Origin of the sequence: Fibrobacter sp. (assembly GCF_045112255.1) — a bacterium.
GTDB lineage: Bacteria > Fibrobacterota > Fibrobacteria > Fibrobacterales > Fibrobacteraceae > Fibrobacter.
The window spans coordinates 57,672-100,381 of sequence record NZ_JBGUHR010000042.1; the positions used below are offsets into that span (position 1 = coordinate 57,672).

At 49.9% G+C, this 42,710-nt stretch carries 36 protein-coding genes and 4 tRNA genes; 30 read left to right on the forward strand and 10 right to left on the reverse strand.

All coding sequences use genetic code 11. From position 1 onward, the window contains the following. The first annotated feature begins 35 nt into the window (after window positions 1-35). The 8 genes from ACJMM9_RS05425 (at window position 36) to ACJMM9_RS05460 (ending at window position 8,304) form a co-directional block, all read left to right on the forward strand. The gene (locus ACJMM9_RS05425) at window positions 36-1,355 is read left to right on the forward strand and encodes a hypothetical protein (RefSeq protein ID WP_405324534.1); all 1,320 of its coding nucleotides are present in this window, start codon (window positions 36-38) and stop codon (window positions 1,353-1,355) included. A gap of 175 nt (window positions 1,356-1,530) precedes the next feature. After that, window positions 1,531-1,893, forward strand: coding sequence for a hypothetical protein (locus tag ACJMM9_RS05430; protein WP_254917535.1), 363 nt, complete (start codon window positions 1,531-1,533; stop codon window positions 1,891-1,893). Between the two features lie 63 nt (window positions 1,894-1,956). After that, complete coding sequence (locus tag ACJMM9_RS05435; RefSeq protein ID WP_088631316.1) at window positions 1,957-2,979, forward strand: rod shape-determining protein; 1,023 nt, start codon at window positions 1,957-1,959, stop codon at window positions 2,977-2,979. 19 nt (window positions 2,980-2,998) lie between these two features. Continuing rightward, window positions 2,999-3,826: a rod shape-determining protein MreC gene (mreC, locus tag ACJMM9_RS05440; RefSeq protein ID WP_405324536.1), complete on the forward strand. Its 828-nt coding sequence runs from the start codon at window positions 2,999-3,001 to the stop codon at window positions 3,824-3,826. Beyond that, entirely contained in the window at window positions 3,819-4,304 is a 486-nt protein-coding gene (gene mreD, locus ACJMM9_RS05445; RefSeq protein WP_405324538.1) for a rod shape-determining protein MreD, read from the forward strand. Before mreC ends, mreD begins: the two co-directional genes overlap by 8 nt. Then, window positions 4,297-6,150 (forward strand): penicillin-binding protein 2, encoded by a 1,854-nt coding sequence (gene mrdA, locus ACJMM9_RS05450; protein ID WP_405324540.1) that lies wholly within the window; start codon window positions 4,297-4,299, stop codon window positions 6,148-6,150. Before mreD ends, mrdA begins: the two co-directional genes overlap by 8 nt. After that, on the forward strand, window positions 6,147-7,394 hold the full coding sequence (rodA, locus tag ACJMM9_RS05455; protein ID WP_405324541.1) for a rod shape-determining protein RodA: 1,248 nt from the start codon (window positions 6,147-6,149) through the stop codon (window positions 7,392-7,394). The genes mrdA and rodA overlap by 4 nt, the downstream gene beginning before the upstream one ends. Before the next feature lie 169 nt (window positions 7,395-7,563). Continuing rightward, window positions 7,564-8,304 carry a ComF family protein gene (locus ACJMM9_RS05460; protein WP_405324543.1) on the forward strand — a complete coding sequence of 247 codons (741 nt, stop codon included), beginning with the start codon at window positions 7,564-7,566 and terminating at the stop codon, window positions 8,302-8,304. Between the two features lie 74 nt (window positions 8,305-8,378). On the opposite strand, the gene ACJMM9_RS05465 is transcribed toward ACJMM9_RS05460, so the two are convergent. After that, a tRNA-Ser gene (locus ACJMM9_RS05465) sits at window positions 8,379-8,459 on the reverse strand. An 88-nt stretch (window positions 8,460-8,547) separates the two neighbouring features. On the opposite strand from ACJMM9_RS05465, the gene ACJMM9_RS05470 reads away from it, so the two are divergent. After that, window positions 8,548-9,741, forward strand: a complete 1,194-nt coding sequence (locus ACJMM9_RS05470; RefSeq protein WP_405324545.1) for an HD-GYP domain-containing protein — start codon at window positions 8,548-8,550, stop codon at window positions 9,739-9,741. 159 nt (window positions 9,742-9,900) lie between these two features. On the opposite strand, the gene ACJMM9_RS05475 is transcribed toward ACJMM9_RS05470, so the two are convergent. Then, window positions 9,901-9,973: transfer RNA gene (locus ACJMM9_RS05475), tRNA-Phe, on the reverse strand. 168 nt (window positions 9,974-10,141) lie between these two features. On the opposite strand from ACJMM9_RS05475, the gene ACJMM9_RS05480 reads away from it, so the two are divergent. The 5 genes from ACJMM9_RS05480 to ACJMM9_RS05500 all read left to right on the forward strand — a co-directional run bounded on the left by ACJMM9_RS05480 (window position 10,142) and on the right by ACJMM9_RS05500 (window position 15,331). Continuing rightward, window positions 10,142-12,655, forward strand: coding sequence for a CotH kinase family protein (locus tag ACJMM9_RS05480; RefSeq protein WP_405324547.1), 2,514 nt, complete (start codon window positions 10,142-10,144; stop codon window positions 12,653-12,655). A 119-nt stretch (window positions 12,656-12,774) separates the two neighbouring features. Continuing rightward, window positions 12,775-13,611, forward strand: coding sequence for a class I SAM-dependent methyltransferase (locus tag ACJMM9_RS05485; protein WP_405324549.1), 837 nt, complete (start codon window positions 12,775-12,777; stop codon window positions 13,609-13,611). Beyond that, a complete protein-coding gene (locus ACJMM9_RS05490; protein ID WP_405324551.1) occupies window positions 13,608-14,201 on the forward strand; it encodes a UbiX family flavin prenyltransferase in 594 nt (197 codons plus the stop codon). Before ACJMM9_RS05485 ends, ACJMM9_RS05490 begins: the two co-directional genes overlap by 4 nt. Before the next feature lie 31 nt (window positions 14,202-14,232). Beyond that, window positions 14,233-15,123 (forward strand): 4-hydroxybenzoate octaprenyltransferase, encoded by an 891-nt coding sequence (locus tag ACJMM9_RS05495; protein WP_173353351.1) that lies wholly within the window; start codon window positions 14,233-14,235, stop codon window positions 15,121-15,123. After that, a complete protein-coding gene (locus ACJMM9_RS05500; RefSeq protein WP_405324552.1) occupies window positions 15,110-15,331 on the forward strand; it encodes a hypothetical protein in 222 nt (73 codons plus the stop codon). Before ACJMM9_RS05495 ends, ACJMM9_RS05500 begins: the two co-directional genes overlap by 14 nt. 3 nt (window positions 15,332-15,334) lie before the next feature. On the opposite strand, the gene ACJMM9_RS05505 is transcribed toward ACJMM9_RS05500, so the two are convergent. The 5 genes from ACJMM9_RS05505 to ACJMM9_RS05525 all read right to left on the reverse strand — a co-directional run bounded on the left by ACJMM9_RS05505 (window position 15,335) and on the right by ACJMM9_RS05525 (window position 19,793). Next, a complete protein-coding gene (locus ACJMM9_RS05505) occupies window positions 15,335-16,186 on the reverse strand; it encodes a hypothetical protein (RefSeq protein ID WP_405324554.1) in 852 nt (283 codons plus the stop codon). Next, on the reverse strand, window positions 16,187-17,086 hold the full coding sequence (locus ACJMM9_RS05510) for a biotin--[acetyl-CoA-carboxylase] ligase (RefSeq protein WP_405324555.1): 900 nt from the start codon (window positions 17,084-17,086) through the stop codon (window positions 16,187-16,189). Between the two features lie 109 nt (window positions 17,087-17,195). After that, window positions 17,196-17,594, reverse strand: coding sequence for a hypothetical protein (locus tag ACJMM9_RS05515; RefSeq protein ID WP_254917536.1), 399 nt, complete (start codon window positions 17,592-17,594; stop codon window positions 17,196-17,198). A 214-nt stretch (window positions 17,595-17,808) separates the two neighbouring features. Further along, entirely contained in the window at window positions 17,809-18,816 is a 1,008-nt protein-coding gene (gene tsaD, locus ACJMM9_RS05520) for a tRNA (adenosine(37)-N6)-threonylcarbamoyltransferase complex transferase subunit TsaD (protein ID WP_405324557.1), read from the reverse strand. Continuing rightward, a complete protein-coding gene (locus ACJMM9_RS05525) occupies window positions 18,813-19,793 on the reverse strand; it encodes a YbbR-like domain-containing protein (RefSeq protein ID WP_405324559.1) in 981 nt (326 codons plus the stop codon). Before ACJMM9_RS05525 ends, tsaD begins: the two co-directional genes overlap by 4 nt. Before the next feature lie 45 nt (window positions 19,794-19,838). Between ACJMM9_RS05525 and ACJMM9_RS05530 the strand changes: the two genes are divergently transcribed. From ACJMM9_RS05530 to ACJMM9_RS05555, 6 genes are all read left to right on the forward strand, one after another. Further along, window positions 19,839-20,726, forward strand: a complete 888-nt coding sequence (locus tag ACJMM9_RS05530) for a cell division protein FtsX (RefSeq protein ID WP_405324561.1) — start codon at window positions 19,839-19,841, stop codon at window positions 20,724-20,726. After that, window positions 20,726-22,039 carry a murein hydrolase activator EnvC family protein gene (locus tag ACJMM9_RS05535; protein WP_405324562.1) on the forward strand — a complete coding sequence of 438 codons (1,314 nt, stop codon included), beginning with the start codon at window positions 20,726-20,728 and terminating at the stop codon, window positions 22,037-22,039. Before ACJMM9_RS05530 ends, ACJMM9_RS05535 begins: the two co-directional genes overlap by 1 nt. Continuing rightward, window positions 22,021-23,160 carry an ATP-binding protein gene (locus tag ACJMM9_RS05540; protein ID WP_405324563.1) on the forward strand — a complete coding sequence of 380 codons (1,140 nt, stop codon included), beginning with the start codon at window positions 22,021-22,023 and terminating at the stop codon, window positions 23,158-23,160. The genes ACJMM9_RS05535 and ACJMM9_RS05540 overlap by 19 nt, the downstream gene beginning before the upstream one ends. Then, the gene (recJ, locus tag ACJMM9_RS05545) at window positions 23,160-24,872 is read left to right on the forward strand and encodes a single-stranded-DNA-specific exonuclease RecJ (RefSeq protein WP_405324564.1); all 1,713 of its coding nucleotides are present in this window, start codon (window positions 23,160-23,162) and stop codon (window positions 24,870-24,872) included. The genes ACJMM9_RS05540 and recJ overlap by 1 nt, the downstream gene beginning before the upstream one ends. Before the next feature lie 4 nt (window positions 24,873-24,876). Next, window positions 24,877-25,392, forward strand: coding sequence for a hypothetical protein (locus ACJMM9_RS05550; RefSeq protein WP_405324566.1), 516 nt, complete (start codon window positions 24,877-24,879; stop codon window positions 25,390-25,392). Window positions 25,393-25,511: 119 nt separating this feature from the next. Then, complete coding sequence (locus tag ACJMM9_RS05555) at window positions 25,512-31,388, forward strand: MBG domain-containing protein (protein ID WP_405324567.1); 5,877 nt, start codon at window positions 25,512-25,514, stop codon at window positions 31,386-31,388. A 169-nt stretch (window positions 31,389-31,557) separates the two neighbouring features. Here the strand turns inward: ACJMM9_RS05555 and ACJMM9_RS05560 are convergent, their stop codons facing one another. After that, window positions 31,558-31,983 (reverse strand): hypothetical protein, encoded by a 426-nt coding sequence (locus tag ACJMM9_RS05560; protein WP_088641410.1) that lies wholly within the window; start codon window positions 31,981-31,983, stop codon window positions 31,558-31,560. A 38-nt stretch (window positions 31,984-32,021) separates the two neighbouring features. Continuing rightward, window positions 32,022-32,104 (reverse strand) — tRNA-Leu (locus tag ACJMM9_RS05565). A gap of 218 nt (window positions 32,105-32,322) precedes the next feature. Between ACJMM9_RS05565 and ACJMM9_RS05570 the strand changes: the two genes are divergently transcribed. After that, window positions 32,323-32,862 (forward strand): Tfp pilus assembly protein FimT/FimU, encoded by a 540-nt coding sequence (locus tag ACJMM9_RS05570; protein ID WP_405324569.1) that lies wholly within the window; start codon window positions 32,323-32,325, stop codon window positions 32,860-32,862. Window positions 32,863-32,869: 7 nt separating this feature from the next. Further along, window positions 32,870-33,331 (forward strand): type II secretion system protein, encoded by a 462-nt coding sequence (locus tag ACJMM9_RS05575; RefSeq protein ID WP_405324571.1) that lies wholly within the window; start codon window positions 32,870-32,872, stop codon window positions 33,329-33,331. A 74-nt stretch (window positions 33,332-33,405) separates the two neighbouring features. Here the strand turns inward: ACJMM9_RS05575 and ACJMM9_RS05580 are convergent, their stop codons facing one another. After that, window positions 33,406-34,797: a toxin-antitoxin system YwqK family antitoxin gene (locus ACJMM9_RS05580; RefSeq protein WP_405324573.1), complete on the reverse strand. Its 1,392-nt coding sequence runs from the start codon at window positions 34,795-34,797 to the stop codon at window positions 33,406-33,408. A 76-nt stretch (window positions 34,798-34,873) separates the two neighbouring features. On the opposite strand from ACJMM9_RS05580, the gene ACJMM9_RS05585 reads away from it, so the two are divergent. From ACJMM9_RS05585 to ACJMM9_RS05620, 8 genes are all read left to right on the forward strand, one after another. Then, on the forward strand, window positions 34,874-35,620 hold the full coding sequence (locus ACJMM9_RS05585; RefSeq protein WP_405324575.1) for a hypothetical protein: 747 nt from the start codon (window positions 34,874-34,876) through the stop codon (window positions 35,618-35,620). A gap of 1 nt (window position 35,621) precedes the next feature. Beyond that, window positions 35,622-36,212 (forward strand): hypothetical protein, encoded by a 591-nt coding sequence (locus tag ACJMM9_RS05590; protein ID WP_405324577.1) that lies wholly within the window; start codon window positions 35,622-35,624, stop codon window positions 36,210-36,212. Next, window positions 36,209-36,994 (forward strand): hypothetical protein, encoded by a 786-nt coding sequence (locus ACJMM9_RS05595; RefSeq protein WP_405324579.1) that lies wholly within the window; start codon window positions 36,209-36,211, stop codon window positions 36,992-36,994. The genes ACJMM9_RS05590 and ACJMM9_RS05595 overlap by 4 nt, the downstream gene beginning before the upstream one ends. An 83-nt stretch (window positions 36,995-37,077) precedes the next feature. Continuing rightward, window positions 37,078-37,161 (forward strand) — tRNA-Leu (locus ACJMM9_RS05600). Window positions 37,162-37,325: 164 nt separating this feature from the next. Further along, the gene (locus tag ACJMM9_RS05605; RefSeq protein ID WP_405324581.1) at window positions 37,326-37,940 is read left to right on the forward strand and encodes a GNAT family N-acetyltransferase; all 615 of its coding nucleotides are present in this window, start codon (window positions 37,326-37,328) and stop codon (window positions 37,938-37,940) included. A 496-nt stretch (window positions 37,941-38,436) separates the two neighbouring features. Next, the gene (locus tag ACJMM9_RS05610) at window positions 38,437-39,282 is read left to right on the forward strand and encodes a TIGR02147 family protein (RefSeq protein ID WP_405324583.1); all 846 of its coding nucleotides are present in this window, start codon (window positions 38,437-38,439) and stop codon (window positions 39,280-39,282) included. Further along, a complete protein-coding gene (locus tag ACJMM9_RS05615) occupies window positions 39,279-40,547 on the forward strand; it encodes a carbohydrate binding domain-containing protein (protein WP_405324585.1) in 1,269 nt (422 codons plus the stop codon). Before ACJMM9_RS05610 ends, ACJMM9_RS05615 begins: the two co-directional genes overlap by 4 nt. Before the next feature lie 20 nt (window positions 40,548-40,567). Continuing rightward, complete coding sequence (locus ACJMM9_RS05620) at window positions 40,568-42,298, forward strand: maltotransferase domain-containing protein (protein ID WP_405324587.1); 1,731 nt, start codon at window positions 40,568-40,570, stop codon at window positions 42,296-42,298. Window positions 42,299-42,710 lie beyond the last annotated feature (412 nt).

The following is a 42,710-nucleotide window of genomic DNA, read 5'->3' on the forward strand; positions in this document are numbered from 1 at the left end:
AACTTTATAAAAGAATTTTCAATAGGAGTTAATCCATGAACTTAAAAACCGTAGCTGCGGTTGGCACCGCATTTGGAATTCTTGGTGTTGGGTCTGCTTTTGCAACATTTGCCCGTATTGAATCTATGGGTAAGAATACGACCTACATCATGGATGATGTGAGCATCTTTGATAACCCGGCAAACATCAACCTCTACTCCAATTACTTGATTGGTGAATTTGGTCCTTACACGCAGGATGTGGCTGCCGGTACGAACAAGGATCCGCAGCACCCGAATTTCGGCGGTATCTTCTCCATCTCTGTCGGAGAAGACAACAATCCGGATCCCCGTATTTCTATCGGTGGTCTCTTTGGCCGCATTAATTCCGAACTTATCCAGTACTTGCCGGATGTCGTGATTGGCGAAAATGGCTCTAGCACTAAAGTTCCTGAAACGGTGACGAACTTCGATGGTTTCTTGGGCGGTACGCTCTCGAACGGTAATGCCTGGGGCTTGCATGTGTATATTGCACAGCAGGACGGTGGCGACATGGGCGAAGATGGCAATTATCAGGTGAAGAAAGACGCCTTCGCTTCTATCGTACAGGCTGACGGTGGTATGAACTTCCAGTTCACGAACTACTTTGACTTGGAATTCTCTCTTGCTTTGGCCCGTATCCAGTACGGTCCGGAACACCACAGCTTCTTTGACGACGGCAACTTCTCCTGGTTGATCAAGTCCCGTGCGTTCTTTACTTTGGACGCTATTAACGGCGAACTCGTTCCGGCTATGAACCTCAAGTTCATCGATGCTCCGGGTCTGGATGAAAAGCATGCTCAGGTGGGCGTCGGTATCAACGTCGCTCTCGACCGTGGCTTCTTCTGGATGGGCTTGGACTTTATCTATAACAAGAGAAAGGCTCATGACTGGCTCTTTGACAAGTCCTTGAATGGCGGCTCTTGGGTTTATGACTCCCGCAATGAAGACAACAAGCACTGGGATGAACGTACCGATGTCGGTGGCATGATCAGCTTCGGTATCGAACGTAATATCTGGTGGGATTGGTTCATTATCCGTGTTGGCGGTCAGAAGTCCATCCTTTATACAGATTGCAATGTCAATGACAAGAACGAAGCCAAGTACAAAGCAGATAAGGGCGGAAAGTACGGCATCTGCAAGGAAGACGGCAACTTCTTCAGCACAAACCCGCTTGCTGATGGAACCTCCAAGGACCACATTGGCTTCGGTTTCGGTATCAATATCGAAGAAAAGCTGAAGATCGACGTGACTGTTGCTGAAGACCTCCTCTTCCGTAACCCGTTCCAGGGCGAAGGCAGACTCTTCTCCAGAATCTCTGCAACGTACTCGTTCTAATGATTTAATTCGGAATTCGGAGTTTGGAATTCGGAGTTGAAATAATCGCGGCGAAGCCGCCAAATTAAAAATTCCTAATTCCTACATCCTAATTCCTAATTGCTCTAACAGTCTTGTTGCTAAAATTTATGAAGCGCATTCCACTTGGGTGCGTTTCTTTTTTTATTTTATGGGCATGAAGAAAATCTTATCCCTCATATTTCTTGTGTTGCTTTCGTCTTGTTCTGAACCGACGGAACGCATTGAAAAGAAACTCCTCTCGTACTTGCAGGAAGACTTGAAGTTCATGGTCGCAGAAACGTTGAACGCCAATGCGACTAAGGCTGACTTGCTTGATGAACCGTATTACAAGATTCGTGATTTTAGGTTGTTCGAAGGCGCCGAGGCTGAGATTTACGCGGCGTATGCAGAAGTCGATTTTTACATCTATCGGGACCTTGCCATGTACGAAAAGCGCAAGTACCGTTACGAGGTTCACGGTAGGCATTGGGACCGTTATTCCAAGGTCCTAAAATTTGGTAAGGATAAAAATCCTTAGGTAATGGTTTCGACTATTTTAGTTATATTTTTAGCTGGGATTTCTACTACAGAGGGTTAAATTTTGTTCGGACTTTTTTCTTGTGATATCGGTATAGACCTGGGTACCGCAAATACGCTTGTCCATGTGGCTGGACAGGGCATTGTCATTAACGAACCGACTGTGATTGCTGTTGACCGTAAGAGCAATCGCGTGACTGCCATTGGCGGCGAAGCTAAGAAGATGCTTGGCCGTACGTCTGGCGAAAGCCGTGCTATACGCCCGATGCGTGATGGCGTGATTGCTGATTTTGAACTTGTCGAGACGCTCTTGCGCACCTTTATCACGCGCGTACAGCGCTATCCGTTGTGGATGGTAAAACCGCGTGTGGTGGTTGGCGTTCCGAACGGAATTACCGAAGTGGAAACGCGTGCTGTGATCGATGCTATCAAGATGACGGGCGCTAAGGAAGTGCACCTGGTACATGAACCGATGGCTGCCGCTATCGGCATGGGCATCCCGGTCGAAGAACCGGTCGGTAACATGATTGTGGATATTGGCGGCGGTACGTCCGACATCGCTGTGATTGCCTTGAACAAGTCCGACTGCAACGGCTCTGTGCGCGTGGGCGGTGACGAAATGGACGAGGCCATTGTACGCTACCTTCGCACTATGTACAACCTCTGCGTTGGTGAAAGCACTGCCGAACAGATCAAGATCCAGATCGGTTCTGCAAGCCCGCTCGAAGAAGAATTGACGATGGAAGTCAAGGGCCTTGACTTTATTGCCGGTATGCCGCGCACGATTCCTATCGGTAGTGCCGAAATCCGCGAAGCCATCAACGAGCCGGTGACGGCCATTATCGAAGCTGTGAAGCAGGCCTTGAGCATCACGCTTCCGGAACTTTCTGCCGATATTTACGACAAGGGCATCATCCTCACGGGTGGCGGTTCCCAGTTGCGCGGTCTCGACGAACGTATCCGCAAGGAAACGGGCCTCTCGGTGAACGTGATTGACGATCCGATGACTTGCGTTTGCAAGGGCGCTGCCCGCATTCTCGAAGACCTGGACAAGTACCGTCCTGTTTTGGTGGCATCTTCTACCTAAATTCTGAAATTGCACTTCGATGCTTAGAGCTTTTCGCTTTATTGTCGATCTGTTTACCCAAAGGCATGGCGTTGTCGCTTTTGCCTTTTTTCTCGTTTTAGGGATTCTGATACATGCGTCTTCGACGGCGGTGCGCGAGAGCATTGTCGATAAGGCGCTTTCGACGGTGTTTTACCCGGTGCAGCTCTTGCTTGCCTCGGTGAACGACTTCAAGTCCTTGCAGGCCGAGAATGACCATCTGAAGGCGGAAAACGCAAGGCTCCGTCAGGAGACTTACCACGCGAGCGAGGGCTTGCAGGAACTGGCTCGTTTGCACACGCTTGTGCGCTTTGACGACAAGTGGGATTTCCCTATCGTGACGTCTCGCGTGGTGGGGCATAACCCCGGGCGTTTTCTGACGACTCTCGTGATCAACCGCGGAACGCATCACGGCGTGAAGGAGAACATGCCGGTGATGTCGATGAACGGCCTTGTCGGGAAGATTTCGAAGGCTTCGCTGACGCATTCCCGTGTACAGCTCCTCGTGGATCCGAACTTGAAACTCTCCGTGCTTGAGCGCCGTACGCGAGTGGTGGGCTTCTTGGAGTCCGTAGACGGTCATTTGCTTTCGGCGATGATTCCCTCGCATGCAGGCGTTGCCGAGGGCGATACGCTCATTACATCGGGGCTTGGCGGCATTTTCCCGAAGGGAATCCCGGTGGGCACGGTGCACAAGGTGCGCAAGGCGGATCTGGACGTGATGAGCCTTATGGATGTGAAGCCGTTCCAGGAATTTTCGACTTTGGAAGAAGTGTTTGTGATGCAGAAGGAACCGGATTGGATTATCCAGGAGTTGCTCGATGAGTAATTACGGATGGTTGAAGACGCTTCTGATGTTTGTGCTTGCCTTTGCGGTGCAGTCGACGATTGGCGACTGGCTTAAGATTTTGGGCGTCGGGCCTGACTTTGTCTTGATTTTCATTGTATCTGTGGCGCTTCGCTTTGGGGCTGCTACGGGGTGTCTCTGGGGCTTTTTGGCGGGCTTTACGCAGGATATCTATGCGCCTGTGGAATGGCTTGGCGCCAATGCAATTGCGATGACGATTGTGGGTTTTGCCGTGGGACAGCTGGAAGAACACTTCCTCACGTTGAATTTGCCCCCGAAAATTGGGGTCCTTGGGCTTGCATTCTATGTGAACGATATGTTCTATTTCCTAATTACAGGTCTCGAAAAGGATGTCGTGACGACTTTATTCCTGACGAAAACGGTACCGGAAAGCATTTACACTGTAGTTATTGGCGGTATTTTGTTCTACCTCATTTCGGGGAAGAAGTCGGATGTATAACGATACTTCGGAGAATGAGGCCAGAGTCCGCAGAAACTGGAATATTCTGATATTCCTTGCCGGGACTGTTATTCTTTTTGCGGTAATCCTGTTCAGGCTGTTTTCGTTGCAGTACTTGCATTACGAGGAAAACTTCCAGCGTTCCGAAAATAACCGCTTGCGCCGTATCGAGCTGATTGCCGACCGAGGCTACATTTACGACCGCAACGGGAATGTGCTGGTGCGCAACCGCCCGTCGTACCAGATTGCGTTACAGGCGCTTGAAATGCCGCGCAAGAAGGCGGACAGGGATTCCATTTTCAGAAAGCTCTTGAACATCCGTGATGCGGCTGGAGTGCGGCTTTTTGATTCCTTGTCGCTTGATACGGCTTTCCAGAGGATTCGCTGGGTGCGTACGCGCCCGGTCCGTATTCTGGAAGATGCGACGATGGAGCAGGTCGCGGTAATTGAAGAGCATTCGACGGAATTGCCGGGCGTTTCGGTGATCATCGAATCGCGCCGAGAATACCCGTACGGGACGCTTGCTTCGCATGTGCTCGGCTACACGAGTGAAATTTCGGAAGAGCAGCTAAAGCTTCAGGAATATGCGTCATATTCGCAGGGCGACCGCGTAGGGCAAAAGGGGCTTGAGCAGGAATACGACAAGGAGTTCCGCGGCAAGAACGGTCTCAAGCTAGTGGAGGTGAATGCCTCGGGGCGCGAAGTGCGAACGCTCTCGGATGTGGGGGGCTTTATTGCGCCTGAACCGGGGCTGCACATGATTTCGACGATAGACCTGAAGCTACAAAAGGCGGCCGAGGCGGCGATTCCCGATTCGGTAAAAGGCGCCTTGGTGGCGCTGGACCCGCGCAATGGTGAAATCCTCGCGATGGTTTCTTCGCCGCGACTTGACCCGAATATCTTTTCCTTAAAGCGCCGTGAGCGCAACAAGGGCTGGGCGCACGTGGCGCTTGATTCGATGCGCCCGCTGACGAACCGTGCGATTTCGGGCATTTACCCGCCGGCGTCGATTTTTAAGCTCGTGACGTCTGGGGCAGGGCTTGAAAGCGGGATTATCTCGGAGACAAAGTATTATCCGAAGGCTTGTACGGGCGGCTACCAGTACGGGGCACGTTACCAGAGGTGCTGGGGTGTGCATGGAAACTTGAACGTGGTGCATGCGCTACGCCTTTCGTGCGATGTGTATTTCTATCAGGCGGGCCTTGAAATCGACATGGCGCGTATCAACGAATTTGGGCGACGCTTTGGCTATGGCGAAAAGCTGCTGGGCGTGGATATTCCGGGCGAACGCGCGGGATGGCTCCCGGATTCGGCTTCGTTTAATCAGCGCAACAAGCGCCTTGGCTGGCGCTGGGCGCGTGGACTTATCTTGAACCTTTCGATTGGGCAAGGGCAGATGGTGACGCCTTTGCAGCAGGCTGTATTTGTGGGTTCTCTGGCAACGAACAAGGGCGTGTACAGGCCGCATTTTATGAAGGAACTGCAGGATGCCGAGGGCAATGTGGTGCGCCGTTTTGAACCGGAGATTATCCGTCCGGGAACCATGAAGCCTGAGACGCATCGTGTGCTCTTGAATGCAATGGACTCTGTGGTAAACCATCCGGGGGGAACAGGTAAGAAAGCCGCTGTACCTGGAATTCGCGTGGGCGGAAAGACGGGTTCTGGCGAATGGAAAAAAGGGCAGAAGACGCATGCCTGGTTTGCTGCGGTAGCCCCTTTGGATGATCCGCAAATAGCCCTTGCCGTAATTATCGAAGCTGGCGGCGGTGGCGGTTCAGTGGCGGCCCCGATTGCTCATAAAGTGCTGATGGCGTTTTTTGGTAAAGAAGAAGAGGAACATGAATGAGTACCGATCGCATTCAGGACAAATCGTTAAAGTTCGATTGGCTCTTTATTGCCGTGACGCTTGTACTTATGACATTTGGCGTGTTCCTCGTGTATTCGGCGACTGTGGGCGAGGAACTGGCCCTCTACAATACGCACTGGTTTAAGCAGATTATCTACTTTCTGGCGGGGATTGCGATTGCCGTGGGCCTTGTGTTTGTGAAAATTGACTGGCTCAAGCGTATTGCAGTTCCGTCTTATGCCATTGCGCTGGTCTTGCTTTTGTTCGTGCTTATCTTTGCGGGGGACGTGAAGGGGGCGGGGCGCTGGATTGACTTGAAAGTGATCAAGTTGCAGCCTTCGGAATTTGCAAAGATTGCATACCTCATTACGATTTCGTACTGGCTTTCGAAACACCCGGTGAGCTTGCATAAGCTCAAGACTTTTTTGGTGCCGCTCGGGCTTTTTGTTGTGCCGTTCCTGCTTGTGCTGAAGCAGCCGGATTTGAGTACGGCGCTTGTGTTTACCGCAGTGACGCTTGTCGGGTTCTTTTTTGCGGGGCTGACCTTTACGGACTTGTTCCTGATCGTAAGTCCCGTGCTGTCAGTGCTGTTTTCGCATTCACAGTCGATGGTGATGCAGGTCTTGTGGGGCGTGTTGATTTGCTTTGTCGTTTTCTCCGTGTTGCGCAGGCATTTGTCGAAGAAGTTCTCGGGCGTGATCATTGCGACGAACATCTTGGCGGGGTATGCCAGTACGATGGTGTGGAACATGCTGGAGCCGCACCAGCAGAAGCGCGTGAACACGTTCCTGGATCCGATGAGTGACCCGCTGGGCGATGGCTATCAGGTGTTGCAGTCGCTTACGGCAATTGGTAGTGGCGGCATTGGCGGCAAGGGCTTTGGAAACGGTTCCCAGACGAACCTCTCTTTTTTGCCCGAAGAACATACGGACTTTATCTTCAGCGTTCTCGGGGAGCAGTTTGGGTTTGTCGGATGCGCGGCAATTCTTGCCCTGTTTACGTTGTTCTTATGGCGAGCCTCCTCGATTTGCAAGACGAATGACGATCCGTTTGTAACGCTCATGACGATGGGGGCTTGCACGATTTTCCTGTTCCATATCACGGTGAATATCGCGATGACGATCGGGCTTATGCCTGTGACTGGGCTTCCGTTGCCGTTTCTCTCCTATGGTGGTTCGTTTGCGCTTGTATGCATGTTCCTCGTTGGGCTGTTGATGTGCCTACGCTATCAGGGGAATAAATAGAGGGTTAGACGAGAGACGTGTCATCCTGAGCGGAACGTAGTGGAGTCGAAGGATCCAGTGAAGTTTTAGGTGGTAGAATTTTAAATAAAATTTTACCGAACTATTTGCCTGAAAAAAGCGTGTTATAGAGATGGACGCGATTTTGCGCTGCTTTATGACAGGAGGCTTTATGGGAGTTTTGAGGACTGTATCAAATTTTGTTTTCGGGATGGAGTGCCTGGGATGCGGGAATTCTTCGGAGAAGCTTGATCCGTGGCTTTGCCCGTCTTGTGCGGCGGAACTGGCTCGTGAATCGTGTTCGCCTAAATTCCCGAACGAGGATGTTTTTTGCCTTTTCCCGATGCGTCCTTTGACAAGGCGCCTTGTGCATGCGCTCAAGTACAGGAATATTCCAGGACTCGCGTCTTACCTGGTGCGCCATTCGTCGGCGGTAAAGCAGGGAATGGTGGCGCAGGAGCTATCGATGCTTGCGCAGCCGCTTTACTTTGTGCCTGTGCCGCTTCACAGGGCGAGGTATCGCGAGCGCGGTTACAACCAGGCGGAACTTCTGGCGGCGGCGCTTGCTGTTGCGACTGGTGGTAAGGTTTGCCGCCTACTAAAGCGCAAGACGTTCGTGGTTTCACAGACGAAGCTTTCGAAAGAAGAACGCGAAATGAATGTGGCGGGGGCGTTTGTTGCAAAATTTCCTAGAAAAATGCCCACACGGGGGACTGTCGTCGTTGTAGACGATGTCTTTACGACTGGGGCGACGACATCATCGTGCTTGGCTGCGTTCGGGGCGGATTTCCCGCTCCCGCTCAAGGTGTGTACGCTTATTTATGATGAGCCTGCGACTGCTGTTGCGGACTTTGCCGCAGATTGCCGCGCTGATTGGGATGGGCTTCGCGGAATTAGGAATGCGGAAGTATGAGTTAGGAATTGAAATAATCGCGGCGAAGCCGCCTAATTCCGAATTAAAAAAAGCTCCCCGAAGGGAGCTTTTTACGGAGGAAGAGGGACTCGAACCCCCAAGCCTTACGGCGGCGGTTTTCAAGACCGCTGACTTACCAATTAGCCTATTCCTCCAATTGGTGCGCAAAGAATAGAAAAAATACTTGGATATCGTCAACGATACTTTGCATTTTATGCAGAAATAACTATTTTTTTACATACTATGAGCTATCAAGGAAACGCTACCGATCTTGGAGACGGCGAAGTCGCTGCTCTTTTGTTCGAGTACATGCCCAAAATTGCTGCAGAGCATAAAACGGACAGTCTCCTTATGCTTATGGCTGATTTAGGCCGGAAAATTGTCCAGGCCGACCGCTGCTCGCTCTGGCTTGTCGATGAAGAACGTAACGAACTTTGGACAAAAGTTGCCCATGGCGTGAGCGAACTGCGAATACCGCTATCGGCTGGCTTTGTCGGCTATTCCCTCAAGACGGGTGAACCGCTTTTGGTGGAAGACGCGTACTGCGATTCCAGGTTTGACCGGCGGAGCGATATCAAGAGCGGTTACCATACGACATCCGTTATGACGATGCCGCTAGAAAGCGATGATCGTGTGATGGGCGTATTTCAGGCGATCAACAAGGTCGGGGAAAATGTGTTCTTTTCCGAGAAAGACCTGGAACGCTTGAAACTTATTTCGGTTTATTCTGCAAAGACGATTGAGTCTGCAATGCGGGCCCAGAAGCTAGAGCGCTATGCGAAGCAGCTGGAGCGTAAGGCCGATGAACTCAAGTCGGCGCACATGGAACTCATCCGCATTCTGGGTGAGGTTTCTGAATTCCGCAGCCACGAAGTGGGTGACCACATTCACCGTGTTGCAGAAATTTCATTGAAGCTTGCCCGCTATATGGGACTTCCTTCAGAACAGCAGGAGTTGATTTTCTACGCGGCTCCGCTGCACGACCTTGGAAAGGTCGGTATTCCGGATATGGTTCTGAATAAAGCCGGGAAGCTGACTCCAGAAGAATATGAACGGATGAAGGCGCATTCCATTATCGGTCGTACTTTGCTCCGTGATTCCAAGACGGATTTGCTTTGCATGGCCTCGGATATTGCCGGCTGCCATCATGAACGCTGGGATGGCACGGGTTACCCGGATAGGCTAAAAGGTGAAGAAATCCCGCTTGCCGCCCGTATTTGTGCTGTGGCGGATGTCCTGGATGCGCTTTCTAGCCCGCGCTGTTACAAGCCGGCCTGGCCTGAAGAAAAAGTCAAGGACGAAATGCAAAAATCCCGTGGCTCGTATTTCCAGCCGGAACTCATCGATATTCTCATGGAGCACTGGGACGAATTTTATTCCTGCTATAGGCCCGAAGGCGAGTTTGCCAAGAAGGGACTCCTGCCGCCTGTGAAATAAATCACATCCATCTCAGACGAGAGAACGCCGCGTCGCGGCTACAGACGAAAGAGTTTTTTTTCAATGTCCTTTTTTACGAGGGGACATTTTTTTTTCTGCTTTTCTCGGGAAATTGCCGAAAATAAAGAAAAAACCTCGGTTTTCACCGAGGTTTCTTCGTGGTTCCGATTGGAATTGAACCAACGACACGCGGATTTTCAGTCCACTGCTCTACCAACTGAGCTACAGAACCATTTTGGTGACCCAATTATAGATATTTATTTTCGGCTTGTCAAGGGTAAAGAGAATATTACTGTTATTTTTTTAAAAAAACTACTAAATTTACTGTTGTTGGATGGATGATTAGGTGCTTCACGGCATTTTGCTGTGGAGAGTGAGTCTTTTATTTTAGGTGGTCGCCGTGATACGTTTGAAAAAAATAAGACCGTTCTTTGCCTTTGCTGCGGTTTTAGGTACAGTTTTTATTCTTGGCTGTGCTGAGGAGAATAAAAACCCGATTATACCAGGTAACGATGAACCTGGTCCGCAATGTTTAACGCCTGGTGCTTGTAAAGATACGATCATTAAGCCGAAGCCAGGTGGCGGCTATGACACATCGGTCGTTCCTGTGAACCCGCATTTTGATACGACGTATGAAATTATTGGTACGGATACCGTTCGCGTTATCGATACGGTTTATATTCCGCAAGATACGTCGCTTATTTGGGTTGGGCAATCTGCATTGCGTATAACGGAAATTGCTCCGCTGAATACAGACTGGCTGGACGAAAACGGCGATGATCCGTCCTGGGTGGAAATTTACAATTCCGGCGATAAGGATATTGATCTGAAGGGCTACACGCTTGTTGAAAACATGAAGAACTTGCGCAAGTGGGTTTTTGGTAGCTATGTTCTCAAGGCTAAGTCTTTCTTGGTCGTTTTCTGCGATAAGAAAAATATTTCTGCAGTGCAGAGTGCGGATCTTGATGGTGGTCGCCATACGCGCCCGCATACGAACTGGAAGCTCGATAAGGATGGCGGTACGATTTACTTGATCGACAAGTACAACGGAATCCGTGATAGTGTTGAATATCCTGAATTGACAGCCGGCCTTAGCTGGGGTATTGTCGATGGCGGATACTGGAAATACTTTGAAAAGCCGACTCCGGAAAAGCCGAATACAGCATCAAAGGCTTACGATGAAGTTGCTCCTGAAGCAGATATGAGCGGCCTTAAGTCTGGATTCTACAGCGAACCGTTTAAGCTGAATCCTCCTGCTCTTGATGAAGGTGTCAAGCTCCGTTGCACAACGGATGGTTCTGTCCCGACGGAAAATTCTCCAGAATTTAATTCCCCGAAGACGATTGACCACAGCGTGGCATTCCGCTGCGCCACTTTCAAGAAGGGTGCCCTTCCGAATAAGGTTACAACCCGCACGTTCTTTGTTGACGAAGACCAGGTGAAGATGCCGATTGTCGCGATCAGCGTAGATTCCAGTTTCTTCCGTGAACATTATATCAAGACGAGCTGCAAGGCTCCGAAGGGTTGCAGTGACAGTGTAGGCCTTTATGCCGATGTTGAAGTGCCTGTTCATGTGGAATATTTCGAAAGTGGATCTTCTACGAAAAATGGCTCGACTTGGGAAATTGATGCCGGTATTTCCTTGATGGGTGGCTATAGCCGCTTGAATGACAAGAAGTCTGTCTCGATTCGTATGCGTGAAGAATATCAAGACGGCAGCATCAACTATCCGTTGTTCGAAACCCGCAAGGGCGTAAATGACAAGTACAAGTCCTTTAATCTCCGTAATAATGGTAACCGCTTTGTTAGCGACTACATCGAAGATGCTATGGGCGGAGCCCTTCTCGAAGGTACTAGCGTCGATTACCAGAGAAGCCGTCAGGTTGTGGTGTTCTATAACGGTAAGTATTACGGCATCCATGATATGCGTGAACGCTTCAACAAGCATTACGTAGAAACGAACTACAAGATCGATGCGAATACGGTGAACTTCATCAAGCATTTGGGCAAGGAAGTCGAAGCCAGCAGCGGTACGACGGACGCCTATATGAACATGCTCCACTATGTGGCAACCAATGATTTCTCCGGTGAAAACAATGCAAAGTATGACACCGTGAAGACGATGCTCGATGTGGGTAACCTGGCCGATTATATGGCTGCTGAAATTTATATGCACAATGGTGACTGGCCGAACAACAATGTTCGTGCATGGTCCGCTCCGGGACATCCGTGGAAGTTCATGGTCTATGACCTCGACCATGGCTTTGACTGGACTTGGGGCGTGAACGATAAGGAATTCAACCAGGAATCCAATATGTTTGCCTGGATCAAGAAGGGTGGCGGAAATAAGCCGTGCAAGGATGAAGGCTGCTTCGCCAATCTTTATAACCAGCTCATCAAGAATCCGGATTTCAAGCGCATGTTCATTAACCGCTCGGCAGTGATGTTCGATAGCTACACGAACGGTAAGAATGTGGAAAAAATTGTCAATTCCATGGTTTCAAAGATTGACAAGGCTGAAATGGATCGCGACCTCGCCAAGTTCAAGCAGGATCAAAAGTACTATACCAACTCTTGCCCTGACAATAATGGCTTCAGCAGGGATGGTTCTTGCTTAAAGAAATGGGCAAATGACCGCGATCCGAAGGTCCTTAAGGAATACCAGGAAGAATTTGGCTTGAGCGGTACAGTTTCCGTGAGCATTGGCGCTACTGGCAATGGTACTGTACTTATGGAAGGCATGAAGCTTCCGAGTGCAAGTTTCAAGGGCAAGTTCTTTGGCGGCGTGAAAATGGAACTCAAGGCTGTTCCGGATGCTGGTGCGGTGTTTACCGGCTGGAGCGATGGCGTGACGGACAATCCGCGTCTTGTAAGCCCGACGGATGGAGCGTCCTTTACGGCGAAGTTCCAGTAACTGGTAGCGACGCGATACGCCTCGCCAAGATGCGTCTTGTCGAGATGCGTCGCCGCTCATGATGAAATTCGCGGCCTGGATAAAAATCCAGGTCGCTTTTTATTTCTACATTTTGCTATATGAAAAGTCCCGTGCGTAAGATGTTCGATGGCATTGCAAGCCGTTACGATTTTCTGAATCACTTTCTGAGCTGCTATCAGGATGTGCTGTGGCGCAGGTATTGCTGCAAGCGCTTGAAAAAGATGATGGGCGCTGAATGGCGAGAAGAGATGCCGGGATTGCTTGGCAAGACGCCGCTTTCGGGAATGCAAGCCGAGATGCCGCGCGGTTTGAATAAAGTGCGTCTGCTCGACTTGTGTGGAGGCACGGGCGATTTTGCCGATACCTTCCGCAAGATTTTTGAGAGCGGTTGCAAGTGCAAGAGTGTGTGTAAGTGTGAATCGCAAACAGAAATGCCGCGCGACTTTGTCGTGGACCCGGCTGTAATCGGTGATTTTTCGTACGGGATGCTTGCCGAAGTCAAGCCGAAGAAAATCGATGCGCATGCGGTGCAGCTCGATGCGATGAAAATGCCTTTTGCCGAGCGCCAGTTTGACGTGATTCTGAATGGCTTTGGCATGCGTAATGTGCCCGATGCCCGTGGCGCCTTGATGGAATCGTACCGTGTGCTTGACGCGGGCGGCTACCTCTGCGTTTTGGAATTTTTCTCGCCGAGGAACTTGTTCAACAAGTTCTTCTATAAAGTGCTTGCGCCGCTGTTCATTCCGGTGATGGGCGCCTTTTTTAGCGGCAAGCGCGATGCCTATGAATATCTGGTGAATTCGATTATCCGCTTTTTGCCGGTTGATCAGTTCTGCAAGATGGCCGAAGAATGCGGCTTTGAAGTCAAACAGGTCAAGATGTTCGATGGCGGAATTTCGTTTGGCGTGTTCTTGCACAAGCCGGGGAATGCATGAGTCGCTTTGTGCTTGGAGTGACGGGCGCTAGCGGCGGCATTTATGCGACCCGTACGGCGATGTACTTGCAGCGCTTTGGTCATGAGGTGACGCTTATCGTAACGCACCCAGGTAAACAGGTGCTTGAGTACGAGGGCCAAAGTGCGCTTTTTGACTACAGCAAAGACGTGTGCAACGTGGATGATTTTTTTGCGGAATGCGCGAGCGGTTCTAGCGATATTGCGGGCATGGCGGTGGTGCCGTGCTCCATGGGAACGCTTGGACGCATTGCGGCGGGAACTTCGGATAACTTGCTTGTGCGCGCGGCGGATGTTTGCCTTAAGGAACGCAGGCCGCTCGTGATTGTGCCGCGCGAGATGCCGTACAACTTGATCCACATCGAGAATATGAAGCGCGTGACTTTGGCGGGTGCGGTCGTGATTCCGGCGTCGCCGCAGTTTTACAGCAAGCCCCAAAGCATCGAAGAGCTTGTGGATACCGTCGTCGCGAAAATCCTGAAGCACTTGGGCGTGGAACAATCGCTTGTCGCGAGTGTTGCTAAAGTGTGGAATGGCGATGAAAGGGAGATTCCCGCTCGGAGGCGGGAATGACAACCAATGACTATTGACTAACAGCTAAACCATGAATAAAATTCTTGAATTTACACATCTTGTCCGTTTGAGCCATTCGCTGTTTGCAATGCCTTTCGCGATTGGCTCCATGTGGGTCGCGGCAAACGGTTTCCGTGACATGAGCGCTTTTGAAACCGCCCGCATTATCGTGCTCATCGTGCTTTGCATGGTGACCGCCCGTAACAGCGCCATGAGCTTTAACCGCATTGCAGACGCCAAGTTCGATGCGGAGAATCCGCGGACGGCAAAGCGCCATTTGCCGGCCGGGCGCCTGAGCCGAAAATCGGTGATGGCGTTCTTGGCGTTGAACGGAATCTTGTTTGTGGTGTTTGCATGGATGCTTCAGCCGCTGGCGGGTGCGCTTGCGTTCCCGGTGTGGCTATTGTTGCTCTCGTATTCGTACTGGAAGCGTTTTAGCTGGCTTTGCCACTGGTTCCTCGGATTTGCAATTGGCATGAGTCCGCTTGGCGCCTGGATTGCTGTTCGTGGTGAATTTGCTGTGTTTCCGATTTTCCTCCTGTTCATTCTGATGCTCTGGATGGGCGGTTTTGACATTATTTACGCGACGCAGGATATTGAAATTGACCGCAAGCAGGGCTTGCATTCCGTGCCCGCCCGCTTTGGCCTTGAAAAGTCCTTGCGCATTGCGCTGGCGAGCCATTTGGCGATGCTTGTGCTTTGTGTTGTGTTCGGATTCTTCTGGAACATGGGCTGGATCTGGTGGGCGATTACGGGACTCATGACAGCCGCCATCGTCTATATTCACTTGTTCAGAAAATCGAATGACCTGGATGCGATGAATCGCGACTTTTTCCTCGCGAACGTGGCGATTAGCGCACTCGTGATGGTCGGTCTTATTGTCTGGATTTGCATGGGAGGAGATGTCAATGCCCTTTATTAATCGCCCGAACGGAAAGTTCACAAACGAAGAAAAAGTGAAAATGTTTCATACGATGGGCGGTGTTGCCGCTGTCTTAGCGCTTGTCTGCATCTTGCTGATCGAAACGGGCGCTGCTGGCGAACACCGCGATATCGCCGACATGGGCCTTACCGCGATGATTGTGATGCTTGCCGTTTCGCTTGTGGGCGGGATGTATTTTAAGAGATAGCTGTTAGAATAAGTAACTTGCGCTAGTATTAGCTTGACAGTGCTTTCCTGAAAAATTTTCGCCGACATAAACAGTAGCACCTAAGGAAAGCTGAATATGTTTGTTCAGCAGGTATGATGCTCCCATATATTGTTCAATAATAAATGGAAACGAAAATGTAATGTCGTGCGAGTCGAAATCATCTGCCGTCCACCACGGAAAATAAATTGCGGGGGCGTAAGTCAATGCTAATTCTTTTGTTATAAAAACACCTGCATAGGTCCCTAGTGCTATGGTGAATGAAATTTTCGTGTTGTCCTTTTGGGATAAATGACCATGCCCACAATCATATTCTCCTTCGAATGTGTGGCAGTGTTGAAGAAAATCGCCTTCTAGAGAGTACCTATAACCACCAAAGCCCAATTGAAGACCGATACCAAATTCAAAGTGTTTTCCATTCCAACCGGTGTAAGCTTTTAGATATGGAAATGGATCTAGTCCGCCACCCAATGAAGCTTGCCATACTTCTGACTTCATTAGATAATCGTATGAAGCTGTTATGGGAAAATTTTTCAGCCGATATGCAATGTTGGCTTTTCCTTCTGGTAACGTTCTATCATCGCCTACCGCTTCTTTATTCCAAATTTCATGTAGTTGTAACATCTCTTTTTTTTGAAGCTTTATCTGTAGAGAAGCTCGTTTGATGGAAGAGTCTTTTGGAATATTATAACCAGCTCCTGTAAAAGTAGGAGGAACATAAACGTCAAAATTGCCGGAATGGACGTTCAATTGGTTGAATGCGTTGCATCCTGATAGAATCAATGTAAATAGGCAAAGAAAGAACGGCCAAAAGAATTTGAAGTCGTTTGTCTTCATTTAAATTTCCAAATCCGCTGAAATAACGGTTTCGACGGTTCCGTCGTCACATTCAAAGAGCAGGCTCCCATCATTGTTCATGTCGATGATGCGGCCTGTTTTTTTGATGGCGCCTTCGCCGGTGTCACGGTTTTGGTCGGTACAGTGGTTGTTTACGATGATGGTTCCGCGGGCGCCGATGAACTGGTCCATCTTGCGCCAGGCGCTTATCCAGGGCGATATGCCGAAGGCGCGGAATTGCCCGATGGCGCGTTCGAGATTCCCGATAAGCGCTTGCAAAAGCTTTTCACGATTGATGGAATGCCCGAAAATGGCCTTGAGGGTGGTGACGGCGCGATTCAGGTGCGCATAATCGGCGGGTTCGCTATTGACGTTGATGCCGACTCCCATCGAGAGCGCTGGCCGCAGCACTTCTTGTGTGCGCGTATAAACGATCTCTGCTAAAATCCCGCAGAACTTGCTTTTGCCGTAGAGAATGTCGTTGGGCCATTTGACCGTAATTTTTGGCGAGTTCGCGTTTTCCGATTCTGCGCAATCCCGATTTGCGGGACATGCTTGGCTTTCCTTCGCGCATTCTCGAACATTGTTGAATGTTTCTGCGAACGTGAGAGCTGCAACTTGCGTAATTTGTGCGAAATTGCTTGCAGGGATGCCGTCGAGCGGGATTAAAATGTTGAAATAAAGATTCTTGCCGGCGGGGGAGTCCCACGTGCGTTCGTGACGACCATGACCATCGCTTTGTGAGTCTGCAACAAAGAGCGTTCCCGGGGCAATTTCTCCAGAGGCTGCCATGGACTTCATGAGCTTGTGTGTACTGCCGACCGTCTCGAAGAGAAATGCGGGGGCATCACCAAAGCCAGTAAGCTGCCAGTCTGTAAAATTACGTTCTTGAAAAAACATTTGCTTAGTTGTTAGTCGTCGGGCATGACAAGAAGTGCGATTCCCGATTTTTGTAGTAGTCCTAATTCCGAAATCTGAACTCCTAATTCATAACTGCGGCTCTGCCGCGTTACTCGTCGGCTTGCTTTTCTTGGAGTTCCTTGAGGGCTTCTTCGGGGAAGATGTTGAAGAACTCGCGCTTCTTGTCTTCAAAGAGCTGCAACATGCGTTCCTGTTCGAACTGTTCGCGGTCGATGTTCTGCATGAAGAACTCGTCTTTGGCGAAGTTTCTGCTCTGTATCGTTTTCTTGATATCTTCAGAAAGGTCTACGTTATCCCAAAGAATGTAATACGAACCGATAAAGCCGTCTGCAAAGATATCGACGTTCAATTTGATCGAATTGCTTTGCGTGGAGTCGACCATTTCGACTTTGGTTTCTCTCTTCTCGGGACGGAACACGTCCACGTCGTTTACAGGTGCGGTCAAATCTTGTCCCCAGCAGATGGCTGAAGCACAAAGAATGAGCATTACCTTATTTTTATACGACAAAATCATATTAACAATATACAATGAAAAATGCAAAAAGAACAAAGGCAATTTTAAAAAGCGCTGCTAAAAACGCGACTAAAAAGCCGCTAAAATGCGCCGGAACAGTATATGCAACGCTTTTGTTCTGTGGAATGTATTATATGCGCGGTTTCTCTCGCCTTTCGTCTGTAGCCACGTAGTGGCGTTCTCTCGTCTAAATAGCCAGTGGCATCCACGGTTTCACGACGTCGATGGACTCGAGCTTGCCCTGCAACTTGCGGCGAATGGCGGCTGCGGCGATCATCGCTCCGTTGTCTGTACTCAGGCTGCGATCCGGTACGCAGAAGCGGATCCCCTTCTTGTCGCAGTAGTCCTGCAATCGGGTGCGCAACCAGCTGTTTGCACTCACGCCACCGCCCATCACGAGCGTCTTCATCTTCGTCTTCTTGAGGGCGTTGATGGTCTTTGTGACAAGGCTATCGACAATGGCATCTTCGAGCGAGGCGCAGATGTCGCCGAGATTCTGCTGGATAAATTCCGGGTCGTGCGTCTCGGTGTAACGGAGCACGGCTGTCTTTAAGCCGCTGAACGAGAACTCGCAGCTGTCGTGCGTGTGGAGCGCGCGCGGAAATTCCACGAATTTGCGGTTGTGGTCCTTGCCGAGACGGCTGATGGTTGCCCCTGCGGGGTACTTGAGGCCGATGAGCTTACCGCACTTGTCGAATGCTTCGCCGGCGGCGTCATCGCGGGTGCGTCCGATGCTTGTGTACTTGAATCCCGGTTCTTCCATCACAAGTTCCGTGTGGCCGCCCGAGACGGTGAGCGTCAAGAATGGCGGTTCGATGTCCGGGTTCGAGAGCCAGGCGGCGGCGAGGTGGCCTTCGAGATGGTTCATGCCGTAGGCCGGGATGTTCAAATCGCGGGCAAGGCCTTTGGCAAAACTTGCACCAACGAGGAGCGGTCCCATAAGGCCAGGACCTGTGGTGTAGGCTATTGCATCGATGTCCTTGAGTTCTATACCAGCTTCCTTGACGGCAGCTTCGGCGATTGGCGCAATCTTTTGCAAGTGTGCACGGGCGGCAATTTCGGGAACGACACCACCATAGAGGGCATGTTCGTCAATTTGGCTATAGAGCGGGTTCGAAAGAACTTTTAAGGGGGCGTCCTGCAAAACGGCGCAGGCGGTTTCATCGCAGCTGGATTCAATTCCAAGCCAAATCATATTCCGTATTCCTCGTCTTTATTATCGTCCTCGGTCTTTGTCTTGATGAGCTTGATCTTGTCAGGCTTGACAAGGATGGCCTTGATGGACATGCTGCGGTCAATATCGGGCGGCAGGTTCAGTTTTATAGTTGGGGCAAGGCTATCGGCATCTTCAATGGCGAAGCGGTTGTATTCAATGAAAAGTTCAATATCGTTGTGCTTGATGGCTTCGATGACTTTTTCGCCACCGGTGACCTCGACTGTTGCCTGTTGCGGCGAGAGTGTGTTCAGGGCTCGGTCATAGAAACCGATAAGCTGGATAGGGATGTTTTTAAATTCTTTGGAACTGATTTTCTGGATATCGACAAAGACTTTGGCGACCGTATCGCTGGGCGTCACAAACGGCGGGAGCTGTTCGGTCGCTAGCTTCACGGAGAATGTCTGACTTGCCTTGATGCTGTCGAAAAATACGGAGTCCGTCGGAATGTCGATAATGCGCGTGAGGGCGTTGCGGGCGCCAGAAACCTTCAGGTCTTCCTGGAGAAGCTTGGGCTGCTGCACAAGTACGTAACCAGGGGCTGCGCCAAAAGTTACGTTGCTCTTGATGGGAATGCTGCGCTCAATGCGTGTATCGACGGCTACATCGATAAAGAGGTACTGGTTGTCTGGTTCCACGTAGTGCACCGAAGAAAAGTTCGGGGCTACAAAATTCTTGGAATCGAGGTGGATGCGTCTGGAGCCAAGTTCGGCGAGGTGCATGTCAACGACCATCGCGGCCTGCTTCTGCGACTGCAGGCGGATGAGGTCCAGGGGCTTGCCTTCGACAGTCACCGAAACTGTGCTAGGCGGCTTTGATGCAATCGCGAGTGCTTCGGGCAACTTCACGAACGTAAGCGGCACTTCCATCGTCAGTTGGAAGTCCTTGAGCGAGATGACATAGAACCAGAGGGCCATCGCGCATACCAAGGCGGTAATCTTTAATATGATGTTTCCCATAAAAGCCCCTTAAAGAACTGCTATAAATTTAATTATATTCGAGGCGTGTTCGGACAATTAGGTTACTTAATATCGGAATCTTTTAGAGGATGGAAGCAGCATCGCACGGTGATTCTCCCGTCTCTCTTGACGATTTTCCTGTGCTCGCTTTTACTTGCGGCCTCATTTACGGCGCTCGGCGTCTCGTTTAAGCTCCTCTCGGCCGAAAAATCGCTGTATGTGATTGAGGCGTTCTTGAAAGAGGACGTTCCCGAAGATTCCATTGCGGTTATCCAGACGCGGCTTGAGCATACGCGCCATGTGGAGTCCGTCTCGTTTGTGAGTGCGGATTCTGCGCTTGCTGATTTTAGCAACCATTTTTCGTCGGATATGCTGGAACTTGTCGAAGGGAATCCGATTCCCGCTTTTTTCCGTGTGTCTCTGAGCGAAGAGGCGCGCAACCCGGCTGACCTTTCCGAAGTGCGTAACACGATCGCCGAGGAAGCGTACTTTGAAGAAGTGCAGGCTCCGTTGAAATGGGCTTCGCGGATTGCGTCGTGGAAGTTCAAGATGATTTTCTGGCCGATTTGCATCAGTATCCTTTTGCTCATTACGCTCTCGCTCATCATTTGCAATTCGGTGAGGCTTTCGCTCATGTCCCGCAAGCTTTTGGTTGAGAACATGAAGTATGCGGGTGGCAGTTACCTGTTCATTGAATTTCCGTTTGTGCTCGAAGGGGCAATGCAAGGGTTTTTAGGGAGTGGCATTGCTATCTTGTTGCTTGGGCTTGTCATCCGTTCGCTTGTGCAGATGTTCCCGATTGTGGCTAGTGGCGTTGCCTACTTTGGGATCGTAGCGCTATTTACGGTGCTATTGGAAACGATGCTTGCGGGCTACTTTAGTTTCCGCACGGTGCGCAGTTTCTTGTTCGAAAAGAAGGGTGAGCAGGAATAATGCGTCTTGTTTGCCGGATCATTCCGCTTTTGTTTTTCATCTTTGCCGTGGTGGCGGGTTCAGCCGTTTCGTCTTATGCGGCCCCGAAAAAGACCGACGCGCAGATTGATGAGCAGAAGAACGCCCTCAAGAAGCTTGAGGTGGACTTGGCGAAAAAGCGCGAAGAACTTGCCGTCCTTGAAACTGAAGAAAAGGGCGTCTTGAACACGATTTCGCTTTTGGACCAGAATTTGAACCGCACAAGGTCTTACCTTTCGGAACTGACCCGCAATGAGGATCTGTTGCAGGGGGCGGTTAAGCAACTTGTGATGGATATTGATTCTCTTGACTCGAAAATCAAGGCCCGCAAGCGCGCCATGAGAAAGCGTATACGTAATTTGTATGTACACGGCCGTAGCAGCGATGCCGAAATTCTCTTTGAACTTTTGACCAAGAACGGGAACCCGGAACGCGAAGTTTACTGGGTGCACCACTTGCTGAACCGCGACCGCGAAGACGTGGAAACGCTTCGCAGGCTCGTGGCCGAACGGACGCAAAAACAGCAGATGCAAGAAAAGCATTTGGCCGAGCTTTCGAGGCTCCGCTCCCGCAAGGCGGTCGAAGAACGCGGTCTTGTAGCGCAGATGAACGGTCAGGCCCGCATGCTGAATTCCCTCAAACATGACAAGGCCGTGCAGCGCATGGCGCTCAAGGAATTCGAACGCAACCAGAAGACCATGCTTGCGCTCCTCAAGAAACTTGAGCAGCGTCGCAAGCGAGAAATCGAAGAAGCGAAGCGCGCCGAGGCCGCCCGCCTCGCCGCTCTCAAGAAGAAGGAACGCGAAGCCGAGAAAAAACGCCAAGCGGCAGACAAGAAGCGCGAAGCCGAAAAGAAGCGTGAGGCTGAAACCGCCCAAAAGCAGACTCCAGTGCCGCATTTCAAAGGCCCGAAGTGCATGCCGCTCGACGGCCCGGTTATCAGCGAGTATGGCTTGCAGGAACACCCTGTGCTCCACATCATGACGCGTAACCTCGGTGTGGAAATCCGTGGAAAGCGCGGTGGTCGCATCCGTGCCGCCGCCGCCGGAACCGTAGCGATGGTCGCTGAAATTGACGGCCGCGGCCCCTCCGTGATCATTGAACACGAAGACGGAACGTACACGGTGTACGGTCACATGAAGGCAATCCACGTCCAAGAGGGCAAAAGTGTCAAGAAATGCGAAGAAATTGGAGAAGTGGGCGATATAGCTTCGTTAAATGGTATTAAATTGTATTTCCAAGTAAGCGAAGGGACACAGACCGTGGACCCGTTGCAATGGTTGAAACAGAGATGATAGAATATCGCTTAAATGGCCCCGCCTCCCAGGAACGAATCCGCATTCGTCTTATGGCGGCGTTGCGTGAGAACCGCTTCCCGCAGTCGATTCTTATCGACGGTCCTGTGGGCATTGGCAAAAAGGCGCTCGCGATGGAAATTGCCCAGGCGCTCCAGTGCACAAACCCGAGCGTTCGCCCGTGCGGTAATTGCTTCGGTTGCAAAATGGCAGCCGATACTGGCGTGACCGACAACTGGGTCGTGCCGATGGAAGCGAAAGAGGCTAGCGCCCGCAATGCGGCTGACGTCTCTGCCGGGAGTTCTGCAAAGACCATCCAGGATTTTAAACAGGCTTACATCGAAGAAATCGCAAAGAACCCGTACCGCGTGGATATTTTCAGCGCGGGCGCCGTGATTTCGGTAGAACTCATCCGTACGATGACAGCCTCCTTTGCGATGAAGGGCGACCGTGTTCGCGTGGTGATTATCGCCGAGGCCGACCGCATGAACGATTCTGCGGCAAACGCGTTCCTCAAGACTCTTGAAGAAGTCCCGCCGAACACGTACTTCATTTTGACGACTTCGTCTCGCGAAAAACTCTTGCAGACGATCCGTTCACGCTGCCTAGCGCTCCACCTGCCACCCCTCACGGATGAAGAAGTCCGTCAGGAGGCTATCCGCGTGGGTGGCGAAGAATTTGACGAATCGACACTGACCGACGATGTGATCGGGCTTGCTGTAGGGTCGCCAGGCATGGCGCTTTACTATGCCGAACATGCCAAGAATTGGTGCCCTCTCGCGGTCGATTTTATCGAGAAGTCGCTTTCGCAGGACTACACGGACCTGTTCTTTAAGCTCGAAGATTCCGGACTTGAAGACCCGGCCATCGTAAACCGATTCTTGGAAGTGCTCTCGTTCTTGATCACGGACTTGTTACGCCGTGAATCGGGCGCTCCGCTACGCATCCCGGAAGCAACCGGCAGCGTGAATCTCGAACGCTATCCGCAAGTGGGGGCTTCTGCCCTCGAAGCGGCCCTCGTGAGCGTACAAGAAACTATGTCGAGAATCGCCTCCAGGCGAATGGCGGCAGTGACCTGCCTCCAGAACCTCTCGCTAAAACTTTTTGAAGGCTACAAGTAATGGAAGATCTTGTCGCCTCAACTTTGTCCTCTACGCTAAAGATTCCGCATGCGGTCGCGAGGTTCTTGGTCTCGCGCGGCATCAAGACCGTTTCTGATGCGTACCACATGCTGTGCTCTAACGAGAGCGACGTGCATGACCCCTTCCTCATGATGGGGATGGACAAGGCTGTGGAATGGATACTCGCGGTTCGCGAACGTGGCGAGCGCGTGTTCATTTTTGGCGACTACGACCTGGACGGCATGACGTCCGTGACGCTTTTGACCCGCTGCCTAAAGACTGTGGGCATTGAATCTGAATGGCGACTCCCGAACCGCTTTGGCGATGGCTACGGTCTCTCGGTTTCTGCCGTCGATGAAATGTATGAGGCGGGGGCGCGCAACTTGATTACCGTCGATACGGGCATTACCGCGAATTTGGAAATTGCGCATGCCAAGGAACTCGGCATGGCGGTCATGGTCATGGACCATCATCAGCCGTCGGGCGATGGACTCCCGGTGAGTGATGTGCTTCTGGACCCGCACCAGGATGGCGACAATTACCCGAATCCGGAACTTTGCGGCGTCGGCGTTTCGTACAAGTTTATTTGTGCCTTGTTCAGCCGCCTGGGCATAAAGGCTCCGGTGGAATATCTGGACTTGGTCGCACTCGGAACGCTTGCGGACCTGGTGCAGATGACGCCTGAAAACCGCTATTTCACGCGTACCGGACTCGAAAGCCTCAAGAGCAGCCGCTGGCCTGGCGTACAAGAAATGTACTCTTCCCTCATGAAGCCCCATAGCTGTGTGGGCGGCATTGATGTGATGTATAAGCTTGCGCCGCTCCTCAACGCTCCTGGCCGCATGGAACGCCCGGACCCGGCACTTAAACTTCTTTTGTGCGAAAACAAAGGCGAGGCGGGCAAGCTTCTTGAAGAACTGAAAGAATGGAATAAGCGCCGCAAGGACAAAGAAGCAGAAATCACCAAGATGGCGATGGAGCAAGTTCAAGCGCTTTACGGCGACACCATCCCGACCGTCATTGTAGTTGCCGGCGAAAACTGGCACGTGGGCGTGATTGGCATTGTCGCGGCAAAGCTTGCCCAGGAATTCCACAGGCCTTCGGCCGTGCTGTCGATTATCAACGGCATGGCACATGCGAGCGCCCGTGCAGTTCCTGGATTCAACTGGCACAAGGCTCTTTTTGACAGCCGTGAACTTTTTGACCGCTGGGGCGGCCATGCAAATGCGGCGGGTTTCTCGCTTGAAGCGGGCAAAATTGAAGAACTCCGCGGGCGCCTTTTGCAGTCTGCTAAAGATCAGGGCTATACCGGCGAGGTCATCAACATCGATGAATCGTACCCGTACGACATCAAGATCGCGCTCCGCGAACTGACCGTGGAAACGCGCGTACCGACAGGGCGTTACCCGATCCGTGAACGTTCGATTCTCGAGTACATCGACTTGCTTGAACCGTTTGGCGGAAACTTCCCGTACCCCGCATTCCGCGCCGAGAACGTAACCGTGCATCGTGTGCGTGAACTTCGCGGCGGACACCTGCAGATGGAAATTTCGCAGGCGGGGAGTGCTGTTTTCCCGGCTATCGCCTTTGGACTCCGCAAGAGCAAGGCTTTGCTCGGGCGCTCCCGCCCGGTGACGGTCGTGTTTGAGCCGATTTGGAATTACTATAACAACACCAAGACGGTGCAGCTCTGCATCAAGTCCATCGAGTAGTGCTATGCTGAAACGGAACGCTCCATTGCTTGCATTTGCGCTTGTCTTTGTGGCTGTGCTGTATTTTGTCTACAGCATTCCGCAGTACGAACCTATCGTGGATGTCGAGGAAGAAGAGGAAGTTCCTGAAGAAGCGTTTACCGGCCGCGTGGAAATGCCCTCGATTGACGAAATTTACGTGATTGAAAATACCGCAGGTCGTGACCTGAACAAGCTTGCGATGTTTTTGGAAGGGCGTGCCGCTGGCCTGCATTACCTCTCTTCGGAGTATTTCAAGAAAATCTGTGTGACCCGCAAAGGGCACAAGTTCTTTAAGTCCGATGACGACGTGTTCCTCGGGCTGCACCTCACACTCGATAGCCTTGGACGTTTTATGGATCCGCAAATCATGTTTACGAATTCCGATAACGATGTGTTCAAGGTGAAGCTTCTCAAGCACGTCGAATACTTCTGGCGTCTCCCGCCGAGCAAGCAGGGCAAGCTCGAGATCTGGATCCCTATCCGATTCCACGCAAACTAATCCCTTCTTACAAAAGTATTAGAAAAATATAACCCATTTGGGTTATGGGATAGTTTACTTGTTTTTTTTAGCATTGTACTTTGTAAAAATATATTCAACAAATACGGTGCTAAAATACTATGACCAGTCATCTAATTCATTCATTATGTTCGCTCCGTTTGGGGCTTGTGCTCATCTTTACCCTGCTTATGGCAGCAACCTCGTTGGCGGAAGATGTGATCAACATCGAAGCTATGGGGCAAACCATCAATAAAGAAACAACATGGGAGAACTGCTCTGTCAATATTATTGGCAACGGTACTGTTACGTTCAGTAGGCGAATCTATATTAGAGGTTCTGTTACATTGAACCTTGGCGCACAAACAACACTTGATGCACAAAATGGCATTGGCGTTCATGATGGACACAGCCTTACAATAACAGGCGAGGGAAACCTTAATACGAGATCTGGCAGCAGCAACGAAAATTCTCCACTTGGTGGAAGTAAAGGCAATGGCATTGCCAATGCAGGTTCGATTACAATATTAGGGGGTAATATAACAGCGATTAACACTGGTACACTAAGCTATTATTTCGGGGCGGCAATAGGTGGTGCGGAACTGGGCTCCGGTGGTAACATCACTATCCGTGGTGGTACGGTCAATGCTATATCTGATTCTGGAAGTAAAGGTTGCAAAGGTGCCGGTATTGGAGGTGGTTTTAATGGCAATGCTGGTACGATAACCATTACTGGTGGCGTTGTTAAAGCAACAGCGGGAACATATGGCGCTGCGGCGATTGGCGGCGGTACCATTAACGAAAGTGGAAAGGGCAAAGGTGGATCGATTACCATCAGTGGAGGCCAAGTCACTGCAGCAAGTTTAGGTGGTAACGGAATAGGTCCAGGCCGTGATGGTTCAACAAGAGAGGGAACCGCAGGAACTATTTCATTGTCGTGGACTGAAAGTACAGATTTCATCAATGCAAATAATTACAGGGGTGATATCAGCATTGAGGGAGATTCGCGTTTCTATTACGCAGGAAGTACAGACTTAGTCTTAGCGGATGAACTTGCAAAAAGGCGAAATCAGAAAATTATTCCGGTTGAGCTGGACAACAACTCGATTGCGTTAGCGAACCTTCAAATGCAAGGCTATAGCATTCTCTCGAATGGAGCGATAAAGTATATCAATTATGACGTTTACGATTACAACGGTAACAAATTGATAAAAGGAACTCACTATACTGAGACCGTCGGGTATAGCGTGGATGCGACTGGAGCTATGGAAAAAGGCAAACTTATGCTGACGATTAAGGGTAAGAGCCCCTATTTCGGTTCACAGTCATTCATAATGTGGGTTAACACGGCTGAACTGACGCAAGACGGCAGCGAGAGGTATGTAACTATACCCGAAAAACGTAAAATGACGCTGAAGATTACAGAATCGGAAATCAAAGACGGCTTGACATCCTTCAAGGTCTATGAGGCTGGTGGCAAGAATCATGTTCTTGCTAAAGAATGGGATGGTGTCCTCGTTATCAACATTCCTGACAATTCGAACTATCTTATTCAATTGTCTGGTAAAGCCCTGGCTGCGGATAGGACGTCGAAAAACGATTTGATTGATCGTTCATTAATATATGAAGGGTATTTGACTGTTTATGACAACGATGAGGCGAGCGGAACAATACTTTTAAAGAATTCGGAGCTAATTTATGATTACCTACCTAGCCCAGTGGCTATAATTCCCACCATTACTAGCACGGGAAAAAACTTAGCAATTCATTATCAAGAGACGTATGGCTATTCAGATTTAGACCTTTCGGTGACACTTGTGCCAGCCGACCGCAAATACAACGTAAATCTACCTGACAGATTTACCGGCGGTCAAGTAACGGCGAATTTGAGACAGGCAAAAGCAAACGACAACATAACTCTGACTGTTACGCCCGACGAAGGTTACATGCTCAACGAGCTAAGGGTTGTAAAAGCTGACGGTGAAACTGTCAACGTTACTGATTGTAACTGGTACACCGACTGGAGCGAAACTACCAGTAAGACAGTGACATTTAAGATGCCTACCCAAAATGTAACCGTCGCTGCTGTATTCACCAACAAGCTGAATTCAGATGAAGGAGGCCTCTATGTCAATATGCCGCATTCTGGCACAAAGAACATGGTCATTCCCGACAATATTACTTCATTTAAACTCTACGACGACGGCGGCAAGGATGGTGATTTTCAACCATTGAGCGATGGCACCCTGGCAATAACGGCACCTTCGGGTAAAGCGATGAAATTTTCGGGAAAAAGCTTTATGGCGGATAATAGCTCTAGTGAGTCTTACTATGCAATCTATAATGACCCTCCTAAAAGTTACGGAGAAAAATTAGCATATAGCAATCAGCAGAAAGAGGAGACTCTTTATCCTGTTGTTGGTGAAGGCAATACAGCTTATGTCCGCCTTAAGGCAGCCGATATTTCGAGAACAGATTTTTATCATAAGTACGGTCTCGACCTAAAAGTGGAAGTCATTGCCCCTAGTATTTACAGTGTAAGCAGCGACAAAAAATTAGAGCACGGCAAAGTAATGTTTGACAATACTCAGGTCAAGAGTGGCGGAAAGGTCAACGTGACCGCAATTCCTGACGAAGGCTATGTGTTGAGTGACGTCATTGCTACCGATGCAGACGGAGAAATTGTCGTGACAAAGCCTAAAGAAGACGGCCTATGGGGCGATGCCGTTTATTATGCGTCCTCTAGCGGCTTCTCATTCAAGATGCGTACGTCGGATGCGGCAGTGAACGCATTATTTATGCCCAAGACTGACTTTTTTGTCAATATGCCTAAGACAGGCCAGCGTGAATTCAACATTCCTAATGGCACGATTTCATTCAAAGTTTACGACAATAGTGGAAAGGAGGGTTTCTATTTTACCCGTGATGATGGTAAACTGTTGTTGACAGCTCCCGAGGACTATAAGATGAGTGTGGATGGATATGTCAAACTTTACTACACTAAAGAAGATGGGGACTATCTGGATATTTATGATGGCAACAGCACTAGTGCAAAGCGCCTCGGACGTTTCAAAAATACGGGCGGCAACTCAGGTTCTCAGACAAAAACAGTCACAGCTGTTGGTAGCTCCAATCAAATGCTACTCCACTTTGTTTCCGATGAATGTTGCTATGTCAGCAAAGGCGGTGGTGTTTATTTGACAGTGTCGATGACGAAGAGTTTGGCAAGCCCTGACATTGCAGTTGCTATTGAAGACCAACCTTATACGAGCAACAAAATTTGCCCCGAAATTAACATTACTGACGGAGAAAAGCCTCTTAAGCTCGGCCTCGATTACACGACTAAATGCACAAATAATGTATCGATTGGAACGGCAAATATGACTATTACCGGTAGAGGCTATTACTTCGGTGAAATCAAAAAACAATTTAACATCACTAAAGCTCCTTTGATCATTACCGCAAAGAACAAGTCGATTATCTATGGTGACAAACCTGCAAATGCAGGTGTCGAATATGCGGGCTTTTTGGGTGGCGATAACGAAAATAGCTTAAGTGGCTCGATTGTCTTTAGCTACGATTACGCTCAATACGATAAAGTCGGTGAATACGCCATTACGCCGAGTGGCCTGACTGCCGACCACTACGAACTCACATTCGTTGATGGCAAATTGACGGTTGAACCGAAGGAAATCTCTATTGCCTGGGATGATAAAGAAACTTCGTTCACTTACAATGGTAAGGCTCAAGCTCCGAATGCGACTGCAGTAGGTCTCGTGAACAATGACGAATGCAACATTATTATAGACTCCGTTATGAATGTCGGAAAGTACTCTGCCGAGGCAATAGATTTAACCAATAAAAATTACAAGTTGCCTGAAAATCGAGATGGACCGGACTTTGAAATTACAAAGGCTCCGCTTATGATTAAGGCCAAGAATGCAGCAATTGTCTATGGCGAAGAACCGTCTAACGCAGGTGTCGAATACAGCGGCTTTGTGGGCGACGATAACGAAAATGACTTAAATGATTCGATTGTCTTTAACTACGATTATGCGCCATTCGATAAAGTTGGCATATACGTCATTATTCCAGGCGGTTTGTCTTCTGACAACTACAACATCACTTTCGTCGAAGGCGAGTTGACGGTTGAACCGAAGGAGATTTCGATAGCTTGGAGTGATGCTTCGTTCACTTACAATGGCTCTGGACAGATTCCAATGGCTACGGCTAATGGTGTCGAGAATAGCGATGAATGCATTTTCACGGTGACAGGTGCTGCTACGAAAGTCGGCAAGTACACCGCAAAAGTAACGGATTTGAGCAACGAGAATTACAAGTTGCCGGCAACGGGGCTCGAACAGGCTTTCGAAATCACAAAGGCTCCGCTCACGGTTACGGCCTTGAACGATACGATTGTCTATGGCGATGAACCTGCTAGCGCAGGTATTGCTTATGACGGATTTGTTGGAAAAGAAACCAGCAATGTCTTGACAGGCGAACTTGCTTTTGAAATCAATTACAAGCAGTACGGTGATGTCGGTGAATTCGCCATTACGCCGAGCGGCCTGACGGCTGACAACTACGAAATCGAATTTGTGGCTGGCAAGTTAACGGTTGAACCGAAGGTCGTTTCCATTGCTTGGGATGATGAAACTTCGTTTACCTATGACGGCAAGGCTCATGCTCCGAATGCAACGGCAGAAGACCTTTTGAACAATGACCAGTGCGATTTCACGGTGGCTGGGGCTGCTACGGATGCAGGCAAGTACACCGCTACGGTAACTGGCTTGAATAACAAAAATTACAAGTTGCCTGCAACAGGGCTTGAACAATCTTTTGAAATAGCCAAGATTCCGCTCACGGTTACCGCAAAGAACAATACGATTGTCTATGGCGATGAACCGTCTAATGCAGGCGTTGAATTCAGTGGCTTTGTCGGTGAAGATAATGAAAAGTCCTTGAATGGTACGCTTAGCTATAGTTACGGTTACGCACAAAAAGAAAAAGTCGGTGATTACACCATTACGCCGAGCGGGTTGACATCCGACAATTACGAAATTGATTTCGTCGATGGCAAGTTGACCGTTGAACCTAAGACAGTTTCTGTCACGTGGGATAAACAGAATACGTTTACTTACGATGGTGCCGAACATGCTCCGGCAGCAATGGCCGAAGGTGTTTTGGATGGCGACAAGTGCAGCTTCACGATGACAGGCGCTGCGGTAAATGCAGGTAAGTATACTGCTGCGGTAACGGCATTGGATAATGCAAACTACAAGCTGCCTGAAGCGAATCTCGAACAGCCTTTTGAAATTACAAAGGCTAAACCGACGATTGTCAAGGCTCCGGCCGCTGTTGAAAATCTGGTGTATAACGGTAAGGCCCAAACGCTTGTGACGGCGGGCGAAGCCAAGAATGGAACGCTGGTCTACAAGATCGGTGATGCGGAAAAGTATTCTGAAACGTTGCCGTCTGCAACGGATGCAGGTGAATATGCCGTGTACTTCATGGTGCTTGGCGACGAGAATTACAATGACCTTAAGGCAGAAACGCTTGCGGCTTCTATCGCTGCTCCGGCATCTTCTTCAAGTGCTCCGGCTTCTAGTTCCAGCAGTGTCAAGGCTTCCAGCTCCAGCGCAAAGCCAGCCTCTAGTTCCAGCAGCGCCAAGGCATCCAGCTCTAGCGCAAAGCCGGCGTCAAGTTCCAGCAGCGGCAAGACTTCTAGTTCCAGCAGCGGCAAGAATTCCATCGCCGCTCCGGCAATTGCGAAGGCTTTGAAGGTCGTGTACTCCCAGAATCAGTTGTTCGTGACGAACCCGGCGGCATCGTCCATGGAAGTGCTTGTGTTCGATGTGCAGGGGAACCTCAAGACCCGATACCGCGCATACTCCGCTGGAGAACATCAGGTCTCGCTGCAACAGCTCAACCGGGGCGTTTATATCGTCCGGGTCGAAACTCGCGGCGCGGTAGAGACGCTCCAGGTGCGTGTCAAGTAATTTGAGAAAGTTGTAAAAGCATAAGGCGGGCGTTACAAGTCCGCCTTTTTTGTTTTTGCTATTTGCGCTGTCAAGCCCAGCCCTGATCCGCGTATGGGGAGGGCTTCTCCGTTTCATGCAAAAAATGCCCGCTTATGGCGGGCATGACAAAAGTTTTTTTGGCAAGCGTTTATGCTCTCAGAATTTCGATAAGCTGTTTTGCATTCTTTTCGATGAGCACGAATGCTTCGAACATGCGGGCTTCGCGCCACTTGGTCAGGTACTTCGTCTGCCAGTCCACGGCGATCACGTCCGGGTCCTTTGGTCCGTTTTCGTTCTGGTACCAGACTTCCTTTGTGATTTCGCGAATCATGGCGCCCATTTCGGCAGCCGGCTGTAAAGAACCTTTGCAAAGAAGAAGTGCACGAAGGTTGTCGAGCAGAATTTCGTCAGAGGGATTTTCGGCATCCTCGCGGGCGCATTCCCAGATTTCGTCCCGATGACGTTCCGTCCAGCCCATCAAGTATTGTTTGGTCTTTTCAAGCTCGCCCTTGGCAAGCTTTTCATCGACCGCTTCGCGCGGATAATATATGCTGTTTGGATAGAATTCAATCATGATCTACCTCCTTCTGCGAAGTTGAAGCACAAAGACAATGCCCGGGGCGGGACTTGAACCCGCACGGAGTTGCCCCCAAGGGATTTTAAGTCCCCAGTGTCTACCATTCCACCACCTGGGCAGGTCGTGCGAGCAGAATATAGCAAATTTAAGTAGGATAAATTATGCAATTTGGCCAATTATTATGGAAAATATCACATTTCCCCTTAAAAAAATATTTTCTGTTTACAAATGTTTACTTTTAAAGTAGTGTTAATGTATATTATAAATTAGACCAAAACGAGAAAAAGGCATCTTTTTATTGTTAATTTTGGTTCGGTCCTGTTTGGAGATTTTTGTATGTTGAATTACGGTTCTAAAAAGAACGGCTATACTTTGATAGAAGTCCTTGTCGTCGTTTCGATTATGGGAATTCTGTCTACTATGGGCGTCGTGAGCCTGCGTGGTGCCGTAATCAATAGCCGAATGAAGGATAACGCTTTAAATACGACCGCTTTTTTGGAACGAATCGCCAATGAAGCTAATCGTATGTCCAAGACTCTTTGCGTTAAGAAAATATCTCCTCATGGACTTGGTGTGTATGTAACGGATGATTGCAGTAGCCTTCCGGAAAATACGTACGATACTTTTTATATCGACGCACCTGCCGTTTTTGGCTGTGACAATCAAATCGAATTTAGCGTTTTTGAAGGATCTGACTGGGCTGGTGGCGATGGTGTCATTTTCCAGCCTCGTATTGGGCTTTCTGCGGTTCCTTCTACGGGATATATCTGCATGCAGTATGGCGATGACGATGTTTACGCTGTGGCTGCGAAGTATAAAAACAAGAATATGATTGTCCCTATGTGGAGAACAGGTGCCTATTGGGATGAATTGTAGGTGAACTATGACGAAACTTTTGAAAAATAAGAAAGGCTTCGGTATTGTAGAGATCCTGGTCGCAGCTGCGGTCCTTGGTTTTATGTATATGGCTGTGCTCAATCTCCAGGGCGGTAACCACGATGCCTTGTTGCGCATTCGCGGACGCGATGGAGCAATTGAAGTTGCTCAGCAGGTTCTGGATTCCCTTAAGTCTATAGGGATTGCGGCGATCCCGTCGAAGTCTCTTTCCGATACGACTTTTGAAGTTCCCGATATCGACCGCAAATGGGCCCGTGGCCTTGGCGATTCTGCAACGGTGACTTATTCGCCGATGGTGACTGTCGCCCCGACTCAGAACTACACGTCGCAATCTTCGTCGCAGTTCGAGACGGTTTCGCATATTTACGCCAAACAGGTGAAAGTCAAAGTTTCCTGGAACTTCAAAGGTTCCACGCAGTCTATCGAAGTCTCGAGTGTTATTAGATAATTCGGAGTTCGGAATTCGGAATGTGGAATTGAAATAATTGCGGCGAAGCCGCCTAATTAAATAACTCCTAATTCCTAATTACCTAGTATATGCATGATTACGGGCCGGTTCTTGCCGGCTTCTGTTTTATGTATCGTGAGCTTGCCGGTGCTGTCGTAACTGAACTGCTCGCCGACGCGTTCCCCGTTCACGTAGTTGAGGCTGTCTTTCAAGATACCGCTCGGGTACCAGTTGCGCCAGATGCCGTGACGCTTGGAGTACCCGTCTGCGTCTGTTTGCCAGAAGCCTTCGCTTGCCATTCTGCCGCCCATGCTGTCCGGGTAGAAGCTACGGCTTGTCTGGATATGCGGATCGACATGTGTGGTCTGCTTGTCGTCGGCCCACAATTCTTCGTACAAAAGAACGTGACCTTTTTGAATGTAGCGGAGCGTTGCCGGGTACTTGCCGATGCTTTTCTTGAAATCGTCTTTATGGCTTAAAGTGCAAGAGTCGAGTGTTCCATTGGGTTTTTCTGAATGGACGAATAAGGTTTCTGCACAGAACAGCGTGGATGAGCTTGCGCACGTCCCGTAAGCGATGCCTGAATTACTATGGGGCGGGTCGGTTGAATCTGCAACAAAATTGCTTTCGCGGATAACATTATTGTTCTCGTCGAACCATTGGATTTTTTCACGACCGTATATATAATCGGACTTGATTTTTCTGATGAAGGTTCCATCCGCTCTGTAAAAAGTTAGCGGCAACGGGTCGGCTCCGGCCCATATAATCCCTTCTTCCATGATTTGTGCTTGTTCACAATTCTGGGTGGAATCGGCTGGGCCGTATGATTCGTAGTATTTTTTGTATGAACCATGTAAGCGACCGTCGGGACATTCAAATTCTTCTAGGATTTTGCAGTTGCGGCCATATCGCTTGATGAATCCCGAATATGGTATGTATTTACCATCTTTTGTAAATTCAGGTTTATTCAGATGGCAACTGTTTTCTTCGGCAAGTACGCCATTGTCGTGCCATTTTTTCCATACGCCTACGACTTTTCCTTTGTCGTCGTAATGTTGTTCGAATGATTTTAGCCCGTTAAAATGAAAGCCTTCCCAGTCGCCAACAGGGTGGTCGTCTTTATAGAACTGGACCGCTTCGACTTTCTTGTTCTGGTAGTAGACCGTCCACTTGCCGTCTTTTTTCCCTTTGTTGTAGCGCCCAATCATTGCGACATCGCCAAAGCCTGTCCAGCGCTTGAATTCCCCGTGCGGGAGGCTGTCTTCGTAAGGAATCTCGAGTTCCTTGATGCCGTCGTTGTACCATTCGTTACGCTTGAGGATGGTGCCGTCGGGGTAGACCCAGATGGATGTCTTTTTGACGCCGTTTGCATGCCTTGCGAGGATATGTTCTTCAGCCCGCTCGACTGTACAGCCGGCGAAATAGCATAAAATGGCAAAAAAGACGATTAAATGACGGAGTTTCATTGTTCGTAAAGTAGAAAAAAAGTAATTTCTAGGTGTGAACGGACAGACAAAAAAAACAATTGCAGAAACTTTGCACATGAAAATCCAGACGCCCTGGATTTGGCTTGTCGTCGTTCTTACGATTTGTTTGACGGCGCTGTTTTATGTTTCGCAAAAACCGCAGGTCGCCGTTTATTCCCAGTACGTGAAGTCGCTTTGCGATTACCAGCTTGCCGATGCGAGCCTCATGCGTTCGATGGAACGTGTCCGTAGCGGTTACGAAGTGGATTCGGCGGTGGTGCTTGCGCAGATGATGACGCTTCGCGAAGTGGCGCTCTCGTTTGAGGCTGGCATCCAGAAACTTGAACAGTCGGGCTTTTCGGCGCCTCCGGCGGCGTCGGTTTCGCAATTCAAATCGAGCGTCCTCGCGAAGGTCTCGTGCTTGCAGCGCTACCTTTCGGAACGCTCGGCATGGCATGGCGATTTGGAATGTGTTTACCGCCTGTTGGAGATGAACGCCTCGGATGCCGATTTGCCGCTTTTGCGCAAGCTGGATTCTGCTCGTGCAGGGTATGACGTGTTGCTGGATGACCTTGTGTTGCCGGAGTCGATCAACAAGCGTGTGGTGTCATTGCTTGAGAAAAATCGGAACTTGCACAATGTCTGGAACCAGTTTGATAACGATAAAACGCTCAGCGTGAGCGATGAACTGCTCCACTTTTTCCAGATGGAATACGTGAAAGAAATTTCATTGTCGGCGAAAGTTCCGCTGGCGTTCTATTTCTTGTCGCTTGTGCTTTTGCTTGCTACATTCTTCTTTATATTCAAGTCTAACAAGGATTAAAATGTCTGTATTTCGTGTTCGTAAAGTTGCTTTTATCAATTTTGGATTGCTGTTCATCTTCCTTGCGAGCTGGATTTCGTGGTACATGTACCCTCTCGCGAGAAGCGTTACGAAGGAGTTCTCTTTTGAATACGGCTTCGCTGCGGCTGAGTGGGAAGAGCACTTCTTTTATGGCAAGGTGAGCTATGCCGCTGTTCCGAGCTTGTTTGGTGGTTCGAACATTCCTTTTTTTGATAAAATCTATTTCCAGCTTAACGGGGATTCCAAGTGCACGTTTGTCCTTTATGCGAACGATGAAATCCTGGACGAACTTGCGGAATGGTACGATTTTTCGGCTGCAAATGCAAGCGAAATCCCGATGGAAGTGCGCGCGGTTAAAGTGGGGGACAAGTATGTCGTGAAGTCCATGACCTCGACAGAGGGGGCGCTCAGCTGGGAATATTTGATGGACGAATTCCATTTTTACTGGTGCTTTGTGGGCTTGTGTCTTGTCGCCTTTATGGTTGTTGCTGGGGTCGCCTTGATTCTTGTGGGGTTAGTGCATAAGCCGCGCCAATTGAAATCCCGGCCTTTGCCAAACGGTGCTGAATGATGAACCGGTCCGTTTTTTTTGTGGCGCTGCTGTTTGCCTTTTTCATTACGGGTGGGCAGGCCCTTGCTGCGCAGGATTCTCTTTTTGTCCCGGTTGGAATGTCCGGGAATGAAAGCGCAACGGGAATCTGGTGGCCGGAACCTGTGGCCAAGAAAGCGGCTAAAGTAAGTAAGTCCAGGATTGCGAAGCGTGATGAAGATTTGCGCGCTGTTCGCGAGGGGGCTTCGGTTGTTGTTTGGTTTCACGGTGGCATGAGTAGTGGCAATTGCGAAAAGGGATTTGTTGCCGGAGCTGATTTTGCGGAACTTTATCCTGAAAAAATAGTGGTGAGCGTTTCTGCCTGCCGCGAGAACCATTGGCTGACGAGGGACATGATTGACGCTGTCGATGCGGCGCTTGATTCCGTGGCTGCTGGTCGAAAGGCTCCGGTGGAGCGCGTGTCGCTGGTGGGAATTTCGGATGGCACTCTTGGAGTCTTGGCCTATTCGGTTGAAGGTCGCCGGAAGGTGGATGACCGTTTACTGATGAGTTCATTCGGAAAATTCCTGGGGGAGCCGGCGGTGCTTGCGTCTCAGAAAAAAATGCAGTCGGGGCGTTTCCGCTTTTTGCAGGGGGGCAAGGATAGGCTTTATCCGTCTGACCAGACGGTCCCGTGGATAACGGATTTTTGCAAGGTGGTTTCGGTGGACTGCGAACTCCGGTTCGACCCGGAGGGCGAACATGACTGGAGCTACTGGAAGGGCAAGCGCATGAACTGGATCCGCGAGGCCATCCGCAAATAATTTGGGCTTTGCGCACAAATAACCGCCAAATTCAAGCGACCCCTTGACAAAAGGGCTATTTTTTTCAAAATTTGGTGCACCACGCGGATGTGGTGGAATTGGTAGACACGCTAGATTCAGGTTCTAGTGCCTGCAAGGGCATGAAGGTTCAAGTCCTTTCATCCGCACTGAAAAACCCGGTAGTTCGCTATCGGGTTTTTCTGTCATCCTCGAAGCGGAGCGAAGGGGATCCATAATTTCTTGATATAACTGGATTCTTTGCCATTAACGGTTCAGAATTACGTTGTAATTATGTACTCTTTTGGGAGATTGTTTTTTGCGAAAGGTCATAATGAGCGATTGTTTAGACGATGGACTTTGCGGATTCTCGCTGCAAGAGGTTGTGGGCGAGCGCGTTCTACTGCGCCCGCTTGGCGAGGCGGACGTGCAGCCGCTGTTTGAACTGATCGAGGAATCCCGTGAGTTCTTGTCGGTGCATTTGCCGTGGCCGGGCGAGGAATGCTTTACTCCCGAAGATGTTTCTGCGAAAATTGAGGCTTGGGACTTGCAGGCGCAGATGGCAAACGGTGCCTGCTGGGGCATCTTCGAGAAGGCTGCGGGCGGTAGTGTGGACTCTGGTGCATCTGCTGGTTTGAAAATCGCGGGTTGCATTATGCTTGGCTGGGTGCAGTGGAAAAACCGCTCGGCGACTGTTAGCTATTGGCTTGGTAAGGATTTTTGCGGCCGTGGTCTTGCGACTGAAGCGCTTTTGCTCGTGGCGGGCGAATCTTTTGCGATGGGGCTGAACCGCCTTGAACTGACGGCGGCGGTCAACAACCCGAAGAGCGCCGCTGTTGCTCTCCGTGCCGGATTTACGGAAGAAGGTGTCTGCCGGGAGTATGAACGTATCCATGGGCGCTTCGAAGACCATGTCCGCTTCTCGCTTCTCGCGAGAGATTTTTGCTGATCCCCTTGCTGTCACCCCGGACTTGCCCTGTATTCGCTATTAAAAAGTTACTGGATGGGGCTAAAGCCTGACTCTTTGGCTCGGCTTAAAGAATGTACAAGCGCATTCTGAACTGTATGGATCCTCCTAGCGGAGGATGACGTTGGCCGGGCACTCGCTCGATGCATTTGTCGCCTCTCGTCTGGCTACGGGGCGTTGCGGGGTGCCCCCGCTAGAAGGGGTGATGGAAGACCCGGCATTTTTTCGCGATAGGGATTGGCGACCCCGGCACGGTGGCCGGGGTGACATTGTAAGCCGGGGCTGCAATCAGGGGGATTCTTCCCCCTTTTTAATAAAAAGCTATGGATTGCCGCGTCGCTGCGCTCCTCGCAATGACGTTTACTGCCGTTCTCTCGTCTTTAGTCTCTAGTCTCTCGTCTAATATGGTTACCTGAGTAAACGAGAAAAGCTTTTTATTCTTTGATTTTGTGGTGGAAGACTTCTATTTTATAGCTGTATGGAAACAGGAGAAAATCGCATAGTTGAACCTGATGTTTTGCAGTACACGAACTATCGTGTGTTTTTGCGGGATTATTACGAGTTCAAGAAGAAGACGGTTCCGGCGTTCAGCCTCCGGTTCTTCGCGGAAAAGGCTGGGCTTTCGAGCCATGCCCATCTCAAGCTCACGATTGACGGCAAGCGGAATATTACAAAGAACACGGTTGTAAAGCTCATTCACGGTCTCGGATTGGATGGCCAGCGAGCTGCATATTTTGAAAGTCTAGTTTTTTTCAATCAGGCACAGACGGATGCGGATAAGCAGGTCTATTACGCCCAGCTATTGAAGGCGAGTCCGCGCTCCAAGCTGCACAAGATGGATTCTGCCCAGCTTCGTATTTTCCGTGAATGGCATCATTCTGCGATTCTTGAGATGGTGGCTCTCAAGGATTTTCGGCCTGTTCCCGACTGGATTTCAAAGCGTCTCGGCGGGCTTGTGACGCCTGCCCAGGTGGTGGAATCGCTCAAGCTTCTCGTTGAACTTGGCCTCCTGGTGAAAACTGCTAATGGCTACCGGCAGCGCGACCCTTTGATTACGACGGATGACGAAGTCCAGGATTTGATGGTCAAGATGTATCATCAGCAGATGTTCAAGCTCTCGTCGGACATGCTTTCTGCGCTTCCGGCGGCTCAAAGGGATGTTTCTGCGCTGACTTTTAGCATTAAGCGCGAAGATTTCCCGAATTTGAAAAAACATTTGCAACTTATGCGCAAAGAACTGCTAGATTTCTCTGCAAAAGCGGGAGAAGCTGAAGAGGTGGTGCAAATCAACATCCAGCTTTACCCTCTTACACGAGGAGTATGATGCGTTTCTTGAGGTCAATTGCTGTCTGCGCGCTTATGGCGTTGTTGTTTGTCGGATGTTCTGGTTCCGATGCCTCGGCTGGTATTGAAATTGGAAATCCGGAAATCCAAAGCGTGGCTCTCACAGCTGATTTCTCGATTGACTATTCTGACGCAAAGCCGATGATGCTTGCTAAGTCTGCATCGACGGAAGAAGATGTGGTCATAGATACGTTCCATTTGACGTTGATGAACATAATCTCGTATAGCAGTTTCTATACGGGGGTATCAACGGATGAATATGATGGCGGCGTACGGCTCTGGCCTTACAGGGATAATCCGGCGGCGGTACTTCCCATTTCGTTTACGGAGGGGGAATTCGTTAAGGATGCCTTTGATAATATCAACTTGAAGAGGGACGGATTCCTTAAGGAAATTGGCGTTGGCTTCGAAGTGAATCAAAGTCACGGGGTCAATACGATCTGTGGCCGAGTCCGTAAGGACGGCAAGAAAATCCCGTTTGTCTACGAACTGTCCAACTTCCAGTCGTTCTCGTTGCGTTACCATTTCTCGCAGATTGACGTACAGGATTCGGCTGTTAATTTGTTTGTTGTATTCCGTGTGCATCGCTTTGCAGACGTGCTTGACTTTGCCTCGGCTGAAATCGGGGAAGATGGCGTTATCCACATCAGCAAGACGGAAAATGAAAGCCTATGGAAACTGCTGAACGAACGCTTTGTTCCTAGCTTCCAGGCGTTGCGCTATGAATATTCAAATGCGAGAGGCCGTACGGTCAGCGATTATGTCGATGATATTTGGGATGGCATGAGCGAAGTCTTTAACAAGAACTTGATTACGAATGGTGACTTTAAGGACGGCGGTAAGGACTGGATATTCCATACGCAGTTCCGAGGGGTGGCTGACACGACAATTGTCCAGGAAAAGAATTCAAATGTAATGAGCGTTCGTGTGACTAATGGTGGTGATACCTCTTTTAGTGTCCAGCTGCTCCATGAAAATATTCCTGTAGTTGCTGGTGCGACGTACAAGTTTGTATTTACCATCTGGTCCGATGTCGAGGATTCTGTTACGGCCCGCTTGGGAACGTACTTGCGCTATACGACTAATGGTTTCCAGGAACATGTCTTTGTATCGAAGGCTGGAAAATCGTTTGAAATAGAATTTTCGCCATCGGTTACGGACCCGTTTGCTCGCCTGGATTTGAATCTGGGCCGCAGGAAACGGACGTTCTGGATCAAGGACGTGCAGTTGATTAGAATTAAGTAGTTTGCTAAATTCTAATCATTATGGCAACTATTCCAACTCTAAAAGAAAATCTCGTTATTGAAAATATCCGCCCGAGCATCGAGGGCGGCCGCTTCATGCTCAAGCGTGAACCCGGTGACACCGTGACCCTCCAGGCAGACATCTTCCGCCACAGTCACGAAAAGTACGATGCTGCGATTTTTTACCGCCACGTTTCCAAGAAAAAATGGGAACAGGCTCCGATGCACTTTGTGGATAACGACCTTTGGGAAGGCTCCTTCACGGTCGGAAACATCGGCTATTACGAATACAAGATTTGCGCATGGACCAAGGAACCGAAGGACGTTCCGACTGAAAGCCCGGTGATGAAGCTTCGCGTGGACCCGGTCTACAGTCGCGTGGGTACGTGGTACGAAATGTGGCCGAAGAGCCAGGGCACGGACCCGAACAAGAGTGCAACGTGGAAGGATTGCGAAAAGCAGCTCGACTACATTGCAGGGCTTGGCTTTGATACGGTTTACCTTGTTCCGATTCACCCGATTGGTGTCACGAACCGCAAGGGCGCAAACAATGCGCTCCACGCCAAGGTTGACAAGAAGGGAAATCCGCTTGAACCGGGATGCCCGTATGCCGTCGGTAACAAGAACGGCGGCCATTACGATGTGGACCCGGAACTTGGGACCATGAAGGACTTCGAACATTTTGCAAAGGCCGCTCGCGCCAAGGGACTTCGCCTTGCGCTCGATATCGCGCTCAACTGCAGCCCGGACCATCCGTATGTGAAGTCTCATCCGGAATGGTTCTATCACGAACCGGATGGCAGCATCAAGTTCGCCGAAAACCCGCCCAAGAAGTACGAAGATATTTATCCGTTCGACTACTACAACGAGAACTACAAGGCCCTGTGGAAAGAAATCGAGAACATTATTTTGTTCTGGGCCGACAAGGGTGTTGAAATTTTCCGTATCGATAACCCGCATACCAAACCGTTCCCGTTCTGGGAATGGCTCATCGCCGACGTGAAGGAAAAGCGCCCGGAACTTGTGTTCCTTGCCGAAGCTTTCACGCGCCCGAAGATGATGCACCGCCTTGCAAAGTCCGGCTTTGACATGAGTTACACGTATTTCGCATGGCGCTCTGCAAAGTGGGAATTCGAACAGTATTTGAAGGAACTTACGCAGTCTGACGCTAAGGAATACATGCGTGGTATCTTCTTCCCGACGACGCCGGATATCTTCCCGAAGTATCTTGCGTACAAAGGTGCAAACGCCTTTAAGCAGCGCTATTTCTTGGCCGCAACGCTTTCGAGCCTCACGGGTATGTACAACGGATATGAACTCTGCGAAAACATCCCGAGCCCGATCAAGGAAGAACTCGCCGATAGCGAAAAGTATCAGTACAAAGTACACAACTGGTCTGGTCCGGGCATTCAAGACTTTGTTCGCCGTCTGAATGTCGCCCGTCAGGAACATGTTGCGTTGCAGGAATACGATAACCTCGATTTCCATTACGCTCAGAACGAACAGCTCATGGTTTACTCCAAGAAGTCTGGCGATGACGTGATTCTCTGCGTGTGCAACATGGATATGGACCACGTGCAAGAAGGTATTGTTGAACTCGACATGGCTAAGCTTGGCCTCCAGAACGATTCGTTCTTCTTCTTGAAGGATATCGTGACCGACGAAAGCTATGTCTGGCGTGGCAACAAGAACTACGTGAAGCTGGACCCTGCAAAGGCCCCTGGCCACATGTTCGTGGTGAAGAAGATTTAATCGCACACGAAAAACGATCGCGTCTCGTGATCCTGAGGTCAATTCATTCTCGTCATCCTGAGGGGTTTACCCCGAAGGATCCAGTTAAATCTCGTATAAAAAGTCCCGGAAGCTCCACTCCCGGGGCTTTTTTTATTCCGTCACCCTGAACGAAGTGAAGGGTCCAGTTATTTTTCCACCTATGTCACCCCGTCATCACGTCATCCTGACGCCTAAGGCAGAAGACAACCTCAAAAGGCGAGCGTCGCGGTCATACTTGTATGGACATGACCGAGCCAAAGAGGTCGGGGCATGCCCCCATCTAATCATTTCTCGCGCATGGCAAAAAAGATTTCTGTTTACATTTTGTGAATAATCTGTCGCGCGGCGGCATACATCCCGTTTTTAGCGAAAAAAGTGAAAAAAAGTGAAT

Coding starts and splice junctions, on each gene's coding strand:
- ACJMM9_RS05425 (WP_405324534.1), top strand. CDS start 36: ATGAACTTAAAAACCGTAGCTGCGGTTGGCACCGCATTTGGAATTCTT.
- ACJMM9_RS05430 (WP_254917535.1), top strand. CDS start 1,531: ATGAAGAAAATCTTATCCCTCATATTTCTTGTGTTGCTTTCGTCTTGT.
- mreC (WP_405324536.1), top strand. CDS start 2,999: ATGCTTAGAGCTTTTCGCTTTATTGTCGATCTGTTTACCCAAAGGCAT.
- mreD (WP_405324538.1), top strand. CDS start 3,819: ATGAGTAATTACGGATGGTTGAAGACGCTTCTGATGTTTGTGCTTGCC.
- mrdA (WP_405324540.1), top strand. CDS start 4,297: ATGTATAACGATACTTCGGAGAATGAGGCCAGAGTCCGCAGAAACTGG.
- rodA (WP_405324541.1), top strand. CDS start 6,147: ATGAGTACCGATCGCATTCAGGACAAATCGTTAAAGTTCGATTGGCTC.
- ACJMM9_RS05460 (WP_405324543.1), top strand. CDS start 7,564: ATGGGAGTTTTGAGGACTGTATCAAATTTTGTTTTCGGGATGGAGTGC.
- ACJMM9_RS05470 (WP_405324545.1), top strand. CDS start 8,548: ATGAGCTATCAAGGAAACGCTACCGATCTTGGAGACGGCGAAGTCGCT.
- ACJMM9_RS05485 (WP_405324549.1), top strand. CDS start 12,775: ATGAAAAGTCCCGTGCGTAAGATGTTCGATGGCATTGCAAGCCGTTAC.
- ACJMM9_RS05490 (WP_405324551.1), top strand. CDS start 13,608: ATGAGTCGCTTTGTGCTTGGAGTGACGGGCGCTAGCGGCGGCATTTAT.
- ACJMM9_RS05495 (WP_173353351.1), top strand. CDS start 14,233: ATGAATAAAATTCTTGAATTTACACATCTTGTCCGTTTGAGCCATTCG.
- ACJMM9_RS05500 (WP_405324552.1), top strand. CDS start 15,110: ATGCCCTTTATTAATCGCCCGAACGGAAAGTTCACAAACGAAGAAAAA.
- ACJMM9_RS05505 (WP_405324554.1), bottom strand. CDS start 16,186: ATGAAGACAAACGACTTCAAATTCTTTTGGCCGTTCTTTCTTTGCCTA.
- ACJMM9_RS05510 (WP_405324555.1), bottom strand. CDS start 17,086: ATGTTTTTTCAAGAACGTAATTTTACAGACTGGCAGCTTACTGGCTTT.
- ACJMM9_RS05515 (WP_254917536.1), bottom strand. CDS start 17,594: ATGCTCATTCTTTGTGCTTCAGCCATCTGCTGGGGACAAGATTTGACC.
- tsaD (WP_405324557.1), bottom strand. CDS start 18,816: ATGATTTGGCTTGGAATTGAATCCAGCTGCGATGAAACCGCCTGCGCC.
- ACJMM9_RS05525 (WP_405324559.1), bottom strand. CDS start 19,793: ATGGGAAACATCATATTAAAGATTACCGCCTTGGTATGCGCGATGGCC.
- ACJMM9_RS05535 (WP_405324562.1), top strand. CDS start 20,726: ATGCGTCTTGTTTGCCGGATCATTCCGCTTTTGTTTTTCATCTTTGCC.
- ACJMM9_RS05540 (WP_405324563.1), top strand. CDS start 22,021: ATGGTTGAAACAGAGATGATAGAATATCGCTTAAATGGCCCCGCCTCC.
- recJ (WP_405324564.1), top strand. CDS start 23,160: ATGGAAGATCTTGTCGCCTCAACTTTGTCCTCTACGCTAAAGATTCCG.
- ACJMM9_RS05550 (WP_405324566.1), top strand. CDS start 24,877: ATGCTGAAACGGAACGCTCCATTGCTTGCATTTGCGCTTGTCTTTGTG.
- ACJMM9_RS05555 (WP_405324567.1), top strand. CDS start 25,512: ATGACCAGTCATCTAATTCATTCATTATGTTCGCTCCGTTTGGGGCTT.
- ACJMM9_RS05560 (WP_088641410.1), bottom strand. CDS start 31,983: ATGATTGAATTCTATCCAAACAGCATATATTATCCGCGCGAAGCGGTC.
- ACJMM9_RS05570 (WP_405324569.1), top strand. CDS start 32,323: ATGTTGAATTACGGTTCTAAAAAGAACGGCTATACTTTGATAGAAGTC.
- ACJMM9_RS05575 (WP_405324571.1), top strand. CDS start 32,870: ATGACGAAACTTTTGAAAAATAAGAAAGGCTTCGGTATTGTAGAGATC.
- ACJMM9_RS05580 (WP_405324573.1), bottom strand. CDS start 34,797: ATGAAACTCCGTCATTTAATCGTCTTTTTTGCCATTTTATGCTATTTC.
- ACJMM9_RS05585 (WP_405324575.1), top strand. CDS start 34,874: ATGAAAATCCAGACGCCCTGGATTTGGCTTGTCGTCGTTCTTACGATT.
- ACJMM9_RS05590 (WP_405324577.1), top strand. CDS start 35,622: ATGTCTGTATTTCGTGTTCGTAAAGTTGCTTTTATCAATTTTGGATTG.
- ACJMM9_RS05595 (WP_405324579.1), top strand. CDS start 36,209: ATGATGAACCGGTCCGTTTTTTTTGTGGCGCTGCTGTTTGCCTTTTTC.
- ACJMM9_RS05605 (WP_405324581.1), top strand. CDS start 37,326: ATGAGCGATTGTTTAGACGATGGACTTTGCGGATTCTCGCTGCAAGAG.
- ACJMM9_RS05610 (WP_405324583.1), top strand. CDS start 38,437: ATGGAAACAGGAGAAAATCGCATAGTTGAACCTGATGTTTTGCAGTAC.
- ACJMM9_RS05615 (WP_405324585.1), top strand. CDS start 39,279: ATGATGCGTTTCTTGAGGTCAATTGCTGTCTGCGCGCTTATGGCGTTG.
- ACJMM9_RS05620 (WP_405324587.1), top strand. CDS start 40,568: ATGGCAACTATTCCAACTCTAAAAGAAAATCTCGTTATTGAAAATATC.